The sequence below is a fragment of the Streptomyces sp. WP-1 genome (assembly GCF_030450125.1).
Lineage (GTDB): Bacteria > Actinomycetota > Actinomycetes > Streptomycetales > Streptomycetaceae > Streptomyces > Streptomyces incarnatus.
In genome coordinates this window covers 4,176,672-4,233,378 of record NZ_CP123923.1, presented here as the reverse complement: position 1 = coordinate 4,233,378, position 56,707 = coordinate 4,176,672, and the positions used below count along the sequence as shown (strand labels likewise).

The window sequence follows — 56,707 nt, the reverse complement described above, 5'->3', positions numbered from 1 at the left end:
GTCCGCGAGACCACGTACCGCCTCCGCGAACTGCCACATCACCGCCGGGTCCTCGGGCGAGCCGAAGTTCAGGCAGTCCGAGACCGCGAGCGGCTTCGCACCCGTCGTCGCCACGTTCCGGTACGCCTCCGCCAGCGCCAGCTGCGCGCCCGTGTACGGGTCCAGCTTGGCGTAGCGGCCGTTGCCGTCCGTCGCGATGGCGACGCCGAGCCCGGACTCCTCGTCCACGCGGATCATGCCGGAGTCCTCGGGCTGCGCCAGCACCGTGTTGCCCTGCACGAAGTGGTCGTACTGCTGGGTGATCCACTTCTTGGACGCCTGGTTCGGGGACCCGACGAGCTTGAGGACCTGGTCCTTCAGCTCCTCGGCGGTCGCCGGGCGCGGCAGCTTGTTCGCGTCGTCGGCCTGGAGCGCGTCCTGCCAGGAGGGGCGCGCGTACGGGCGCTCGTAGACCGGGCCGTCGTGCGCGACCGTGCGCGGGTCGACGTCCACGATCTTGCCGCCGTGCCAGAAGATCTCCAGCCGGTCGCCGTCGGTCACCTCACCGATGACGGTGGCGATGACGTCCCACTTCTCGCAGATCTCCAGGAACCGCTCGACCTTCGAGGGCTCCACGACCGCGCACATGCGTTCCTGCGACTCGCTCATGAGGATCTCCTCGGGCGAGAGCGTCGAGTCGCGCAGCGGGACGTCGTCCAGGGTGACGCGCATGCCGCCGGAGCCGTTGGACGCCAGCTCGCTGGTCGCGCAGGAGAGTCCGGCCGCGCCCAGGTCCTGGATGCCGACGACCAGCTTCTCCCGGAACGCCTCCAGGGTGCACTCGATGAGGAGCTTCTCCTGGAAGGGGTCGCCGACCTGCACCGCGGGCCGCTTCGAGGGCTTGGCGTCGTCGAAGGTCTCGGACGCGAGGATCGAGGCGCCGCCGATGCCGTCGCCGCCGGTCCGGGCGCCGTACAGGATGACCTGGTTGCCCGCGCCGGAGGCCTTGGCGAGGTGGATGTCCTCGTGCCGCATCACACCGATGGCACCGGCGTTGACCAGCGGGTTGCCCTGGTAGCAGGCGTCGAAGACGACCTCGCCGCCGATGTTGGGCAGGCCCAGGCAGTTGCCGTAGCCGCCGATGCCCGCGACCACGCCCGGCAGGACGCGCTTGGTGTCGGGGTGGTCGGCCGCGCCGAAGCGCAGCGGGTCGACCACCGCGACCGGGCGGGCGCCCATCGCGATGATGTCGCGGACGATGCCGCCGACGCCCGTGGCCGCGCCCTGGTAGGGCTCCACGTACGAGGGGTGGTTGTGCGACTCGACCTTGAAGGTGACCGCGTAACCCTGGCCGACGTCCACCACACCGGCGTTCTCGCCGATGCCGACGAGCAGCGCGTCCGACTCGGGCGCCTTCTCGCCGAACTGGCGCAGATGGACCTTGGAGGACTTGTACGAGCAGTGCTCGGACCACATGACCGAGTACATGGCGAGCTCCGCGCCGGTCGGGCGGCGGCCGAGGATCTCCACCACCCGCTCGTACTCGTCCTTCTTCAGACCGAGTTCGGCCCAGGGCAGCTCGACGTCGGGAGTCGCGGCCGCGTGCTCGACCGTGTCCAGAGGCGTGCGGCTCATGCGTTGACCAGCTTCTTGAGGATCGAGGTGAAGAAGGGAAGGCCGTCGGTACGGCCGGAACCGATCAGCGGCTCGACGGCGTGCTCGGGGTGCGGCATCAGGCCGACGACATTGCCCGCCGCGTTGGTGACGCCGGCGATGTCGTTGAGCGAGCCGTTCGGATTCATGTCCAGGTAGCGGAAGACGACACGGCCCTCCGCCTCCAGCTGGTCGAGCGTGTACGGGTCGGCGACGTACCGGCCGTCCATGTTCTTCAGCGGGATGTGGATCTCCTGGCCCCGGCGGTAGTCGCCGGTCCAGGCCGTCTCCGCGTTCTCCACCCGCAGCTTCTGGTCGCGGCAGATGAAGTGGAGGTGGTCGTTGCCGAGCATCGCGCCGGGCAGCAGGTGGGCCTCGGTGAGGACCTGGAAGCCGTTGCAGATACCGAGGACCGGAAGGCCGGCCTTCGCCTGCTCGATGACCGTGTCCATGACCGGCGAGAAACGGGAGATGGCGCCGGCGCGCAGATAGTCGCCGTAGGAGAAACCACCGGGCAGGACCACGGCGTCGACCTGCTTGAGGTCCTTGTCCTTGTGCCACAGGGCGACCGGTTCGGCGCCCGCGAGTCGGATCGCGCGCTGGGTGTCCCGGTCGTCCAGGCTCCCCGGGAAAGTGACGACGCCAATACGAGCGGTCACTTCGCCGCCTCCGCGACTTCCGCGCCCTCTTCCACCTTGACGGTGAAGTCCTCGATCACCGTGTTGGCGAGGAAGGATTCCGCGAGATCACGGATGCGGGCGAGCGCGGCCTCGTCGACCGGGCCGTCAACTTCCAGTTCGAAACGCTTTCCCTGACGGACGTCCGAGATCCCTTCGAATCCCAGGCGCGGCAGCGCACGCTGGACCGCCTGGCCCTGGGGGTCGAGGATCTCCGGCTTGAGCATGACGTCGACTACGACGCGTGCCACTGGCACTCCCGATGTGTGGTGCTGAGCAGGTTCCTTCAGACTACCCGCACAAAATTTCTACGCGGGTAGAGTTGGAGGAAACTACGTGAGGCGCATCACGATCGGGTGTCGGAGCCCGGTGGTCGTGAAAAGTTCTGGGAAAGTTCGACAGGCCGCCCGCAACCCCTATTGCGTACGGACACGCGGACGGATTTAGTCGGGCTTCACTTTGCATTGCCGGGCACTGTACAAATGAATTGGCAATAGCCGATACTCGGCACGTCAACGCCGGTGAGCTGTATCGACGTGCCGCACGAAGGGACCGATATTCGTGGCGCAAAAGGTCGTGGTCACTCTCTTCGACGACATCGACGGCTCGGAAGCGGCGGAAACGATCGCCTTCGGACTCGACGGCAAGTCGTACGAGATCGACCTGAACGAAACCAACGCCAAGAAACTGCGCAAGGCGCTCGCGCCGTACGTGGAGGCCGGCCGCAAGCGGTCGCGCTCCGGCAAGGCGTACAAGCAGACCGAGGTGGCGCCCGACCCGGCCGCCGTGCGCGCCTGGGCCCAGGCCAACAAGATGGACGTGCCCGCGCGCGGACGCATCCCCAAGAAGGTCTACGAGGCGTTCAGCAGCGCGCAGTGAGGCGTGCGGAGCCCGCGAAGGGGCGGTTGTCCAGGGTCCGTCAGCGGGCCCTGGACACCGTGCACTTGGGCGGTGCGGGGGCGCGCGGACGGCCGTCCGAGGAGCCGACTTGCGCTACCCCCCTGCTGATCAGCTAATGTCTGAGACACGCCGAGGGGCGAGGCCGAAAGGCCAAAACCCCGAGGATCGTGCGGGTGTAGTTCAGTAGTAGAACATCCCCCTTCCAGGGGGAAGGCGCAGTGTGCGATTCCTGTCACCCGCTCTGGCATCGGCCGTCCCGACCACTCTCGTGGATCAGGTAGGCTGGTGCTCGCACCGATCGGTGGGAGCCGGTCGGGGGCAGTGCGGACGTAGCTCAGTTGGTAGAGCGCAACCTTGCCAAGGTTGAGGTCGCGAGTTCGAGCCTCGTCGTCCGCTCCAAGGAAAAACCCCGGTCTTCGTGACCGGGGTTTTTTCGTGCTCTCCCCGCAGCGACTTCCGGACCGCCCGACTTCCGGACCGCCGCTGACATTTGTCATGCCGGCCGATGACACCGCGCACTGCCGGCCGTCCCCGGACGCCGGGACGCTGAGGGCATGGACATCGACGGACCCGAGCAGGTGATCGAGGTCACCGGCCTCACCCGTGTCTACGGCGGCGGATCCGACGGATTCGAGGCCGTACGCGGAATCAGCTTCGCCGTGGCGCGCGGGGAGATCTTCGCGCTGCTCGGCACCAATGGCGCGGGCAAGACCTCCACCGTGGAACTCCTGGAGGGGCTCGCGGCGCCGACCCGCGGCGAGATCAGGGTCCTCGGCCACGATCCCTACCGGGAACGCACCGCCGTACGCCCCCGCACCGGCGTGATGCTCCAGGAGGGCGGCTTCCCCGCGGAGCTGACCGTCGCGGAGACCGCGCGGATGTGGGCGGGCTGCACCAGCGGCGCCCGGCCCGCGAAGGAGGTGCTGGCGCGGGTGGGGCTCGGGGACCGGCAGGAGGTGCGGGTCAAGCAGCTGTCCGGCGGCGAACGGCGCCGGCTCGACCTCGCGCTCGCCCTGCTCGGCGACCCCGAGGTGCTCTTCCTGGACGAGCCGACGACCGGCCTGGACGCCGAAGGCCGCCGGGACACCTGGGAGTTGGTGCGCGCGCTGCGGGACGCCGGGACGACCGTGCTGCTCACCACGCACTACCTGGAGGAGGCCGAGGGCCTGGCCGACCGGCTCGCCATCCTGCACGCGGGCCGCATCGCCGCGGCCGGCACCCCCGCCGAGGTCACCGCGGGCCGCCCCGGCCGGATGTGCTTCCAGCTGCCCGAGGGCTACCACCTCGGCGATCTGCCCCCGCTGGCCGCCCTCGGCGTCTGCGGGCACGAGCACGAGGGCCGGACGGTACGGCTGCACACCACCGACCCCCAGCGCACCGCCGCCGGCGTCCTCGCCTGGGCCGACCGTACGGGCCTGCGCCTGCACGCCCTCGATGTGCGCTCGGCCTCCCTGGAGGAGGCGTTCCTGGGGATCGCGGGGCAGGACGGCGGGGTCGGTCAGGGGGTGGCGGCGTGAGCGGGGCGGCACCGGGACGGACGCGAGCGTGGGAGGAAGCGGCATGAGCGGGGTCGCACGGACGGGGGCGGGACGGCGGTTGGGGGCGCTCGGGCGGGCCGAGCTGGCGCTGCTCGGGCGGAACCGGGGGGCCGTGGTCACCGCGCTGCTGGTGCCGCTCGCGCTGCCGTTCACCGTACGGGGGGCGTACGCCCGGCTCGATCTGACGGCGCACGGGGTGAGTGCCGGTACGGCGATGCTGACGGCCGCCATCGGCTTCTCCTTCCTCTTCGCCGTCTACACCGCCCTGGTCGGCGCGTTCGTCGCCCGCCGCGAGGAACTCGTCCTCAAGCGGCTGCGCACCGGCGAACTCTCCGACGCCGAGATCCTCACCGGCACCGCCCTGCCCGCCGTCGGACTCGGCCTCGCCCAGGTCCTGGTGCTGTCCGCCGGCTGCACCCTGCTGCTGCACACCGGCCCGCCGAAGGCACCCTGGCTGATCCTGCCGGGGCTGCTGTCCGGCTTCGTGGTGAGTGCCGCGCTCGCCGCCGTCACCGCCTCCTTCACCCGGACCACCGAGAGCGCCCAGGTGACCGCGCTGCCCCTGCTCCTCGTGTCCATGCTCGGCTCCGGGATCACGATCCCCGCCGCGGCCCTGCCCGACCGGATCGCGTCGGTCTGCGCGCTGCTCCCGCTGTCCCCGGCGATCCGGCTGGTCGAGGCGGGCTGGACCGGGCGGTCGAGCGGCCCGGGGACCCTGGCCGCCCTGGCCACCGCGCTGGCCTGGACCGTGGTGGCGGTGTTTGCTGTACGACGGTGGTTCCGCTGGGAACCACGGCGCTGAGGACGGGGGTGCGGCGCGTGCTGGGGCGGATGCGGGGATGGCAGCGGCGGTACTGGGGCGAGCGGAGCAAGGCCGAGCGGGTCGAGCTGCAGAGCGTGGTCACCTGGAACGCCACCATCTGGCTGTTCCCGCTGAGCTGGATGCTGCCCCCGATCACGGCCGGCGGCCTCCAACGGCACCCCGGAGCCCTCGCGCTCGGCGTCCTGCTGATCGCCGTCGGCCTGCTCCAGTGCCTGGTCGCCTGCCGGCTCGTCCGCCCGGCGCTCGACCACTACCTCGGCCGGTCCGAACTGCCCGCGCGGGCCCACCGCGTCGCGGCCCTGCTGCTCGCCCTGGCCCTCGCACTGCTCGTGACGCTCGTCGCGCTCGGCAGGCTGGGCGGGCCCACCAGCCGGATGGTGCTCGGCGCGGTGCTGGTGTCCTTCGGGATGACCTACGCGCTCACCGTCCCCCTGGCGGTGTTCCTGCGCCGGTCCGCCGCCCTGTCGGCGCTGCTCGTGGTCGTCCTGCTGCTCGCCCACCCCAGCGGCCTCGGCGCGACGGCGACCGCGCTGGCCGCCGCCTTCGCCACCGCCTTCACCCTGCTGGCCGCCCGCTGCGGCGCCTGGACCCTCGCGGTGCTCTGGGAGGCCGAGCGCGGCCGGGAGATCCAGGCCCGGCTCGCGGTCGCCGAGGAACGGCTGCGGTTCGGGCGCGATCTGCACGACGTCCTCGGGCGGAACCTCTCCGTGATCTCCCTCAAGAGCGAACTGGCCGTCCAACTGGCCCGGCGGGGACGGCCGGAGGCGGTGGCGCAGATGATCGAGGTGCAGCGGATCGCGCAGGAGTCCCAGCGGGAGGTGCGGGCCGTCGTACGCGGCTACCGTGCGGCCGATCTGGGCGCCGAACTCGCGGGTGCTCAAGGCGTGTTGGAGGCGGCCGGGATCGGCTGCGAGGTGCGGGCGGAGCCGGCCGGGCTGCCGGCCGAGGTGCAGTCGGCACTCGGCTGGGTGGTGCGGGAGGCGACCACCAATGTGCTGCGGCACGGGGACGCGCGGCGGTGCGCGGTGGAGCTGGAGGTACGGGAGGGTGTGGTGGTGCTGACCGTGGAGAACGACGGGGTGCGGGCCGCCGCGACGAGTACGAGCGGCGGGTCGGGGCTCGCCGGGCTGCGGGAGCGGCTGGCGGCGGTGGGCGGGACGCTGGCGGCCGATGTCGCGGGCGAGGACCGGTTCCGGCTGGTGGCCGAGGTGCCGCTGCCGGACGAGGCGCCGCGGTCGGACGAGGCGCCGCGGTCGGACGAGGCGCCGCGGTTGGACGAGACGCCGCGGTTGGACGAGGCGCCGCGAAAGGCGCGGGAAGTGAGTGACGTCACGTCATGAGTGATCCGGTACGGCTGCTGCTCGCCGACGACGAGCATCTGATCCGGGGCGCGCTGGCCGCCCTGCTCTCGCTGGAGGACGATCTGCTGGTGGTCGCGGAGGCGGCCACCGGGCCCGAGGCGCTGGCGATGGCGCGGGCGCACGCCCCCGATGTGGCGGTGCTCGACCTCCAGATGCCGGGCGCGGACGGTGTGAGGGTCGCCACATCGCTGCGGTCCGAAGTACCCGGCTGCCAGGTGCTGATCGTCACCGGTCACGGGCGGCCGGGGCATCTGAAGCGGGCCCTCGCGGCGGGGGTGCGCGGGTTCGTGCCGAAGACCGTCAGCGCGCAGCGGCTCGCCGAGATCATCCGGACCGTGCACGCCGGAAGCCGTTACGTGGACCCGGAATTGGCCGCCGACGCGATCTCCGCCGGGGACTCCCCGCTGACCGCCCGGGAGGCGGAGGTGCTGGAGCTGGCCGCCGACGGGGCGCCGGTCGCGGAGATCGCCGAGCGGGCCGCGCTGTCCCCCGGGACCGTGCGCAACTACCTCTCCTCGGCCGTCACCAAGCTGGGCGCCGAGAACCGGCACACGGCAGTGCGTCTCGCCCGCGAGCGAGGTTGGGTATAGTAGCTGTCGCGCCACGGCGCACTGCGGACGTAGCTCAGTTGGTAGAGCGCAACCTTGCCAAGGTTGAGGTCGCGAGTTCGAGCCTCGTCGTCCGCTCCAGAGAAAGACCCCGGTCCATCGGACCGGGGTCTTCTTCGTGTGCCTAGGACCAGCTGGTGCCGGTCAGACGCTCGTACGCCTCCACGTACTTGGCCCGGGTGGCGTCCACGACCTGCTGCGGCAGCGGCGGCGGGGGCTGCTCGCCCCTGCGGTCCCAGCCGGACTCCGCGGAGGTCAGCCAGTCGCGCACGAACTGCTTGTCGTACGACGGCTGCGCGCGCCCGGGCCGCCACTGGTCGGCCGGCCAGAAGCGGGAGGAGTCCGGGGTGAGCACCTCGTCGGCGAGGACGAGCGTGTCGCCGTCGTGGCCGAACTCGAACTTGGTGTCCGCGAGGACGATGCCCCGCTCGCGGGCGATGTCGCGGGCCCGGGAGTAGACGGCGAGGGTGGCCTGGCGCAGCTGGGCGGCGGTGTCGGCGCCGACCTGGCGGGCGACCTCCTCGTAGGACACGTTCTCGTCGTGCTCGCCGACCTCGGCCTTGGTGGCCGGGGTGAAGATCGGGGCGGGCAGCTCGGAGCCGTCGACGAGGCCCTCGGGGAGGGCGAGGCCGCACACGGTCCGGGACTGCTCGTACTCCGTGAGTCCCGAGCCGGTGAGGTAGCCGCGGGCCACGCACTCGACCGGGACCATCTTCAGCGACGTGCAGATCAGGGTGCGGCCCGCCCAGTCGGCGGGGGCGCCGGCGGGCAGTTCCTCGGAGATCACATGGTTCGGGGCCAGGTCGCGCAGCTGGTCGAACCACCACAGGGAGAGCCGGGTGAGGACACGGCCCTTGTCGGGGATCTCCGTGGGCAGCACCCAGTCGTAGGCGGACATGCGGTCGCTGGCGACCATCACGAGGTCGCCCGCCTCGTTCCGGTACAGGTCCCGCACCTTTCCGGTGTGCAGGTGCACCAGGCCCGGAACCTGGATCGGCTCGGGCTTTTCTACGAATCCGGACACGGTTCCTCCCCGTGGTTCTGTCCAACTGCCTCGATTCTCCCTCATGGGGGCGGCCGGTTCCGGCCAGGGGTCGCCCGGGGCCGGGGGCGGCTCAGTCGCGTTTGCAGATGCGGTCCAGGAGGTTGGCCGTGGCCCGCTGGATACGGGGGTCCACATGGCCGGGGCGGTCCAGGGCCGGGGACCAGGCGAAGGTGCCGGAGGCGAACACCCAGGCGCCGGACGGGGCCCGGTACAGGGAGGTCTCCTGGTGGCGCAGGGCGCCGCCGGCGTCGGTGTAGGGGGAGTGCGCGAGCAGCATGCGCTCGTCGTGCGCGGGCAGCGCGGTGCGCGGGAAGTACCGGTCGGCCTCGCCCGCGACCAGGCCCGGGATCTCGTCGCCCTCGTGCGCGCCGGTCGACTCCCACAGCCAGTGCCCGGCGTTGCGCACGATCAGCGGGCACGGTTCGGGGACCCGGCCCGCGTACTGGATGCCGATCAGCTCCTGTTCGGGGCGGTCGATCTCCCGCCACAGCACCGGCTTGCCGGGGCCCTTGCGTTTGCGGCAGGTCAGCAGCCGGTCCGGCGTCCCGGACGGCGAGGCCCCCAACTCGACCTGCCAGTACATGGTGTTGGCGGAGAGGAACACCAGCGAGGTGCCGTGGTCGCGGGCCCGCTCGGCGGCGCGGCGCATGGGCAGCGTCCAGTACTCGTCGTGCCCGGGGAAGATCAGGCCCCGGTAGCGGGTGGGGTCCACCCGGCCGGCGTGCAGATCGCGGGCGTCGGCGTACGCGAGGTCGTAGCCGTAGCGCTCGGCCCAGCGGATGACGTCGTAGGCGTGCCCGACGTGCAGCGGCAGGCCCGCGCCCGCGTACGGCCGGTCGAAGGAGACCGTGGTCGCGGCGTCCGCCTCGCCGAGCAGCGCGCCCTGTTCGTCCCAGGCGTGGTAGAGACTGGCGCCGGTGTGCCCGTCCTCCGGGTACAGGTTGTACGCCTGCCACGTCACGTCGGGCAGCAGCAGGAGCAGATCGGCCGGGCGGTCGTCGCGGACCGTGAAGGGCACATGGGAGCGGTAGCCGTCGGCGGTGGTCAGTACGGCCACATAGGCGCCGACGCTCCAGTGCGAGGGCACCTGGAGGCGCCAGGACTGCCACCAGTGGTGGCAGGAGACCGTGCGGTCGGCGGTCAGCGGCGGGGACTGCACGATGCCGGACAGCCGGGGGCTGGTGGTGATCTTGGCGGCGCCGTCGCCCGCGTAGTGGCCGATCCGGTAGATGTCGACCGAGAACTCCTGCGGCGGGTCGACCGTGATGTGGAAGTCGATCGCCTCGCCGGGCGCGACCGCGCCGGTGGCGGTGAAGCCCTTGATCTGGCGGTGCACGTCGTCGGCCGAGCGGGGACCGCCGGGGGAGGTGCGCGGCGCGGGGATGCGCGCGTCGCCCCGGGTGTGCTGCTGGGGCACGGCGTCGACGTACCAGGGCACGACGTGGCCGGTGTCGTCGAAGTAGGTCTCGCTGCCGCGCAGCCAGGGCACCGGGCCCAGGCCGAAGGGATCCGTGACGGCGTGCGCGATCGCTCCGGACTCCCAGCGGCGGATGTGGTCCGAGGCCATGGTCGCTCCCCTCCCCGAGCCCCCCGACGTCCTGTGGGTGGGCGGTGCTCGCGGTGCTCGGCCCTGCTGTCGTATGTCGCATGCCTTTGCCAGGTGCGTGATGGCTCCAGCACATCACATGACGCACGGGCTCGGTCACTGTTCGTTGCGAATTAACCTAAGTGGAAGCCGAGGCTCCCGTTGGGCGAGGGTGCCCCGGCGGTCAGACGAGGCGTATCGGCTTCTCGGGGCGTATCCCCGCGGCGGCCAGCCAGTCGCGCAGCGGGCCCGGGTCGCCCTCCTCGATCAGGCTCAGCACCCGGGGGGTCAGGTCGGCCGCCCGCTCGCCGTGCAGCAGCAGGGACGGGCCGTCCAGCCAGTCCAGGGCCGGGACCGCGCCCGCCGTGTCGACGGCGGCGCAGCACACCATCGCCGTGACGTGATCGGTCAGCAGTTCGCGGGCGGTACGCGGGGGCTGGAGGGGGACGAGGGGCAGCGCGCCGCAGTCCCAGAGGGTGCTGGGCGGGCTCTGTCCGGCGGCGGTGGCGCCGTGCGGCACGGCGCTCTCCTCCCGGGCGACCTCGGCGCTGAGGCCGGCGGCGAGGAGGGCGCTGCGTTCGGTGCCGGGGTCGTCGTCCCCGTCGTCCCCGTCGTCCCCGATGTCCCCGTCGGCCGTCGTGGGACCCGGGAAGGCGTCCGTGTCGGCGGGGGCGGGGGTGGCGCCGGGCACGGGGGCCGCTGGTCGGGCGGGGTTCGCGGGCTCGGTGGGGGTGAGCGCGGGCTCGGTCGCGGGGTCCGTGGGCTCGGTCGGGGTACCCGTGGGCTCGGTGGCCGGGTCCCTCGGTTCCGTGGCCGGGTCCGTCGGCTCGGTGGGCGGGTCCGTCGGTTCGGTGGCCGGGTCCGTCGGCTCGGTGGGCGGGTCCGTCGGCTCGGTGAGGTGGTCCAGGACCCGGGCCAGGGTGGGGGCTCCGGTGTGCCGGGCGGGGCGGGTGCCGAGGGAGTCCAGGACGCGGTGCAGCCGGGCCGCGTCGGCGCGCCAGGTGCGGTCCACGACCTCCTCCGGGTACGACTGCCAGTCCACCGGCGCCCAGTCGGCGCGGGGTCCGGCGGGGCCGCCGTGGAAGAGGCGCGCGGCGAGCAGCGAGGTGGCCTCGTCCACGCTTCCCGGCTCCTCCAGCAGATCGCAGGCGGGCCGCTCGCCGAGGCGGGAGGTGAAGCCCTCGGCCAGCCGGTCGCGCCGGGACAGCTCGGTGAGCGCGGCCACCACACCCGCGTCCAGCCGGGACGGCCAGCGGCCCATCCGCCAGGCGGGCAGCGCCACCCGGGTCAGCAGCCGGTCCCAGCCCGCGTACGCGAGCCCGACCTGCTCCTGGGCGACGATCCGCAGCCCGTAGTCCACCGTCCGCGCCCGCTCGGCGGCCGCCGCGGCGACCCCACGCTCCATCTGCGCGGCGTGCTCACGGCAGGCGCCCAGCAGCAGCCGGGTCACCCGGCCGAGGACCGCGCACGCGCCGCGGGCCAGCGGTCCCCGGCGCGGGGTGGCGGCCACGGCCAGGGCGGCGTCCAGGCCGCGCAGGAAGCGCCGGGCGGCGGCTATGTCGGGCTGCGCCGAGGGGCCCGTACCGGCGACGACCGGGGCGATGACGGCGCGCAGCTCGCCGACCCGCATCCACCACAGGAACGGGGAGCCGATGACGAGGACCGGCGCCACGGGGACCCGGCGGAGGCGGCGCCCCTCACCGGATATGTCCGCCTCGCCGGGAGCGGGCCGGGCGGGCGGGCCGTGCGCCGCGTGCGTACGGTCCTCCAGCCAGCTGTCGCAGTCCGGGGTCAGGGCTATGGCGGAGGGCGCCGGGACCTCCAGCCGCTCGGCGAGGTCGCGCACCATCCGGTACAGGTCGGGGGCGGACTCCTCCGTGACCGGCACCGTGGGCGTCATGGCGGGGCGGGCCCGGCCGACGACCAGGGCGATGCCGGCGGTGGCCAGCAGGACGAGGACCGCGAGGGCGCCCACGATCCAGCGGGCGGTGTCCCAGCCGGGGCCGACCAGGTGGCCCGTGGCCGCGCCGGCCAGCAGGATCACCTCGGCCGCCGCGGGCAGCACGGCCACGCCGAGGGCCCGGCCCCGGACCCGCAACACCGCGAGGGCCCGGGAACGCGCGGCCTGCGCGCCCGCTTCCACACCGATTCCGGTCACGTGCCGACCTCACCCCCTCCCCTGTCGATGCCGTGCTGTCCTGGTGCTGCTCACTCCCCCACTGTGGCACCCGTCACTGACAACGCAATGCCGGTGGGCCAAGTGCGCGGGGCCGATGAGCCAACCGCGCAATGCCGGTGTGCCAAGTGCGGGAACGCTTGCGCGGCACCCTAGTTGCGACCCCGGCCCACGTCAGCCGGATGGGCGATTGCTCACTCGATGGAATGGCTTTGGTCAGAGCTGGGTGACAGAAAGCAAAGATCAGGCCCCGGATTGCGGATCCGGGGCCTGTGTGGGTGAAACGGGAGCTGGGAGGCGTCGGGAGGGCGCTCAGAGCGCCTCGGCGGCGGCCTTCGCCGCGATGTCCGTACGGTGCTGCCCGCCGTCGAGCCCGATCCGGCCCACCGCCCGGTACGCCCGCTCGCGCGCCTCGGTCAGGTCCTTGCCGGTGGCGGTGACGGACAGCACGCGGCCGCCCGCGCTGACGACCGCGTCGCCGTCCTGCCGGGTGCCCGCGTGCAGCACATAGGCGTCCGGGGCGTCCTCGGCGGCCACCTCGGCCAGACCGGTGATCGGGTCGCCGGTGCGCGGGGTGCCGGGGTAGTTGTGCGAGGCGACGACGACGGTGACGGCCGCGTCCTCGCTCCAGCGCAGCGGCGGCAGGTCGGCGAGGTTGCCGGTGGCGGCGGCCATCAGCAGCCCGGCCAGCGGGGTCCGCAGCCGGGCCAGCACGACCTGGGTCTCGGGGTCGCCGAAACGGGCGTTGAACTCGATGACCCGCACGCCCCGGCCGGTGATCGCCAGACCGGCGTAGAGCAGCCCGGAGAACGGCGCGCCGCGGCGGCGCAGTTCGTCCACGGTCGGCTGGAGCACCGTGTGCAGCACCTCGTCGACCAGCTTCGGGTCGGCCCACGGCAGCGGCGAATAGGCGCCCATGCCACCGGTGTTGGGACCCTCGTCGCCGTCCAGGGCGCGCTTGAAGTCCTGGGCGGGCTGGAGCGGTACGACGGTCTCGCCGTCGGTGACGGCGAACAGGGACACCTCGGGGCCGTCGAGGAACTCCTCGATCACCACGCGCTCGCAGGCGGCGGCGTGCGCAGTGGCGGCGTCCAGGTCGGAGGTGACGACGACGCCCTTGCCGGCGGCGAGTCCGTCGTCCTTGACGACATAGGGGGCACCGAAGGCGTCGAGGGCCTCGGCGACCTCCTCGGCGGTGGTGCAGACGTACGAGCGGGCGGTCGGCACCCCGGCCGCGGCCATGACGTCCTTGGCGAACGCCTTGGAGCCCTCCAGGCGGGCGGCCTCGCCGGACGGGCCGAACACCGGGATGCCGGCGGCGCGCACGGCGTCGGCGACACCGGCGACCAGGGGGGCCTCCGGGCCGACGACGACCAGCTCGGCACCGAGCCGCTGCGCCAGCGCGGTCACCGCGGCACCGTCGAGCGCGTCGACCTGGTGCAGCTCGGCGACCTCGGCGATGCCGGCGTTGCCGGGGGCGCAGTGCAGCGCGGTGACGTCGGGATCGAGGGACAGGGAGCGGCACAGGGCGTGTTCGCGGGCGCCGCTGCCGATGACGAGGACGTTCACGGGGTCAGCCTAATGGCAAGGTTGCCGAAGTCTGGGGGGTGGGGAAGCGGTACGTTCCTACAAGGGGGCGGTGAGTGTGCGGCCCCGGGGGGCAGGGGTCCGTGTTCGGGTGCGGGTCCGCGGTGGCTGGCCGCGCAGTTCCCCGCGCCCCTGGGGGGTTGGCGGGAGCGTCGGCTTCGAGGAGTGCCGGGGGCTGCCGTGACTGGTGGCCCGGGTTCGTCGTCGGGAGCGGGGCGTCGTGGCTGAGCGCGCAGTTCCCCGCGCCCCCAGGAGGTTGGCGGGAGCGTCGGCTTCGAGGAGTGCCGGGGGCTGCCGTGACTGGTGGCCCGGGTCCGTCGTCGGGAGCGGGGCGTCGTGGCTGAGCGCGCAGTTCCCCGCGCCCCCGGGGAGTTGGCGGGGGCGTCGGCTTCGAGGGGACGTCCCCCCGTACTCGGTCACTCGTTGGTGAATTCCTCCACCACCGTGGCGCCCAGTTCGCGCATGATCAGGTCGTGGCCGGAGAGGGCGGACTCGTCCAGGTCGGGGTCGTCGTCCTCGGGGATGTCGTCCTCGATGGAGACGGGGGGCGGCTCGGGGGCGGCGGGGCGAGGGGTCGCCGGGCCGGATGCCGGTGAGGCGGAGCCGCCCGGTGCGGGGGCGGAGGGCTGCGGGGCGGGCTGGGAGGGGGCGCTCGGGCGGGGCGCGGGCGCGGAGCCGTAGCCGCTGCCGGTGGGCGCGCCGCCACCGCCGTAACCTCCGCCGGGGGCACCCGGGCCACCGCCGAAGCCGGCGGAGCCGCCGCCCGGGGCCGGGGGCGCGGAGCCACCGCCGGACGGGTCGATCAGCGACTCGATCTTCCACTGCACGTTGAACTGCTCGGCCAGCGCGGCCCGCAGCACGTCCTCGCTGCCGCTGCTCGCGAAGTTGTCACGGGCCCCGGCGTTCACGAAGCCGAGCTGGAGGGTGGTGCCGTCGAAGCCGGTGACCTGGGCGTTCTGGCTGAGCAGGATCCAGGTGAAGCGCCGGCGGTTCTTGACGGCCTCCAGGATGTTCGGCCAGAGCATGCGGGGGTCGAGACCACCGGCGGGGGCAGCCGCGGGGGGCTGGGGGGCCGAGGGCGCGGGGGCGGCAGGGGCGGGCTGGGCCGGCGTCCGGGGGGCGGCCGCCGGGGCCTGCTGCTGCGGAGCGCCGGGCGCGGCGGCCGTGGGCCAGCCACCGGGGCGCCGTCCCCCACCGGCGGGAGCGGCCGTGGGCCAGGCACCCGGCGCGGCGGAGGGGGGAGCAGCCTGAGCGGCCGGGGCCGGCTGCTCGGCGGGAGCGGGGGCGGGCGCCACCGGAGCGGCGGGCTCCGGAGCAGGCGCGGGAGCGGGGGCAGGCGTGGGAGCGGGGGCAGGCGTGGGTGCGGGGGCAGGCGTGGGTGCGGGGGCAGCCGGGGCCGCGCCGGAGTCGGGAGCACCGGACGCACCACCGGCTCCCGGACCGGAACCGGGAACCGCTCCGCCCGGCACTCCCCGCACCGCGGCCCGTGCCGCCGCCGGGCCACCGCCGGGCGGGACCGTCGGGGCCGGGGCGCCGCCGTGGGCCTCCGGACCGGGGACGTAGCCCATGGCGGGGGCACCGGCGCCCGTGCTGAAGTTGACGCCGCGCTCGATGCGGTCGAGGCGGGCCATGAGGGAGCGCTCGTCGCCGTAGGCGGCGGGGAGCAGGACGCGGGCGCAGATGAGTTCGAGCTGGAGGCGGGGCGAGGTGGCGCCGCGCATCTCGGTGAGGCCCTCGTTGACGAGGTCGGCGGCGCGGCTCAGCTCGGCCGCCCCGAAGGTGGACGCCTGCGCCTGCATGCGCTCCAGGACGTCGGCGGGGGCGTCGATGAGCCCCTTGTCGGCGGCGTCCGGCACGGCGGCGAGGATCACCAGGTCACGGAGGCGTTCGAGCAGGTCGGCGACGAAGCGGCGCGGGTCGTTGCCGCCCTCGATGATGTGGTCGACGACCTCGAAGGCGGCCGCGCCGTCGCCGGTGGCGAAGGCCTCGACGACGGAGTCGAGGAGGGAGCCGTCGGTGTAGCCGAGGAGGGCGGTGGCCATGGTGTACGTCACGCCGTCCGCGCCCGCGCCGGCGAGGAGCTGGTCCATGACGGACATGGAGTCACGGACGGATCCGGCGCCCGCGCGCACCACGAGGGGGAGCACGCCGTCCTCGACGGGGATGTCCTCCTTCTGGCACACCTCGCCGAGGTAGTCCCGCAGGGTGCCGGGCGGCACCAGCCGGAACGGGTAGTGGTGGGTCCGCGAGCGGATGGTGCCGATGACCTTCTCGGGCTCGGTCGTGGCGAAGATGAACTTGAGGTGCTCGGGCGGCTCCTCGACGACCTTCAGCAGGGCGTTGAAGCCGGCCGACGTGACCATGTGGGCCTCGTCGATGATGTAGATCTTGTACCGGCTGCCCGCGGGGCCGAAGAAGGCCTTCTCGCGCAGTTCACGGGCGTCGTCCACGCCACCGTGGGAGGCGGCGTCGATCTCGATGACGTCGATCGAACCCGGTCCGTTGCGCGCGAGGTCCTGACAGGACTGGCACTCGCCGCACGGGGTCGGTGTGGGGCCCTGCTCGCAGTTGAGGCAGCGGGCGAGGATGCGCGCGCTGGTGGTCTTCCCGCAGCCACGCGGCCCGCTGAACAGGTACGCGTGATTGACCCGGTTGTTGCGCAGCGCCTGCTGCAGCGGGTCGGTGACATGCTCCTGCCCGATGACCTCGGCAAAGGTCTCGGGACGGTAGCGGCGGTACAGCGCGAGAGACGACACGCTTACGAGGTTATAGGCGACCGCTGACAACCGGTCCCGCCGAAGCCCCCGCCAACGCAGACGCCCCCCACGCACCCGCCAGAGCCGACCTACCCTTGCTGCCTTCCGGCCCTGGGGGAGTTCAGTCAGATAGCGCCGCGTGAGGGGCTACGCAGAGAGTACCCGATCCGGGCCTGCGGGAACGAGTTCGCGAGCACCCTCCTCGGTCATGTAATGTTCCGACCGGAGGATTCGCCTAGAGGCCTAGGGCGCACGCTTGGAAAGCGTGTTGGGGGCAACCCCTCACGAGTTCGAATCTCGTATCCTCCGCCAGTGCCTCACCGGGCACGATGCCGAAGGGCCCCTGGAAACAGGGGCCCTTCGGCGTTGTGTGTCTGCCTGCCCGTGCGCGATCACAAGAAGGTCACAAGGCGGGGCAGGTGGGCGCCCCGGTCGCCGCTCGCCCGGAGAATCGCGCTCTGCGCATTTCACGGGGGGGGAATGAGCGCTTATCGCTTCAATCCGCCGCCGGGCTGGCCCGTGCCGCCCGTGGGGTGGACGCCGCCGGCGGACTGGCGGCCCGATCCGGCGTGGCCGGCCGCTCCGGAGGGCTGGCAGTTGTGGGTCCCGGAGGGCGGCGGCCCCGAGACCGGTGCCCTCGCCGTCGGTGCCGCGCCCGTGGTTCCGGCGCCGCGCAAGGGCCGGTCGTTCGGGCGGCGCCGTGCGGACGCGGTCTCCGAGGCGGAGGAGCTGCGGGCCTGGATCGCGCGGACGCAGGGGCTGGACGCCGAACGCGTCGCCGACCTCGTACGGCAGGTCGAGGCGGAGGCCCGCGGCGCTGCGGGAGAGGGCGGTCGCCGAGGCCGGTGACGAGGCCAGGGGGATCGTCGAGGACGCGCGGGCCACGGCGAAGGAGATCCTCGCCGACGCGCGCCGAGCGGCCAAGGAGACCGACCGGCTGCGCGAGGACGCCGACCGTCGCCGCGCGGAGGTCGCCGCGGCCGACCGGCGGCTCGCCGAACTCCAGGCGCGGATCGTCAACGCCGATGAGACCGCCCTGCTCCAGGAGGCGGGGATCTACGCCTACCGGCATGTCCTCCAGGACGCGATCGCCTACCGCAGCCGGCTCGACACGCTCCGGGACGAGATCAAGTCGCTGGCCCGCGCGGGCCGGGCCGTGCACGCCACCACGGACTGGACGGTCAACGGTTCCAGACGCGAGGGCCAGAAGATGGTCCGCGACTTCTCCAAGCTCATGCTGCGCGCCTACAACGCCGAGGCCGACTACGCGGTGCGGTCCATGCGGCCGTACCGGCTCGCCTCCCTGGTCGACCGGCTCTACAAGAGCCGCGAGACGATCGCCGAACTGGGCGCCACCATGCACATCCGGATCAGCGACGAGTTCCACGACGCGCGGGTGCGGGAGCTGGAACTCACCGCCGACTACCTCCAGAAGAAGGACGAGGAGAAGGAGGCACAGCGCGAGGCCCGCGCCCGGGAGCGGGAGGAGGCCGCCGTGCAGCGGGAGCTGGACCGGCAGCGCGAGAAGCTGAACAAGGAACTCGGCCACTACCAGGCGGCGTTGCAGCGGCTGCGCGAGCGCGGGGACGAGAGCGGCGCCACGGAGCTGGAGGCCAAGCTCGCCGAGATCGAGAACTCGCTCCAGGACGTCGAGTCCCGCGCGGCCAACATCCGTACCGGCTATGTGTACGTCGTCTCGAACGTCGGCGCCTTCGGGGATCGCATCGTGAAGATCGGCATGACCCGCCGGCTCGAACCCCTCGAACGGGTCTACGAGTTGAGCGGTGCGGCCGTTCCCTTCCGCTTCGACGTGCACGCGCTGATCTTCAGCAAGGACGCGGTCGGCCTGGAGGCGGAACTGCACCGGCACTTCGCGTCCCAGCGGGTCAACCAGGTCAACAGCCGCAAGGAGTTCTTCTACGCCACACCGGTGGAGGTGCGCGACGCGCTGCACCGGTTCGCCGGGCAGCACCTGATCGAGTTCACCGAGGAGCCCCAGGCCCTGGAGTGGCGCGCGAGCAGGAACGGGAACGCGAACGGCGCCGCCCCGCCGAGCACGGCGCTCACCAGGTAGGCCGCGCCGACACGCCCTCGTCCACCACCAGGTCGTGCCCGGTGATCCAGGAGGCGAGCGGCGAGACCAGGAAGACGCAGGCGTCGGCGATGTCCTCGGGTCGGCCCAGGCGGCCGGTGGGGGCGGCGGTGCGCCAGCGGTGGACGCCGTCCGGCCAGGCGTCCGCGAGGCCCGGGCGGTCGATCAGGCCCGGGGAGACCGTGTTGACGCGGATGCCGTCGGGGCCGTACTCCAGCGCGGCCGACCGGGCGTGCGCCACGACCGCCGCCTTGGCCGCGCCGTAGTGGGCGTGGCCGGGCGCGGGGTGGGCCGCCTCGATGGACGCGATGTGGGTGACGGTGCCGCCGCCGTGCCCGCGCATATGGGCCGCGGCGGCCTGGGTGCAGGCGAAGACGCTGGTGAGGTCGGTGTCGATCACCGCGCGCCACTCGGCGGCGGTCATCCCGGGCAGTGGCCGCACCGGCTGTACGGCCGCGTTGTCGACCAGCGCGGTGAGCCGGCCGCCGGACCAGTCCAGGGTGTCGTGGACCAGGCGGTGGCAGGCGTCCTCGTCGGTCAGGTCCGCGCGCAGTACGACCGCCTCGCCGCCCGCCGCGCGGATCCGGTCGGCGGTCTCCCCGGCCGCGGTGACCGCCGTACGGCAGTGCAGGGCGACCGCCGCGCCCTGTCCGGCGAAGCGCAGCGCGATGGCGCGGCCGATGCCGCCGCCCGCGCCGGTCACCAGGGCGGTCTGTCCGTCGAGGAGGTTCATGTGCGGCACAGTTCCCTGATCCGGGCGGCCTCGGCGGGGTAGCGCGCCGTGAGGTCCGCGGCGTCCCCGTGCTCGTAGTCCGCGTAGGTGAAGCCGGGGGCCGTCGTGCAGCCGAAGTGCGTCCAGGCGCCGCCCGGGGCCACCCGCGCCCCCATCCAGGTGCGGGCCGGGACGGTCAGCTGGACCTGCTGTCCGGCGCGCAGATCGGGGCCGAGGACGGCGGTGCGGGTGGTGCCGTCGGGGGCAAGGAGCAGCAGGTGCAGCGGGTCGCCGAGGTAGAAGTGCCAGATCTCGGCGTGCGGGAGGCGGTGCAGGGCGGAGTAGTCGTCCGCGGTGAGCAGGGCCACGATGGCGGCGCCCTCGGGGCGGCCGTCCGCCCGCTCGGGCCCCTCCCAGGTACGCCGGAACAGGCCGCCCTCGCGGGGGATCGGTTCGAGTCCGTAGTGCGCGATCAGCTCGTGCGGAGTCGTCACCCCCGGAAGGCTACCCCCGCACCACCCCAGCCCCCCGTCCCCGCTCCACCGGCGCGCTACCGACGCTCCAGGAAGGCGAGTTGGGCGTGCTTCTCGGGCAGGTACACGTCGGGGAGGTCCACCTCGGGCAGTACGACGGCGGGTCCGGGCACGAAGCCCTGGCGGACGAAGCGGTCGATCGCCTTGGCGTTGCGGACGTCCGGGTCGACCACCAGCCGCTCCCGGCCGAGGACGGTCAGCGCGTACGTCGTCAGGACGGTGAGCAGCGCGGCGGACCAGCCGGGGCGCGCGCCGGCGGGGTCGGCGGGGGCGAGCAGGACGTGCACGCCGAGGTCGCCGGGGCGGACGTCGTAGCACTCGCCGACGCGGTCGGCGGCGGGCTCGTACGTCTGGAACAGGGCGGCCGGGGCGCCGTCCTTGGTGACCAGGTGGGCGTGGTGGGTGTCCAGGGTGGCCATGTGGGCGTAGATCTCGGCGACCTGGTCGCGGCTGAGGCCGGTCATGCCCCAGAAGGCGGCGCGTTCCTCGCTCACCCAGGCGTGGATCACGTCCGCGTCGGCGGCGGGGTCCAGGGGACGGACGCGGACGGTGCCGAAGCCGTCGACGTGCTGCTCGTACGACGTCTCGTGCGCGTCAGTGGTCATGCGGGTGCTCCAGGGTGCGGTCGGGGGTGCGGTCGGGGGTGAGCCGGTTCCAGTCGGTGACGACGGGGGCGAGTTCTCCCCCGAGCCACAGGGGGAGTTGGTCGTGGTGGTGCGGGCTGCCGGGGACGCCGTCGGCGCCGAAGGGGACCACCCAGCGGCTGGCGTCCCGGTCGGCGAGGTCCCAGACCCAGCGGGCGGCGGGGCCGCGGGCGGCAAGGTCGGTGAGGCCGGGCACGGCGGAGGTGCACAGCACGCAGTCGTGGTCGCCGGCCAGGCCCGGGGTGGTCAGGCCGTCCGGCAGGGCCTGCCAGGGGACGAGGCGGTGGGTGTCCGACCAGGTGCCGGTGGGGGGTTGGGCGGCCACGTCCTCAAGTGCCTCACGGACGAGGGCCGGACGGTCGATGCCGTACAACTCCTCGGCACGCAGCAGGTGTTCGAGGGCGAAGCCGACGCGCGGGACGAGGGCCAGCCAGGGGCGCAGCGCCACCGGGTACGCCGGGGGTTCGGTGAGCGGCGCGAACGCCGGTTGTGCGGCGAGGAGTCGTACGACCGCGCCGCGCAGCGCCGCGAAGAGCGCCGCGTCGGTGCTGTCGGCGTCCATGCGGCGGTCCCACGCGAGCAGCCGGTCGCGCACCCGGGCCGCGGCCGGGGCGAGGCCGTCGAGCGCGGCGAGGTGGTCGAGGAGGGGCGCGGCGGAGGCGAGATGCGTGTCGGTGTGGATCGCGGCCATGTCCCCGGCGCTCCAGCGGCCACCGGTGTCGAGGAGGGCGCGGATGCGGTCGGCGCGGTGCGGCGGGGCGAACTCCACGCCGAGCGGGGCGGCCGGGCCGCGCTGGTTGGCCATCACGGCGATGCCGTCCGGGACGGGGGCGTACGGCATCTCGTGCCAGCCGTGCCAGTCGTGGCCGGGGCGCCAGGCGGGCACCGGGTGGAGGCGGTTGGCGCGGGCGCGCAGCGGGACGCGCCCGGCGACGCGGTGCAGGGTGCCGCCGTCGGTGTCGGCCGCCTGGACGACGTTCACCGGCTCGGCCCAGGCGTCCAGGGCCCGGTCGACGTCGGCGACGTTCCGCGCGCGCAGGAGCGGGAGCAGCGCGCCGAAGCCGAGGTCCTCCGTGACGCGGGGCGGGTACCGCAGGGCGAGCGCCCCGCCGTCGGCGGCCTCCGGGTCGTACGGCGTCTCCGGGCCCCCCGCGATCACGGGGCCCCGCTCCGTCTCGATCACCTCGACCTCGACGGGCGCCTCCCCCGCGACCTCCAGCGTCTCGGTGTGCGCGTGCGCCGGGTGCCAGCGCCCGTCCGGGCCCAGCACCTCGACCGAGGAGCCCGCGCGGCGCAGGCGCTCGCGGTAGAGGTCCTGGTAGTCGGCCATGGCGTTGGTGATGCCCCAGGCGACCGCGCCCGCGTGCCCGAAGTGGGGCAGGCCGGGGACGCCGGGGACGGCCAGGCCGAGGACGTCGAACTCGGGGCAGGCCAGGCGGATCTGCTGGTAGACACCGGGGTCCTCGATGAAGCGGTGGGGGTCGCCGGCGAGCAGCGGCCGGCCGGTGGCGGTGCGGGCGCCGGCGAGCAGCCAGCCGTTGCTGCCCGCCGTGCCGGGGCCGTCGGTGGCGAACAGGCCCACCGCGTCCGGGCCCAGGTGCCGGATCGCCTGCTCGCGCCAGAGCTTGGCCGGGAAGCCCGCGAAGAGGAGATGGGTGGAGAGCCAGACGGCGAGCGGGGTCCAGGGCTCCCAGCGGCCCGGGGTGAGCGCGGTGCGGGCGAACTCCGGGGCGCGGCGGGCGCCGGCCGGCAGGCCCTCGTTGACCCCGTCGGCGTACGACCGCACCCAGCGCGCGGTCTCCGGGTCCCGGCGTTCCAGCGCGGCGAAGCAGCGGCGGGCGGTGTCGGCCAGGCGGGCCCGGCGGGCGAGAACGTCCCAGGGGACCTCATCGGGGCCGAGGAAGGACGCGGACGTGCCCTGGGCGCGGTGCCGTTCGACCTCCAGCTGCCAGGCCCGGTCGAGCGCGGTGACCCGGCCCTGCGCGCGGGCCAGCGCGTGCACGTCCGCCGCGCGCAGATGGGGGATGCCGAAGGCGTCGCGGTAGGTCTCGCTGGTCACCCCGAGCCCTCCAAGTCTTAGGTTAGCCTTGCCTAATTTCCAACGGGGGAATCGTACGCGACGCGCGATCAGCCGCGACGCGGGATCATCGACCCATGGACGTCACCCTGCACCTCGCCCAGGATCCGGCGGCCGACGCGCTGCTCGGACGCTCGCCCCTCGCCGCGCTCACCGGGATGCTGCTGGACCAGCAGGTTCCGATGGAGTGGGCGTTCAAGGGGCCCCGGACCATCGCCGACCGGCTCGGCGCCGAGGACCTGGACGCGCACGAGATCGCGGCGCGGGACCCGGAGGCGTTCGCCGCGCTGCTCGCCGGGAAGCCGGCCGTGCACCGCTACCCGGGCTCCATGGCCAAACGCGTCCAGCAGCTGTGCCAGTACCTGGTCGAGCACTACGACGGGGACGCCGAGGCCGTCTGGCGGGGCGTCGGCAGCGGGTCCGAGCTGCTGAAACGCCTGGAGGAGCTGCCGGGGTTCGGACGGCAGAAGGCGCAGATCTTCCTCGCGCTGCTGGGCAAGCAGCTCGGGGTCGCGCCGGCGGGCTGGCGCGAGGCGGCCGGCGCCTACGGCGAACCGGACTCCTACCGGTCCGTCGCCGACATCACCGGACCGGACTCGCTCACCAAGGTGCGCGCCCACAAGCAGGAGATGAAGGCGGCGGCCAAGGCGGCCAAGGCGACGAAGACGGCCAAGGCGGAGAAGGCGGCCCGGAAGTAGACCCGGAAGCGGGTCCGCGGGTGCCCGGTCGCGGGTCCGCGGGTCGCCCGATCGCCGGTCCGCGGTACGCCTGGTGGGCCACCCGGGTGGCCCACCCGGGTGGCGGACCGCGCGGAGCCGTTCCGAGCATGGAGCATGACCGAGGCATCGCATCACGGTCCGGAATGGGGCCGTGAGTACGACGACCAGCGCGTCCACGGCGGACATCCGCCGGGCGCCCCGCACGAACCGCAGGCGCGCCGCGAGCGCCATGAGGCCGAACCGCCGGTCGAGGGACCGCTGCACGCCCTGGCCAAGGCCGCCTGGCAGGTGGTCCTGGTCACCGGGATCGCCTCGCTGGTCCTGGGCGTCCTGGTCCTGGTGTGGCCGGGCCACTCGCTGGTCGTGGCCGGCGTCCTCTTCGGGCTCTATCTGCTGGTCAGCGGCGTGTTCCAGCTCACCGCAGCGTTCGGCACGCACCAGGCGACCTCGCTGCGGGTGCTGGCGTTCATCAGCGGCGCGCTGTCGATCCTGCTCGGCCTGCTCTGCTTCCGCGGGCCCATGCAGTCGATCCTGCTGCTCGCCCTGTGGATCGGCATCGGCTGGCTGATCCGCGGGGTCACCCACACCATGGCCGCGATCTCCGACCCCCGGATGCCCGCGCGCGGCTGGCAGATCGCGCTCGGCGTGCTGACCTTCGTCGCCGGGATCGTGCTGATCGACTCGCCCTTCGAGTCGGTGGCCGTACTGACCCTCGTCGGCGGCATCTGGCTGGTCGTGGTGGGCATCACCGAGATCATCACCGCGTTCCGCATCCGGCACCGGGCGAAGCAGGTGCCGCAGACCGTCTGAACCGCCCGCACCGCCGGACCGGACGCGCCCACCGCCACCGGTCCGGCGGCCGGTCACCGTCTCCGGACCGGCGGCCGGTCGTTCACCGTCTGCGGCGCGCCGTCCCGAACAGGGACCGGGTGATCTCGCGGCCCAGCTGGGTGCCGACCGAGCGGGCCAGGGACTTGAACATCCCGCTGCCGACGACCTGTTCGACCAGCGTGGGCTCCTCCTTCGGCGCCCGCGCCCGCGTCCGCACCGGCTCCGGCTCCGGCTCCGGGGCGGCCTGCGCGGCGCTCAGCTTCTCGTACGCCGACTCCCGGTCCACAGCCTGTGCGTAACGGCCATGGAGCGGCGAGTTCCGTACCGCGTCGTCCAGTTCGGCCGGATCCAGCGGGCCCATCAGGGACTCGGGGGCACGCAGCCGGGTCGCGGCGACCGGGGTGGGGGCGCCGTTCTCGCCGAGCACGGTCACCACGGCCTCGCCGGTGCCGAGCCCGGTGAGCAGCTCCTCCAGGTCGTACGACGATCTCGGGAAGGTCCGCACGGTCGCCCGCAGCGCCTTCTGGTCGTCCGGGGTGAAGGCGCGCAGCGCGTGCTGGACGCGGTTGCCGAGCTGGCCGAGGACGTCGGCGGGCACGTCCTTCGGGGTCTGGGTGACGAAGAAGACGCCGACGCCCTTGGAGCGGATCAGCCGCACGGTCTGGGTGATCGAGTCCAGGAACGCCTTGGACGCGCCGTCGAACAGCAGGTGCGCCTCGTCGAAGAAGAACACCAGCTTCGGCCTGTCGGCGTCGCCGATCTCGGGCAGGTCGTGGAACAGGTCGGCCAGCAGCCACATCAGGAAGGTGGAGAACAGCTGCGGTCTGTCCTGTACGGCGGCCAGTTCGAGGACGGAGACGGTGCCCCGGCCGTCGTCGGCCGTCCGCAGGAAGCCGGCCGTGTCGAACTCCGGTTCCCCGAAGAAGTCCGCCATGCCCCGCGCCTCGAAGGCGGTGAGCGAGCGCAGGATCACCCCGGCGGTGGCCGTGGAGAGCCCGCCGATGCCCTTCAGCTCGGGTCTGCCCTCGTCGGAGGTGAGGAAGGCGACGACCGCGCGGAGGTCCTTGAGGTCGATCAGCTCCAGGCCCTTGGTGTCGGCGTAGTGGAAGATCAGGCCGAGGGACTGCTCCTGGGTCTGGTTGAGCCCGAGCACCTTGGACAGCAGCACCGGTCCGAAACTCGTGACCGTGGCGCGCACCGGGATGCCGTGGCCGAGGCCGCCGAGCGCGTAGAACTCCGCCGGGAACCCGGCCGGGGTCCAGCTCCTGCCGACCTCGCCGGACCGCTGCCGTACCCGCTCGTCGTCCCGGCCGGGGCGCGCGATCCCGGACAGGTCGCCCTTGACGTCCGCGAGGAACACCGGCACCCCCCGCGCCGACAGCTGCTCGGCGATCAGCTGGAGGGTCTTGGTCTTGCCGGTGCCGGTGGCGCCCGCGACCAGGCCGTGCCGGTTGAGCATGGACAGCGGGACGCGGACCGGGGCGTCCGGGTGGCAGACGCCGTCCCACAGGAGGGCGCCGAGGTCGAGGGCGGGTCCGGAGAAGGCGTACCCGGCGGCGATCTCCCGGGCCGGACCGGGGAGCCCGGCGCCGGCGGGGCCCTGAGGGTCCGCGCCGGGACCGGCTCCGGGCTCTGCGTCGCGGTCGCTCATCTGGTCCCCTGTCCCTTCGCCTGCCCCTCCGCCACGGCCTCTGCTGCCGATAGGCGGCATTTGTACTGTTTGCGGAACCTTTTCAAGCGTCGCACTGCGGCGCCATGGCTGCGCCCGGAACGTCTGGGCCGGTAGGCTTTCCGTGTGATCTTCAAGCGCATCGGAAACGGCCGGCCGTACCCCGATCACGGCCGGGAAAGCACCCGGCAGTGGGCGGACGTCGCGCCGCGCCCGGTCCGCCTCGATCAGCTCGTGACGACCAAGCAGCAGCTCGACCTGGAGACCCTGCTCGCGGAGGACTCGACGTTCTACGGCGACCTCTTCGCGCATGTCGTGAAGTGGCAGGGCGATCTCTACCTGGAGGACGGCCTGCACCGCGCGGTGCGCGCGGCGCTCCAGCAGCGCCAGGTGCTGCACGCGCGGGTGCTCGAACTCGGCTGACCGGACCGGTCGGCCGGGCCCTCGCCGGTTACGCCGACCGGCCCTGTGACGTCCGCCGATTGACCCGTTCGGGTTCCACTGGGCCCCCTCTGCTGATCATCTGATAGGCATCCCCGCCCCGGCGCACTACGCTGCGCTCATGAGCATGCTGACTCCCCCCGGCATGGGCGGCAAATACAAGATCACGGGGACGAAGTACCCCCGGATGCGCCGTCCCCGGCGGCGAGGCCGGCTGGTCGCGGCCGTACTGGCCTCCGTGTGCACGCTCGGCCTGCTCGGCTGGGGCACGCTGGAGCTGATCGACGTCTTCAGCGGTGGCGGATCGACCGCCGACGCCGCGAAGCGCTGCCCGGCCAAGAGCAGGACCGACGCGGCGCGGGCCGCGACCGCGCACGGCGGGAAGGTGCCGACCCCGCCCGGCCGGATCACCGTGAACGTCTTCAACGCCACCGCGCGCACCGGGCTCGCCAAGGACACCGCGGACCAGCTGAAGAAGCGCGGGTTCAAGATCGGTGACGTCGGCAACGCCGGTGCGGACTACGACAAGAAGGTCAAGGGCGCGGGGGTGGTCCTCGGGCCGACGTCCGCGGTCGACACGTCCCTGCCGGTGCTCGGCGCGCAGGTCGCGGGCGCGGAGCAGCGGCCCGACGGGCGCAAGGGTGCCACGCTCGACCTCATCCTCGGGGACGGGTTCAAGGGGCTGGTGAAGGCGGCGGACGCGGACAAGGCGGTGACGGCCCTGTCCGCGCCCTCGACTGCCGTCGGCTCAGCGGAAAAGAAGGGGTGCTGAGGGTTCGTCGCCGGGTGCGGGTCCCGGGGGGTTGCTCGCGCAGTTCCCCGCGTCCCTTCGGGGGCGCGACCCCCGCACGGTGCTGAAAGGCTCCGCTACTCCGCCGCGCCGTACAGACGGTCGCCCGCGTCGCCCAGGCCCGGGATGATGTAGCCGTGCTCGTTGAGGTGGTCGTCGACCGCGGCGGTCACCACCGTCACCGGCGTGCCCGCCAGTTCGCGCTCCATCAGTTCGACGCCCTCGGGCGCGGCCAGCAGGACCACGGCCGTGACGTCGTCCGCGCCGCGCCGGATCAGCTCGCGGATGGCGGCGACCAGGGTGCCGCCCGTGGCCAGCATCGGGTCGAGGACGTAGACCTGGCGGCCCGAGAGGTCCTCCGGCATCCGCGTGGCGTACGTGGAGGCTTCCAGCGTCTCCTCGTTGCGGATCATGCCCAGGAAGCCCACCTCGGCGGTCGGCAGCAGCCGGACCATGCCGTCGAGCATGCCGAGACCGGCGCGCAGGATCGGCACCACGAGCGGGCGGGGGCGGGCGAGCTTCACACCGGTGGTGCGGGCGACCGGCGTGTCGATGTCGACGATCTCGGTGCGCACGTCCCGCGTGGCCTCGTAGGCGAGCAGGGTGACCAGCTCGTCGGCGAGCCGGCGGAAGGTCGCGGAGTCGGTGCGCTGGTCGCGCAGCGTGGTGAGCTTGTGAGCGACCAGGGGGTGGTCGACGACGTGGAGGCGCATGCCCATAACGGTACCTGCGCCCCGGACCGCTCCGTGCTGGCGTCAAACCGGCCGTCCGGGGCAGGGTGACAGGGACGGACTAAGGGTGGTGTGACGTGTCTGACCTGCCTGATACTCCCGACGGCGCGCACGGGACCAGGGCCGCGGGTCCCGAGACCGAGGCCGAACGGCGGCGCCGTAGAGCACGGTTCCTGCGCGAGCTGGCCGAGGCACGGGCCCTGCGCGAGCGGGTCCAGCCGCGACGCGCCAAGGCGGCCCGGCTGCGCCACGCGATGCGGATGCGCACCTTCCGCTGGTGAGGCCGGGGCCATGAGCTGGGACCCCTGGGCAAGAAGCGGGTGAGGAAGATCGCCGGCGGTGCCGGGGTTTCCGAGGTGGGCGTGCGTGAGCGTCTCGCAAAGCCGCGTACGATCCGCAGGTGGCCGCAATGAGAGCGCTGGTGACTCTGTGACGATTCACGCTCGAAACCGCCAGACACAGGGAGCCGAAGACGTCCCCTGAACGCCTTGTTTCTGCCACGATTCCGAGTGGGTGGGGCTCGGAGCCCAGCTCTCTCCGCCCAAGAACCTCCGCCGGGGGGACCCCCAACCGGCACGCCTATGACCAGTGGGAGAGTCACGGTGTACTTCGCCGCACTGCTCGCGCGCACCGAAGACGGGTGGGAAGCGAGCGACACAGAGCTCGACGATGTGGAGACCCTGTCGGATCTGGCCGACCTGGCCCGTGAATCCTCTCCCGAGGAGGACACGGTGCTCGTCCTGATCGAGCAGGAGGACGCGTGGTTCGGCGTCGTCCGCGTGGACGGGGAGGACGACCCCCGCATCTACGTCTCGGACGCGGCCGCCGCCGCCCGCAGCGCCTACGGAGAGCTGCTGCTCACCGATGAGCTGCTGGGCCGGGAGCCCGGCGCCGCCGACGGCCCCGACCTGGACGAGCTCGACCTCGACGGCACCGAGGACGGCGAGTCCGAGGCCGACGACGACGATGACGGGACCGAGGAGGGCGGCACGGGCGACGCGGTGCCGCACAGCCCGGTCGGCGACAGCGAGATCCTCGACGACCTGGGCATCAGCGAGAAGGAACTGCGCTCCCTGGACGCCGAGGACGCGCTCGGTGCCATCGCCGAGGCCCTGGGTGCCTCGGAGGTGCTGGAGACCGTCCGCTGACCGCGAGACGAACGGTGGACGGCACCCGTGCGGCACCCGACCCGGTGCGCGACCCCTGGCGGGACGCGATGCGGCTCGCCCTGGCCGAGGCCGGGGCCGCCGTCCGGGGCGGGGACGTCCCGGTCGGCGCCGTCGTCCTGTCCCCGGACGGTACGACGGTGCTCGCCACCGGGCACAACGAGCGCGAGGCCACCGGCGATCCCACGGCCCACGCGGAGGTCCTGGCGATCCGCCGGGCCGCCGCGCTCCTCGGCGAGTGGCGGCTGACCGGCTGCACGCTCGTGGTCACCCTGGAGCCCTGCACCATGTGCGCGGGCGCGCTGGTGCAGTCCCGGGTGGACCGGGTGGTCTACGGCGCCCGGGACGACAAGGCGGGCGCCGCCGGGTCGCTGTGGGACGTCATGCGCGACCGGCGGCTCAACCACCGCCCGGAGGTCGTCGAGGGCGTCCTCGCGGGGGAGTGCGCCGCGCTGCTCACGGAGTTTTTCCGGGATCGCTGAACACCGATTTCGGACCACGCCCCACCGTGCTGTAGGGTCTCCCTCGGTAGCGTGTCCGAGCGGCCGAAGGAGCTCGCCTCGAAAGCGAGTGTGGCGCAAGTCACCGAGGGTTCAAATCCCTCCGCTACCGCTTCCGAAAGGGCCTCGTCGTAAGACGGGGCCCTTTCCGCATCCGCCCAAATCGCTGCGTGCGGCGGGCCGTTGGCCCCCGAGGAGGGTGTGAACGTTACACTCACCGCCGGCGAGCAGGGGCCCGTGGGGCCATGGAGACAGGGGAGGGCCGCGGTGGCGGTGAACGCCAAGAAGATCGTTCTGTACGCGCTCGTGGTCTTCGTGCTGTACGTGATCATCACGGACCCGGCCAAGGCGGCCGGCTATGTCCAGATAGGCTTCGAGGGCATATCGGACGCGGCCAGGGCCATCGGGGACTTCATGACCTGGGCCGCCAACGGAGGAAAGAACTGAGGTACTCCGCATGATCCGCCACCTGGTCCTGTTCAAGCTCAACGAGGGCGTCGAGCGCGACGATCCGCGGGTCGCGGCGGGCGTGGCCGCCTTCCGGGCACTGCCGGACCAGATCGAGGAACTGCGCTCCTGGGAGTGCGCCTGGAACATCACCGACCGGCCGATCGCGTACGACTTCGCGATCAACTCGGCGGTCGAGGACACCGGTGCCCTCCAGCGCTACCTGGAGCACCCGGCCCATCAGGCGGGCGTCGCCCGGTGGCGCGAGTTCGCCACGTGGGTGATCGCGGACTACGAGTTCTAGACCCCCTCCCCACCGGCCTTCCCCGAAGCCTCCCGCCGCGCAGGCGGGGGGCTTTCGCGCGTTTCACGGCCCAACTTGTCAATGTTTGAACACAACACGGCATTATCGGGTGCTTGCACACAGTGCACATGTCTTGTGATGCTATGACCGCTTTTGACGGATGATTGACCGAAGAGGTGGCGTTGACCGTGCCGGCCAGTACTGCGCCGCCCCAGGAGGAGGCCCCCGTCCCCGCCTCTGTGCCCCCAGGGAAACGCCGCGGCGCGGACACCCGGGCGCTGACCCAGGTGCTCTTCGCCGAGCTGAAGGAGCTCGCCCCCGGCACTCCGGAGCACAACCGGGTGCGGGGCGCGCTGATCGAGGCGAACCTCCCGCTCGTGCGCTACGCCGCCGCCCGCTTCCGCTCCCGCAACGAGCCCATGGAGGACGTGATCCAGGTCGGCACCATCGGCCTGATCAACGCCATCGACCGCTTCGACCCGGAGCGGGGCGTGCAGTTCCCGACCTTCGCCATGCCGACCGTCGTGGGCGAGATCAAGCGGTACTTCCGGGACAACGTCCGCACCGTGCACGTACCGCGCCGGCTGCACGAGCTGTGGGTGCAGGTGAACAGCGCCACCGAGGACCTGACCACGCTGCACGGCCGCTCGCCCTCCACCGCCGAGATCGCCGAGCGGCTGCGGATCAGCGAGGAGGAGGTGCTCAGCTGCATCGAGGCGGGCCGCTCGTACCACGCCACCTCCCTGGAGGCCGCGCAGGAGGGCGACGGGATGCCCGGGCTGCTGGACCGCATCGGCTACGAGGACCCGGCCCTGGACGGCGTCGAGCACCGCGACCTGGTCCGCCACCTCCTGGTCCAACTCCCCGAGCGCGAACAGCGGATCCTGCTGCTGCGCTACTACAGCAACCTCACCCAGTCGCAGATCAGCGCCGAACTCGGCGTCTCCCAGATGCATGTCTCGCGACTGCTCGCCCGCAGCTTCCAGCGGCTGCGCTCGGCGAACCGCATCGACGCGTAGGCGCCGGTATCGGCCGCCTCACAAGAGGGCAGACGTATAACAGAGCCCCGGGCGCATACCGGGCAAGTCGGTGGTCGCACAGTGGGCGCACCGAAGCACACACCCGAACAGCTCTGCATCGCAAACCCGATCGAGCGCTCACCGCCGCGAGCGATTCGCTCACCAGGGCTGTTGCCGGAGTTCCGGACCAGAAAGCCCGTCAGACCCCTTTTATCCAGGGGCGATTCGGATCTGTCGTGTCGACATGTCACTACAGCGTGTTGCCGACATGTGACATTCTGCGGGAGACGCGTTTGCCGGGGCCCCGGCACCGGTATTCAGGTGAAGGCTGCGTTGCACGACCGACGGCGCGGCCGCGACCGTCCCGCGACCCGAAGGGGGTGGCATGTCCGCAGAACAGGGCAGCTCGAAAGTGCTGACGCCCGCGAAGAGCGAGGCGGCGCCCAAGGAGCTCGACGCACTCGACGTCCTCGACGGCATCGAGGGCGTCACGTCCCTCGACGCCGTGCCGGCCCCGGCCACCCCGTCCACGGGCGAGGCCATCGACACCCGCACCCTGTCCCGCTCCCTGTTCCTGCGCCTTGCCGCGCTGGACGAGAACAGCCCCGAGCGCGCCTACGTCCGGGACACCCTGATCGAGCTGAACCTGCCGCTGGTCCGCTACGCGGCGGCGCGCTTCCGCTCGCGCAACGAGCCGATGGAGGACATCGTCCAGGTCGGCACCATCGGCCTGATCAAGGCGATCGACCGCTTCGACTGCGAACGGGGCGTGGAGTTCCCGACGTTCGCGATGCCGACGGTGGTCGGCGAGATCAAACGCTTCTTCCGCGACACCTCCTGGTCGGTGCGGGTGCCGCGCCGCCTCCAGGAGCTGCGCCTGGCCCTCACCAAGGCCAGCGACGAACTGTCGCAGAAGCTGGACCGCTCCCCCACGGTGACCGAACTGGCCGCCGTCCTCGGAGTCTCCGAGGAGGACGTGGTCGACGGCCTCGCGGTCGGCAACGCGTACACCGCCTCCTCGCTGGACTCCCCGGCCCCGGAGGACGACGGCGGCGAGGGCTCCCTGGCCGACCGGCTGGGCTACGAGGACACGGCGCTCGAAGGCGTGGAGTACCGCGAGTCCCTCAAGCCGCTGCTGGCCAAGCTCCCGCCCCGGGAGCGGCGGATCATCATGCTGCGCTTCTTCGCCAACATGACGCAGTCGCAGATCGGCGAGGAGGTCGGCATCTCCCAGATGCATGTCTCCCGGCTGCTCACCCGGACCCTGTCCCAGCTGCGCGAGGGCCTGATCTCCGACTGAGGGTTCCCAACTGACGAGGCGTCATCCACCATGGCCGGATGCTTCGTCGCGGGACGCTTCGTACGACGACATGGTCACCCGGCCGCCGGCGCGCCCTCGCGGGAGCCTCGGCGGCCGTCGTGTGCCTGGGCGCGGCCCTGGGGGCGTGCGCCGGCGCGGGCGGTGGGGGCGGCCATGTGGCGGTGGGCGGTGCGGGCCGCCCGGGCCCGGTCGACGCGCGCCCCACGGGATCGGTGACGATGGTCCCGCTGGACGGACCGGGGGGCGGGGGGACGACTCCCCCGGGCACCACCGGCTCCCCACCGGGTACCACCGGCACCCCGCCGGCCGGCGCCGGCTCCGGGCCGGATCCCGCGCGGGCCGACGGCAGCCCCGTACCGAGCACGCCGGGCCCGCCCTCCCCGAACGGTTCGAGCACGGGCATGGGCACGGGCGCGGATGACGGTCGTACGACCCACACCCCCGCCCCACCGGCCCCGGCCCCCGCTCCCACCACGCCCGCCGCCCTCTCCTGGGGCGCGCCCGTGACGGCGGACGGGGATCAGCGGTGGTGCCAGGAGGTCACGGTCAGTTTCCGGAACTCCGGGGGTACGGCGGTGCGTTCGGGGTCGGTGACGTTCGGGACGCACGTCATCGGGGCGCTCGGCATCGACTGGTCGACCGTGCGGACGTCCGAGGCGCTGCCGGTGCCGATCGGCGCCGGGGCGCGCACGGACCACACCTGGACGGTGTGCCTCGACGCCTGGCGTGTGCCGCTGGGCATGCACATCGAGACGCGGGACGTGGCCGTCCAGTGGAAGTGATCACCGGAGAAGGGGTGCCCTTCTCCGGGCGCTCGGGTTACTTCAGCGCGAGCCAGGCGACGCCGGCCACGACCACGAGGGCCACGATGACGCCGATGATCACGCCGACGCGCGGACCGGAGGAGGAGGAGGAGGCGGCGGCCGGCTGCTGCTGACGCCCCTGCGGAGCCTCGTCGACGAACGCGCGGAACATCTGAGTGCTGCCGGCAGGGTCGTAATTGCCCTGGGGGCCCTGGGTGTTAGCCATGAGCCGAGACCTTAGCGAAGACGGGCCGGGGCACCCAAGTGGGGGGCCACCGGGACAGACGGGGACACCCTTCGCGCACCTCCCCGCATATTCACATCCGCAACGTCATGCCTTTGCCAAGGTTTTACGCGGGCGGCCCGGCGCTTATTTGCCTGTAGCAACCAATAGCCCTTATGGTTGCCCTAAGCAACGAATACGGGAGGTGTGATGGCCGAGCATGCGCAGTTTGACGAGCTTGCGCGTCAGCTCAGCGCCGTCGGCGCCGTCAAACGGGACCTCGTACGGGTACTGCCGCCCGAGTGTCCCGGGGGCTCGGCGGCCGTGCTGACTCTGCTCGGCCGGCACGGCGACATGCGCATGAGCAAGCTCGCGGAACTGCTGGCCGTCGATCTCTCGGTGACCAGCCGGCATGTGGCGCATGTCGCGGCACGCGGCTGGATCGAACGGCACCCGGACCCGGCGGACAAGCGCTCGCGCATCCTGCGCCTGACCGCCACGGGCCAGGAGCAGCTGGACGAGCTGTCCCGGCGGACCTCCGAACTGCTCGCCGAGCGGCTCGGTGACTGGACCGACGACGAGGTCGCCCAGCTCATCCGGCTGATGACCCGCCTGCGCTCGTCGTTCGGCGACTGCCGGTCCCCCTCGGCCCGGCCGCCCGCCCCCGTAGTCGAAGAGACCACCCGTACACCCGCAAGCACGTAAGAAAAGGAAGCCCATGGCAACGACCACACCAGCCGGTGTGCGGGCTCACGCCAAGCACGGGGGAGGCTCCTCGGCGGGCGACGCCCCGATGACCCACCGCCAGATCATGGAGGCGCTCTCCGGCCTGCTGCTGGGCCTGTTCGCCGCCATCCTGTCCTCCACGATCGTCACCAACGCACTGCCGACGATCATCAAGGACCTCGGCGGCGGCCAGTCCGCGTACACCTGGGTCGTCACCGCGGCCCTGCTGGCGATGACCGCCTCCGTGCCCCTGTGGGGCAAGCTGTCCGACCTGATGAGCAAGAAGGCGCTCGTCCAGATATCCCTGGTCATCTACGTGGCCGGCTCGGTCATCGCCGGTCTCGCGCAGAACCCGGCGATGCTGATCACCGCCCGTGTCGTCCAGGGCCTCGGCGCCGGCGGTCTGTCCGCCCTGGTGCAGGTCATCCTGGCCGCGATGATCGCCCCGCGCGAGCGCGGCCGGTACTCCGGCTACACCGGCGCCACCTTCGCCGTGGCCACCGTCGGCGGCCCGCTGCTCGGCGGTGTCATCACCGACACCAGCTGGCTCGGCTGGCGCTACTGCCTGTTCGTCGGCATCCCCTTCGCGCTGATCGCGCTGGTCGTCCTCCAGAAGACCCTGCACCTGCCGGTCACCAAGCGTAAGGTCAAGGTCGACTGGCTCGGCGCCTTCTTCATCACCTCGGCCGCCTCGCTGCTGCTGATCTGGGTGACCTTCGCCAACGACAAGTACGACTGGCTGTCCTGGCAGACGTACGTGATGGTGGGCGGCACCATCCTGCTCGCGCTGGCCTTCGTCCTCACCGAGACCAAGGCGTCCGAGCCGATCATCCCGCTGCGCCTGTTCCGCAACCGCACGATCTCGCTGGCCTCGGTGGCCTCGCTGTTCGTCGGTGTCGGCATGTACGCGGGCACCGTCTTCTTCTCGCAGTACTTCCAGCTGGCGCGGGACAAGTCCCCGACCATGTCCGGTGTGATGACCATCCCGATGATCGGTGGTCTGTTCCTCTCCTCCATGGTCTCCGGGCGGATCATCTCCAACACCGGACGCTGGAAGAACTGGCTGGTCGCCGGTGGTCTGTTCCTCACCGCGGGCCTGTCCCTGCTCAGCCTGATGCGCTACGACACCCCCTACTGGCAGCTGTCCATCTACATGGCGCTGCTGGGCATCGGCGTCGGCATGATGATGCAGAACCTGGTGCTCTCCACGCAGAACCAGGTCGCCCCGAAGGACCTGGGCGCCGCCTCCTCCACGGTGAGCTTCTTCCGCTCCCTCGGTGGCGCGGTCGGCGTCGGCGTCCTCGGCTCGGTCATGTCGGACCGGATCAGCCACTACGCCACGAACAGCATCGGCGAGCTCAGCCCGAAGGCCCGGATGGCCGCGGCCAAGGCCGTGGGCGGCGGCGAGCTGCCCGACATGAACAGCCTGCCGCTGCCGATCCGTCATTGGCTGGAAAGCGCCTACGGGCACGGCATCGCCGACGTCTTCCTCTACGCGGCACCCTGCGCCCTGGTCGCCTTCGTCGTGGTGATGTTCATCAAGGAGGTCCCGCTGCGGACGACCGGCGCGCTGACCCAGGCCGCGCAGGAGAAGGCGGGGACCGTCGAGAACACGCTGGAGAGCACTGTGGAGAACACCATGCGGAACGTGCCGGGCGAGCCCGTCCAGGAGAAGGTGCCCAGCCTGACCGCGCCCGCCCCGGTGGTGGGTGCCACCGAGGCGCTGGCCACCGCGAGTGCGAGCGCGGCCCCGATGACGGCCGTGGCGACCATCGCCGAGCCCGGTTCGGGCGGCGACGGCACCCCGGTGCACGGCTTCGTCCGCGGCGCCGAGAGCGCCCCGGTCCCGGGGGCCGCGGTCACCCTGATCTCGCTGGCCGGCCGCCAGCTGGGCCGCTCCGTCGCCCGGGCCGACGGCTCCTACGCGCTGGCCGCCCCCGGCACCGGCAGCTACGTCCTGATCGCCTCCGCCGACGGCTACCAGCCGCAGGCCTCCACCGTCGTGGTGGGCGAGGAGCCGCTGTCGTACGACCTGCTGCTCAGCGGCACCAGCGGGCTGACCGGTGTGGTGCGGGCGAGCGGGAGCGCGCTGCCGGTCAAGGACGCCATGGTGATCGTCACCGATGTGCGCGGCGACCTGCTGGCCACCGCGGCCACCGGGGAGCAGGGCGAGTTCGGCTTCACCGACCTGGTGCCCGGACCGGTGACCGTCGCCGTCAACGCGGGCGGTTTCCGGCCGCGCGCCCTGCCCGTCGAGGTGGCCACCACCGGTATCACCCGGCTCGCCGTCGATCTGGACGCCGGCGCCCGCCTCCAGGGTGTCGTCAGGGCTCCGCACGGACCGCTGGCCGACGCCCGGGTGACCCTGGTCGACCAGGCCGGCAATGTGGTCGGCAGCGCCACCACGGGTGCGGACGGGGCGTACGCCTTCACCGACCTGGACAGCGGCGACTACACCGTCATCGCGACCGGCTACCCGCCGGTGGCGACCGCGCTGACCGTCACCGGCACCGGTGCCGACGGTCACGACATCGAACTCGCCCACCCCGGCGAGTAGTTCCACCCGGCCCGTGGCAGGGCACGCTCCGAGCGGAGCTGCCCGGCGCCACGGGCCGGTTTCTTATGACCGATTTGCATGGCCTCGCAGGGAGAAAACGGGATGGGACTGACCGCGAAGATCCGTACGCGGGACGGGTGGGCCGTGTCGCACGCGGTCGTCACGGTGACCGACATGACCGGTACGCAGGTGCTGCGGGCCGAGGCGGACGCCGAGGGGGCCGTACGGGACACCACCGAGCTGGCCCCGGGGGCGTACACCGTGATCGTGACCGCCGTGGGGTACGCGCCGGCCGCGTCCAGCGCGATCGTCACCGCGAGCGGCCGCGCCGAGATCGGCGCCGTGACCCTGGCCCGGCAGGGCGGCACCGAGCTGCCCCCGCCCGGCCCCTGGACCATCGACCCGGCGCACTCCTCGGTCGCCGCGGTCGCCCAGCACCTGGGGATCTCCAGCGTGCACGGCCGGTTCACGGAGTTCGGCGGCATCATCGAGATCGCGCCGGACGACATCGCCAAGTCCCGGGTGGAGGCGGTGATCAGGGCCGGGTCCATCGACACCGGCAACGGCATGCGGGACACGCATCTGCGCTCCGGTGACTTCCTCGACACCGAGAACCACCCGGAGATCACCTACCGCTCCACCGGGCTGAGCCAGGCCGGGACGGACCGCTGGACCGTGCACGGCGAGCTGGCCCTGCACGGCGTGGTCCGCCAGGTCGACCTGGACCTCGCCTACCTCGGCACCGGCGCCGACCCCTGGGGCGGCACCCGCGCCGCGTTCCGGGCCACGGCGGAGCTGCACCGCGAGGACTTCGCGATGAACTACAACCAGGTCCTCCAGGCCGGAATCGCCGCCATCGGCACCACGCTGAAGGTCCAGCTGGACATCCAGGCGGTACAGGGCGACAGCCTGCCGGCCGCCTGAGCCACGGCGCGGAGGAGCCCGCCGACCGGATGCCGGTCGGCGGGCTCCTCCCGTTCCGCGGAGCGCGCTAGTTGTCCGTCGCGCCCACGATGCGCCGGGCCAGGTCGCGGAGCTTGACGTTCTCCCGCTGGGAGGCGCGCACCAGGCTCTCGAAGGCGGCCTGGGCGTCGATGTCCAGGCGCTCCATCAGGATGCCGGTGGCCTGTCCGATCAGGTCCCGGGTGTGCATGGCCGCCGTCAACTGCTCGCGTACGGTCACGGAGTTCAGGGCGAGGCTCACCTGCGCGGTGAACAGCCGGCCGAGCCGGGCCGCCGTCTCGTCGAAGGCGCCGGGCTCCCGGGAGTAGGCGGTGAGCACCGTCAGCCGGCGCCGGTCGGCGCGCAGCCGCATCGACAGCACCGAGCGCAGCTCCTGCGGTTCGCCGTCCGCGCCGCCGCTGTCCGCGACCCGGACCACCGGCGCGTCCCACAGCCGCTCCCAGTGCGGCAGGTCGGGGGTGCCGGCGGCGCGCACGATGTCATGGCTCCAGGCGACCGTGCGCAGGCTCTCCCCCCGCTCGATCTCGCAGACCCCGGCGTGTTCGGCGCCGGGCAGCAGATGCACCGCGAGCCGGACCGCCGTGTCGAGGGCGGCACCGGGGGAGGCGCTCTCGTGCAGCTCGCGGGCGGCGGCCGTCAGGGCCTCGGCCAGGTCGAGAGCGCCGGGGGAACGGGTCGCCTCGACGACGTCGTACGCGGAAAAGTCGTACGCGGGGGTGTCGGGCAGGGAAAAGTCGGACGCGGCCACCACGAACCTCTCGGATGACATGACCGTACGGCCATGCGCAGGAGAGCTCCGCAGCACATTCCCGACTGCGAGCACAGGACAGAAGAACTTTAGCTGCTCCATTGCGGTGAAGTGACCTTCCTCCGGCGCGGCGCGCGGCGGCCGGGAGCGTTCTAGGCTGCGGCCATGGCACCGAACATCGCGACGAACACCCGTGTCTCCCTGGACGAGCTGCTGGACTTCGTACGACCCCGCCACCGGGCGCTGCTGATCACCCGCCGCGCCGACGGCTCCCCGCAGGCCTCCCCGCTGACCTGCGGGGTGGACGACTCGGGCCGGATCGTGGTCTCGACGTACCCGGAGCGGGCCAAGACCCGCAATGCCAAGCGCGATGCGCGGGTGAGCCTGCTCGTCCTCAGCGACGACTGGAACGGCCCCTGGGTGCAGGTCGACGGCACCGCCGAGGTCGTCGACACCCCCGACTCGGTGGAGCCGCTGGTCGAGTACTACCGGAACATCGCCGGTGAGCACCCCGACTGGGACGAGTACCGGGCGGCCATGCGCGAGCAGGGCAAGTCGATCATCCGGGTGACGCCCGAGCGGTGGGGACCGGTGGCGACCGGGGGGTTCCCGGCGCGGCTGGCCGGCGGGGAGTGAGGGGGCGGAGCGGGGTCAGCCCCGTTCGACCATCGCCTCGATGCCCGCGATCAGCAGGTCCAGGGCGAAGGTGAAGTCACGGTCCATCAGCTCGGCGACCGTGCCCCGGCCGCGGGCCTCCAGGATCTGCCGGGACTCCTGGACGAAGTCCGCGGTGTGCGGGTCCTGCCGGACCGAGTCCCTGGCCTGCCGGTAGTAGTCGTCCGGGGTCAGCCCGGAGTCCGCGATCCGGCACATGAACTGGGCTTCTTTCGTGCCGAATCCGTACACGAACTGGAAGACGGCCGAGATCGCGCCCATCACCCGGTGCGGGGGCAGCCCGGAGCGGCCGAGGGTGCGCTGCACGCTGCGGGAGAAGTCCAGCGAGTGGGGGCCGATGTTCAGGTACTGGCCCGCCAGCCGGGACAGCCAGGGGTGGCGCACCAGCAGGCTCCGGTACTCGGCGGCCAGGGCCCGCAGCCGCTCCCGCCAGTCGGCCGCGTCGTCCTCGCCGGGCAGGCGCAGCTCGCCGTAGACCGCGTCCAGGGCGAGTTCGAGCAGGTCGTCCTTGGTGTCGACGTACCAGTACAGGGACATCGCGGTGACGTGCAGCTCGGCGGCGAGGCGGCGCATGGCGAACTTCGCGAGGCCCTCCGCGTCCAGGAGGCGCACGGACGCGGCGGTGATCCGCTCCCGGTCGAGGGGGGAGGGCTGCCCGCCGCGTCCGCCGCGCCGGGGCTTCTCCTGGAGCCACACGCTGTCCCCCGCCGTCCGCCCCGCCGTCTTCGCCACCGGCGCACCTTCCTCTGTCTCCGGCCGCACGCCGCCGCTGTCCGAGCTGCCAGGGGTCGGCGGCGTGGGGGAACGGGCCCGCGTCCCTGTGCCGTTACCCACCTCCCCCGGCACTTAGACGCGGACCCGCTCCGCTGATTCCTCTCAGTTTCCGGTGCGCCGGGTGAGGTCGTAGAAGGTGGCCGAACCCACGGTGACCTTCTTGAAGTTGCTCTGCACCCAGGAGCTGATCTGCGAGCCGGTGCCGCTCGCGCCACCGCGTCCGGTGCCCTCGCCGCCCTGGCCCATGCCGCCGCCGGCGATGAAGTAGTGGATCCGGCCGTCGGCCACGTACTTCTCGAACTGGGCGAGGGTCGGCGACGGGTCGGTGCCGTTGAAGCCGCCGATCGCCATCACCGGGTCACCGGTGGCGAGTTGGTAGCTGGCCGCGTTCTGCGAACCGATGGACGCGGCGACCCAGGTGTACCGGGAGGCGTCCTTCTTCAGCAGTGACTTGGCCGCCGAGCCGACGTCCGCGCCGTTCAGCAGGCCGCCGAAGCCTCCGGCACCGCCCGCGCCCTCGCGGGCACCGCCCGGGAAGCCGCCGGCGAGGTCGCCGCCGAGGCCCGGGAACCCGTTCCCGTTCTGCCCGCCCGGCCTGCCCTGGCCCCCGCCGGGCACACCCTGCTGGCCCTGCTGGCCCTGTCGGCCCGGCATGCCTCCGCCGCCGAAGCCGCCCCGGGCGCCGCCGGTCCGGCCGCCGCCCGGGCCCCGGCCGCCGCCGAAGCCCATCATGCTCGCGCCCGCCGGGCCCGCCGTCGGGATGGAGCCCTCGTGCGCGGAGTCCACCGTGCTCAGGGTGTAGGCGGTGGGACCGGCCAGCGCGGCGACCAGGGCGAGGGCCGCCGCGCCGAGGGCGAGGGGCCGGGTGAGGCGCCCGGCGAAGACCAGGCCGAGGGCCGCCACCAGACCGCCGATCAGAACCAGCCACCTCAGCCAGGGCAGATAGGTCGGCGTGCGGTTGAGCAGCACATAGCCCCAGGCCGCGGCCGCCACCACGGCGGCGGCGAGCGCGAGCGCCGCCCACACCTCGCGGCGCCGCTCCCACAGCAGCCCGGCGCCCATGCCGACGACGGCGGCCAGATAGGGGGCGAGAGCCACGGTGTAGTACTGGTGGAAGATGCCCGCCATGTAGCTGAACACCGCCATGGTCATCAGCAGCGAGCCGCCCCAGACCAGGAACGAACCGCGGGTGACCGACGTACGCCGGTACCGCCGGGTCGCCACCAGCCCCGCGACCAGCAGGATCAGCGCGGCGGGCAGCAGCCAGGAGATCTGGCCGCCCACCTCGGAGCCGAACATCCGGTCCCAGCCGGTCGACCCCCACATCCCGCCGCCACCGCCGCCACCGGGGGCCCCGCCCCCGCCGACGCTGCCGGTCTCCTCGCCGTTCAGCCGCCCGAACCCGTTGTAGCCGAAGGTCAGTTCGAGGAAGCTGTTGTGCTGCGAGCCGCCGATGTACGGGCGGGACGAGGCCGGCCACAGCTCGACGATGGCCACCCACCAGCCCCCGGACACCACCAACGCCAGTGTGGCGGCGGCCAGTTGACCGAGGCGCTTCCTCAGCGGCACCGGCGCGCACACCGCGTACACCAGGGCGAGCGGCGGCAGGATCAGGAACGCCTGGAGCGTCTTGGCGAGGAACGCGAGGCCGATCGCGGCCCCGGCCCACACCAGCCACCTGGTCCGGCCGTCCTCCAGCGCCCGTACGACGAGGTAGCAGGCCAGCGACATCAAAAGGGCCAGCATGGCGTCCGGGTTGTCGAACCGGAACATCAGCGCCGCGACCGGGGTGAGCGCGAGCACCGCGCCCGCGATCAGACCGGCCACGGGGCCGCCGCGACGGCGCACGGCGGCGTACACGACGGCCACCGTCGCCACACCCATCAGCACCTCGGGCGTGAGGATCGCCCAGGAGTTCAGGCCGAAGACCCGCACCGACAGTTCCATCGGCCACAGGGAGGCCGGGGGCTTGTCGACGGTGATGGCGTTGCCCGCGTCCAGCGAGCCGAAGAACAGCGCCTTCCAGGACCCGCTGCCCGCCTGGACGGCCGCCGCGTAGAAGGAGTTGGCGTAGCCGGAGGCGCTCAGGTTGTACAGGTAGAGCAGCAGGGTGGCGGCGAGCAGCCCGAGGAAGGCGGGGCGCGCCCAGCGGGGGTCCTCGGGGCGCCCGCGCCACAGCCGGTGCGGGAGGGGCGGCCGGGGCGCGGCGGCGTTCGGGGGCGGGCCCGCCGCGGTGGTGTCGCCGGGCCCCTCCGGCACGTCGAGCGGGCGGTCGTAGGAGGTGCTCATCGGGACCCTTCGGAGATGTCGGTGTCGGTGCCGGAACCGGTGCCGCGCCCCGTGCCGGTGCCGGTTCCGGTGTCGTACGGCTGCCGCTGGTCCGGGAAGACCCAGGCGCGGAAGAGCAGGAACCGCAGCACGGTCGCGGCGAGGTTGGCGGTGACCAGGACCGCCAGTTCGGTGGAGTGCGCGGGATGGCCGCCGGCCGCGTCGAGGGCGGCCAGCGAACCGCTGGTCAGGGCGAGTCCGATGGCGAAGACCACCAGGCCCTGCGCCTGATGGCGGACCGCGCCGCCCCGGCCGCGCACCCCGAAGGTGAGCCGGCGGTTGGCGGCCGTGTTGGCGACGGCCGAGACCAGCAGCGCGAGGGCGTTGGCGGTCTGCGGCCCGCAGAACTCCCGGAAGCCGCTGTAGAGCAGCAGGTAGAAGAGGGTCGACAGGACGCCGACCACGCAGAAGCCGATCAGCTGGCGGGCCAGCCCCTTGGGCACGCCGGTCAGCTCGCGGTCGCGCGGGTCGTCGCCGAACGGCCGGGCGAGCAGGTCCAGCGGCAGCGAGCCGGTGGCGAGCGCCCGGCCGATCCGCCAGACGCCCTTGAGGTCCTCGGTCGCGGTGCGCACGATGTGCACGGTGGAGTCGGGGTCGTCCACCCAGTCGACCGGCACCTCGTGGATCCGCAGCCCGGCCCGCTCGGCGAGCACCAGCATCTCGGTGTCGAAGAACCAGCCGCTGTCCTCCACCAGCGGCAGCAGCACCCGCGCCACATCACCTCTGATCGCCTTGAACCCGCACTGCGCGTCCGAGAAGCGGGCCTGGAGCGAGCCGCGCAGGATCAGGTTGTACGCCCGGCTGATCAGCTCGCGCTTGGGGCCGCGCACGACCCGGGAGGAGCGGGCGAGCCGGGAGCCGATCGCGAGGTCCGAGTGGCCCGAGATCAGCGGCGCGACCAGCGGCAGCAGGGCGTTGAGGTCGGTGGACAGATCGACGTCCATATAGGCGAGCACCGGCGCCTCGGACGCGGACCACACGGTGCGCAGCGCCCGGCCGCGGCCCTTCTGCTCCAGCCGTACGACGCCCACCCCGGGCAGCTCGGCCGCCAGCCGCGCCGCGACCAGCGGGGTGCGGTCGGTGGAGGCGTTGTCCGCGATGGTGATGCGGAAGGCGTAGGGGAAGGTGCGCGTCAGATGCTCGTGCAACCGGTGGACGCACGGCTGGAGGTCCTGCTCCTCGTTGTAGACGGGGATCACCACGTCCAGGACGGCCGTGCCGGCGGCCGAGGCCGGCAGGTGCTCCCGGGCCGGCAGCGTGCCGGGGGGCGAGTCGGGAGAAGAGTCGGTTCGCATGGAACCGACTCTTGTCAGGCGCCCTGTCGCATCGATGTGGTGGTGCTGTGGTACGGCTGTGAGTCCGAAGTGGCCTGTTCCATAGGTGAGTTGACGCCGCCGGGGCCGGTGACGGACCGGGTGCCGAGCGCGGGCAGGCGCAGGGTGAACACGGTCCTGCCGGGCGCGCTCTCCACGCTCACCGAGCCGTCGTGCGCCGCCGCGACGGCCTGCACGATGGCGAGCCCGAGCCCGGTGGAGCCGGTGGCCCGGGACCGCGCCGAGTCCCCGCGGGCGAACCGTTCGAAAACGTGCGGCAGCAAATCAGCGGGGATTCCCGGCCCGTTGTCCTCGACGTCCACGCAGACCCAGGGCCCCTGCCGGCGCACCCGCGCGGTGACGGTCGTACCGGGCGGGGTGTGGCGCTGGGCGTTGGCCAGCAGGTTGACCAGGACCTGCTGGAGCCGGGCGGAGTCGGCGCGGACCGGAGCGGGTTCGTCGGGCAGCGCGAGCCGCCAGTTGTGGTCCGGGCCGGCCGCGCGGGCGTCGCTGACGGTGTCCACGACGAGCGGCACCAGATCGGTCCGCCCGAACTCCAGCGGCCGGCCCGCGTCCAGGCGGGCGAGCAGCAGCAGGTCCTCCACCAGCAGGGTCATCCGCCCGGCCTCGGACTCGATCCGCCCGAGGGCGTGCCGGGTGTCGGGGCCGACCTGTTCACGGCCGCGCCGGGTCAGCTCGGCGTAGCCGCGGATGGAGGAGAGGGGGGTGCGCAGTTCATGGCTGGCGTCGGCGACGAACTGCCGTACCCGCGTCTCGCTCTGCTGTCTGGCCTCCAGGGCGCCGTGCACATGGTCGAGCATCCGGTTCAGCGCTGCGCCGACCTGTCCGACCTCGGTGTGCGGATCGCACTCGGCGTCCGGGACGCGCTCGCTGAGGTTCACCTCGCCGGTGTGCAGCGGGAGTTCGGAGACACGGGTGGCGGTGGCGGCGACCCTGCGCAGCGGGCGGGTGGCCACGCCGACGATGACGGTCCCGGCGAGGCAGGCGGCGAGCAGCCCGGCGGCGGTGACACAGACCTCGACGAGGATCAGGGTGTTGATGATGCCGTCGGTGTCGCCGGTCGGGATGGCCACGTAGAAGGAGCCGTTGGGACCGGTGGTGTACTCGGCGCGGTAGCTGCCGAGGCCGGGGAGGTCGAGGGTGTGCGCGCGGCGGTCCTCGGGGACGCCGCCGAGGGCCGTGAGCTGGGCGCCGTCGAGGTCGTGGGCGCTCATGTACGGCGCCGACTTCGACTTGCGGCCCACCTTGCCCTCGGTGGCGGTGCCGTCGCTCACCACGGCCACGACCGTGTACTGCGGCTGCGGGCCCAGGGCGACGAACTGGCCCAGCTCGATGCCCGTGGGGGCGTGTCCGCCGCCGGGTACGCCGGGGCCCTTGCCCTGCCCCGGCGGGGCGAAGGCACCGGAGGCCCGTTTGCCGACCTCGTCCAGCCGGCCGTCCAGCTGGGTGTACAGGTGCGAGCGCAGGGCCAGGGTGGTCACGGTGCCGATCACCGCGCAGACGACGGCGATCAGGACGACGGAGGCGACGACGAGACGGGTGCGCAGGGTGCGCGGGGAGCGGGTCCGGGGGAAATGTGCCCCGGAGAGACGGGTCCGGGGGAGACGGGTCCGGGGGAGATGGGTCCGGGGGTGACGGGCCCGGAGGAGACGGGCCCGGAGGAGACGGGCCCGGAGGAGACGGGCCCGGAGGAGACGGGCCCGGAGGAGACGGGCCCGGAGGAGACGGGCCCGGAGGCGGCTCATCACACGGCGGGCTTGATCAGATAACCGGCGCCGCGCCGGGTGTGGATCATCGGCTCCCGTCCGGCGTCGATCTTCCGGCGCAGGTACGAGATGTACAGCTCGACCACGTTGGCCTGGCCGCCGAAGTCGTACGACCAGACGCGGTCCAGGATCTGCGCCTTGCTGAGCACGCGCCGCGGATTGCGCATGAGGAAGCGCAGCAGCTCGAACTCGGTGGCGGTGAGGTGGATGGAGTCACTGCCCCGCGTCACCTCGTGGCTGTCCTCGTCCAGGGTGAGGTCGCCGACGACGAGCACCGACTCGGAGCGCCGGTCGGTCGCCCCGGCCCTGCGGATCAGCCCGCGCAGCCGGGCGACGACCTCCTCCAGGCTGAACGGCTTGGTCACATAGTCGTCGCCGCCGGCGGTGAGCCCGGCGATCCGGTCCTCCACCGCGTCCTTGGCGGTCAGGAACAGCACTGGCACGTCCGGCAGTTCACGGCGCAGCCGGCCGAGGACGGCCAGCCCGTCCATGTCCGGCAGCATCATGTCGAGGACGACGGCGTCGGGGCGGAACTCGCGGGCCGTCTGGAGGGCCCCCTGACCGTCCGTCGCGCTTCTGATCTGCCAGCCCTCGTAGCGAAGGGCCATGCTCAGCAGTTCGGTGATCGACGTCTCGTCGTCGACCACCAGCACGCGGACGGGGCTCCCGTCCGGCCTCAGCAGTTCGGTACGCCCCTGGGGCGAGGTCGTGGTCATGGCGGCCACACTGTCGGGGCCCTCTGAGAGGAGAGTTTCACCAGTCTTGGTTTTTCCTGAGAAACACACAGCCACCACTCAGACAACGCCTGGGCGGCCCCTCAGAACAGCCCGTCCTGCTCCTGGGGGAACTCACGGACGGGCAGGGTGAGTTCATCGCCCTCCCGGGTCGAGGGCACGAGCCCCCACCCCCGTATCAGCCGGGTGTCGAGCACGACGACCCCGCGGCCGCGCACCGCCAGATGGAGATCGGGTCCGGCGGCCGCGACCAGTTCCCCGCCGACGGCACCGCCGGGGACGAGCCCGGTCACCTCGCCGAAGGCGGCGGGTACGCCGTCGATCCCGAAGGCCCGCACATGATCGACCACCTCGCAGGGCTCGGCCCGCAGGGACTCCGGCCACCGGTCGAGCGCGACGGCCCGCCGGTGCAGCGCGCGCACCTCGGCCGCCCGCTCCTCCTCCGTCCCCGGCAGCCGCGCCCGCACCGCCCGCTTCTCGGCGTACGCGATCCGGTCCGGCACGCCGAGCGCGGCCCGCAGCATCTCCTCGGTGCGCCGGGCCGCCATCAGGGGCCCGGTGCCGAGCCAGCTGAAACAGACCGCGCCCTGCTCCAGCAGCCGCGCCGGCCCCCGCTCGACGGCCGTGATCCCGACCTTGACCAGGCCGGGGCCGAACCAGGCGAGATACACCCGGTACGGCCGGGGGTCGTCGGCGATCGTGTCGGCGGCCACGGAGTGCGCCCGGTCGAGCCGCGCGCACTCCTCGCACCGGGCTCCGGTGCCGCGCCCCGGCACGGCCGCCCGCACCGGGCACGCGTGGCCCCGCGCCCCCACACAGACCCGCCCGCCCCCTTCCGGCACGGCGAACCCGACCCGCTTCCCCCACGCGAGCACACTGTCCCGCCCGCCCTCCCAACCGAGCACGAGCCCATCACCGGACCAGCGAAGCCCGGAACATCTCCACATCTGTGCCATCACTCGTGAGGGTAGGGGGTGGGTCCGACAGTGCCGGGGGGAGGCGGGGGCGGGTTACGGTGTGCGAAGGCCCGAAGCCGCAACTTCTCTTTGCGACTTCGGGCCTGCCCATGCCCCGGGCCGTCGGCGCTCGGCAGCGCGTACGCCGCTCACGGCAGCGCGTACACCGGCGTCCCGCCGGCGGCCACACCCGTCTGCCGGACACACCCGCGCTTGATCAGCATGCGCAGACCGTCGTGTGCCCGGGCGACCGTGAGTCCCGTGCGTTCCGCGATGTCCTCCATCCGGCAGTGCACGGGCCCGCGCACCAGCGCGGGGGCGAGATAGGCCGCCACGGCGTGCACATCGTCGGTGACGACGAGATTCCTCGCCCGCCAGGTGGCCAGGAGCCGCTGGGGCGTCATCGCCTCCGGCGGTGCGACGGCGGCCGGCCGAAACCGGTCGGCGATGAGATCGAGGGAGTCGGCGATCCGCCCGAGCAGGTCGTTGGTGCGGCGCGTCTCCTCGATCCGCTCGGACTGCGCGACCGCCAGCGCCTCGTCCGCGCGCAGGTTGCGCTCCTCCAGGCGGACGATCGCATCGGCGACCTGCTGGGGCAGGAGGTAGGCGGTGCCGCCGTCGGGAGCGGGTTGTACGGGGGCGGGGTCGAGGCTGTAGGAGCCGTTTCGCTGGATGGCTTCGATGACCTCTGCGACCCACTCCTTGAAGGGCGCGCACTCGGTCTTGGTACAGCCGTTGACGAGAGCGATCAGACCACGGAGATTCACCATCCGCATGGACTTCTTGAGTCCGTGACCTGCAATCTTGCTCAAGGCGTCTACTGGATAGACGCCTCGTGCAAGATCTTCGAGGGACTGTGTGCAGTGCGGTGCAACATGCCACAGCAGGGCTTGCCGGGTGTTTGCATATCCGAGATTGCCCGCCACGTCCGCCGCCGGGAACCAGTGTTCCCCATCCGGTGTGGTCAGCCTCCGCAACCGCGCCCCGGTGGCCGCGAACACGAAGTCGTTGATGTCGATCGCGTCCTGCTTCCGCCCCGCCGGCTGCTCCGACGGGACCTCGTTCCGCTCGTACATCGAGCATCACCTCCGCCTCGGAAGCTAGGGAGGACAAACATCAACTGACGTGCCGATACAGCACATTCACTCGATAGATGACAGAGGTATCGATTCCGCACGCCTGGGTCCACCGACGGGGCGCCGGAAAATTCGAGCGGGGCCGTCGGGGTGCGGGTTAGCCTCCCCTGGCATCGCTCCGACTGTCGGGTTCGTGAGTGTGGGAGGCGTCAGCGTTGTCAGGCCGGGCTCGGCGGGGTTCTTCTCGCGCTGGTGGCCTCGGAGTTCGGGGACAAGCTGGTGCAGGTGGCGTACGCGCTGATCGCGGTGCGCGCGGGTTCGACGGCCTTCCTCGCCGCCGTACTGGCCGCCCAGACGATCCCGGTCCTGACGCTGACCCCGCTCGTCAGCTCCCGGGGGTGGATCCGCTCGCGGACGGCGTGGCGGGCCGGACTGACCGGGCAGGTGGCGGCGTTCGCCGTCGCGGCCGCAGTGGCGGACCACCGGATCGCCGTCCTGGCCTGCATTCTCGTCGCCGCGCCCTGCGAGGCCCTGACGATGCCGTTCTCCCGCTCGCTCCTGCACGCCCTCAGCGACGGGCGGCAGGCCGAGCTGGCCAAGTGGTGGAGCGTCTCGAAGGCGGGGGCCGGCGCCGCGGGCATGGTGCTGGCCGGTGCGGTGGTGGCCCTCTCCGGCACGGCGTCGGCCTTCGCGCTGAACGCCCTCACCTTCCTGCTGGTGCCGGCGGTGGCCTGGTCACCGCGGATCCCGCAGGACGGTACGACGGGCAGCCGTAGCGCCACCGAGGGGTTCGGCCACCTGGTGGCCCCCGCCGCGTTCGGCGCCCTCGGACTCCTCTGCGTGACCGTCATACTGATCACCACCAGCCTGGAGGGCGTGTCGGGCCCCTTCATGCTGGCCCGGACGCCGGGTTACGACGCCCACGGGCTCGGCGTCGTGATGGCCTGCTGGGCCGTGGCCTCCATGATCGCGGCGGCCGTAACTCCACGCCGGTTCACCGGCATTCGCGTGCTCCTCCCCCTGTCCGGCCTGCTGGTGGCCCTCGCGATCGGACTGCCGAGCCTCGGCCTCCCCTTCTGGTCCGCCACCGTCACCTTCGCCCTGGGCGGCATCGGGAACGGCGTCTTCAACCTCCTCCTCACCCGGGTCATCTGGTCGGGCGTCCCGGCCGCGGACCAGCCCCACGCCTGGGCCGCGTTCAACTGGATCCTGAACGCCTCCCTGTTCCTGAGCTTCGCGGTGGGCCTCTTCCTCCACCCCCGGCACGCCCCGGCCCTCCTGGCGACGGCCGCGGCCCTGTGCCTCGTCGCGGGCGGCGCCTGTCTGTCGGCGCTGGCCAGGGCTCCCAAGGCGGCCCGCGTCCTCGCCTGAGCCGCTCCCAGCATCCCCGCTCCGCGCCCCACCGGCATGCAGAGCGGGACCGCCGGGAGCCGACCGCCTCAGCTTTCCCTCAAATAAAGAGCGTCCGCCTAAAGAGCGTCCACCGGCCGAGCCGTATCGAAAAGGCGAGTGTTCTGGCGCACGCCGTCTGTCAGGGAGAGAGACGGCGAAAGGACGATCCGGGGGCCGAACACTCGATGGCGATCACAGGACGATCCGTCCGCCTGACCTTCTCCGTGTGTGCCGCCGCACCGGCGGCGGCCGGTTGCAGCGGCTCCGGTCATCCCGGCACAGCCTCGCCGCCCCCGGCCCACGCCACCCTGATCACCGCACCCCCGGCTCCCACCCCGCACGCCCCGTCCGTCCACCATGCCCCGCTGACCGGCGCGGACGGCGTCAAGGTCCTGGCCAGCGGCACCGCGGTCAGGGGCGACGCCACCGGTTCCCTGCGCTTGACCGCGGGCCCGGGCGTGGCATGGTCCTTCGCGCTCGGCTGGGACCCGAATCCGCCCGAGCGGCGGTGACCCGGGCCGCGGCCGTCCAGTCGCCGCCCTTGCACCCGGTGGCTGCCGGTATGTCACGGCACAGCTGGTCGTGGTGCGACTGCGCCGCAGCACCACTGAAGACGATGACGCAGACCAGAGCGGCCATCACGGCCTGGGTGACCACCGTCACGGCGGCCCCGGCACACGCGCCGATCCCGGCCGCCACGACGGCGAGGACTCCGACCCCTCCGGCGGCGGCCAGGTAGTTCCACAACGAGTCGGTCCTGACGATTCTGCCCGGGTCGAGGTTGACCCCGGACAGGAACCACAGGCCGAAGATCACCGCTAAGGCGATCAGCTCCAGGAACACCAGACCGCACCCGGCTCCGATATCAGCGCCCAGGTCGGCACGGCCGCGCTGCTTCGGGCCGGTGGTCGCGTCGAAGGCCGGCGGGGCGACGGGTAAGTCCATACGCGCCACCTTGCCCGCGCGGGCGAGGCGGGCACATGAGCAGGAGTACTCAGCTCCGCCGGGGCGCTTCCCACGGCTCGCGGCCCTCCTGCACCTCTCCGCACTCGGCACACGCCGATCCGGAAGACAATGCCTTCACGTGAACATGACGCATGATGGCCTCTCAGCCATGCACGTCCTTGGGGGGGCCATGAGCACCCGTACCACCGCCACCGCACTCATAGCGACTGCCGCGCTCGTGCTCACCGCCTGCTCCAGCCCCGGCTCGTCCGATGAACCCGCCGCGCCCAAGCACTCTCCGAGCAAGATTTGGGTCGCGCCCGGCACCCTCGACGCCTGGCAGGTCGCCGACAAGCTCGCCGACGAAACCGGCATCGCCACCCTCGGCAACCCGACTGATGACACGGCAGCCTGCTCCGACAAGGCCGCGGGCAGGAAGCCGAGCCCCGACGACTGTCTGCAACTGGTCACCACGGACACCGTGTCGATCTACAAGTTCTGGGATGTGGTCGTCGCCGAGCACTGGGCGACCGAGGTGAGGAAGACCGGCAACGCGATGCAGAGGGGTGGGTTCGTTCTCGCCTGGAACGCCAGGCAGCAGAACCTGATCGGCGAGGACCGACGCCTTGAACTTTGGAAGGCGCTGGTGAGGGTGTTCCCCGACGAGGTGTAGATCAAGCCATCCGCACGGCCGCCCGGTACGGACTCGTGCGTCGACTGCGCAGCATCAAGGGCATCGGGGCCATGAGAGAGCGCCGGACCAGCCCCCCCCCCGGCGACGGTGACCAGGGAGAGACGATCGGCCTGGGCAGTCACGACCTGGAGTCGCCGCCCACTCCGCCGAGTTGTACCGCGCCGGACTGTTCCCGACCCTGGTCTTCACCGGCGGCAATTCGAACCTGCAACCTTCTGATCCGTAGCTCTAGAGAGATGGGCCAGAGTGGGGCATTCAGGTCGCTTGGCGGCCCATAGCGGGCAGTGCCGAGTACTGCCGGTTGCTTGGGTTGCTGTATCTGGCTGCTGTACCGGAACTGCCCGTCGGCGGCACGGATGGGGCACGGACTTCAGTCACGCTGGGACCACAGATGGTGACCTGAGGTCCGATGCACTGCTTCGACGGGACGTCCGTGAGGCACACTCTTTCGGGCACCACACACGATCTCGTCAGGATTTACTAGCAGATTCTTTCGGCATGATGTCGATGCGGGCCACTTCGATCGTGCACGAGTTAGATTCGCTTGCCGTAGTCGCTTCCACGTCAAGCTTCATCCAACGCTCTTTCATCGGCTTGCTCATGGAATTTCGAACGGCCAGAAAAATAGCGTGCCTAACGTCCTGACTCGCCATGTAGGTTGGCGTTTGAGTGCGAAGACCGTGCCAGAATTCGCCATGCGTAAGCTTCTTCATTTCAAGCAGTATGCGAATGCCGCCAGCCGAGGTGAACGTGAAGTCAACCGGGCCTCGGCCAGTCTCCACTTCACGGTCCAAGCGAACTCCAGCCTGTGCACAGTACCGCTCCAGAACCCCGAGAAAGAGGAGCTGCATGTTTGATTCGGGAATAGTCTTAAAGTCTTTTACGTCTCGCCAGAAAACCCGCCACCCCCCTTTCTTCTCCGCCCAGTCGCGGAAGTGCGCGATTGCTGTATGGGCGAAAGCGAGAAGGTCTTCAGCGTTGGATATTTGAGGTTTTTTCTCGATTGGCGACTCGTTTGCGGCATCACGTGCGAGACGCTGCCAATTGACATGCAACTTTGGGTCCGAATCAACATCGTAGGCACTCGATCCACGCTCCTGCATGTACTGCACCCAACGGCGCACCGCATCCGGGTGAGTGCGAGCCAGAGCGATGATTTCCTCTTTTTTCATCCCCTGAGAAAGTTTGATATTGAGATCGTCCCTGAGCGAGGTGTCCAAGAATTCACCCCAGTTATCAGAGGAAAGTGTCGGAAGTTCGCGCAAGAATCGCTTCGGTACGAGCAGGATAGGTTTGTCAGTTTCAGGATCCACAGGGACAAGATGCTCTGCATCCATCCAGCGCGATCGCGTCACGTCGTAATGGCTGTGTCGAATTTTGCGGACGCGCATGGGAACGTCATGGGTGTGACAAATGTCCTGAGTGTACTTGATGAGCCGAGGCTTTAGGAGATCGCAAGTGATATCCGATATGCGGTCCTTGTTGATTCCTGAGACCAAAATGCCTAGCTCTTCGAAGTGCTCGATATCTTCTATCCCGCGACGGATGGCTTGACTCATCGCCTCGACCACTTTTTTAGCGAGCCCGGGACCCGACCCGGACCCTTCACTACTTTTACTTGCAAACCCTAGACGGAATTCGCGTGGCTCCGGGAACTCCATAAGAGATAGCGTACGCTTAAAATATTGATGCTTTTGATTGAGCTTACTGCTCGCGAGGAGCTTAAATGCAGACTGGAAGTAGTCCATGATTTCGTCGTATGCTCGCTGCCAGTCGGCGTCTGCATCGGCGAAAATAAGGAAGGGGTCCACGAAAAGCAGTGTGTCATTTTCAAGTATCGGGTCGAACCAGTCGAACTCTGCCTTGTACTCGATTTCGAAAATCTCACTGAAATACATGGCCCCCCATGCTTTGTCGTGGCGCGCACCAGTAAGGGCGCTAGATCATGATGCCGCCTCATTGGGGTGCGTGGGTAGCGATCTGCCAAGATCATTAACTCAAACTGTGGTACTGGCGCGTGTAGGCGGATCGGTGATGACCTTGTCACGAGATTTGATCAAGGCGATGCCACGGCCAGCGATCGGTTCTGTAGCCCGATTTCCAAAGCAGTCGGTTACCGCCAACCTCAACCCACCACTCACCCCGGCTCCCATCCCGTCCGCCTTCGACCCACACACCGTGGAGCGGTCATGGTTCAGGGCGTCAAGGTGGAGCGCGCCACTGCACGAACGACCTTGACGCCTTGGGCCGCGACTACTCGGCTCTGCCTGGGTCGAAGGTGGTCGGGATGGGAGCCCCACAACGCTCGCCCCGCTCCGGCCGGCACTCGCGAACGGTGCCCCGTCCATCCCGGAGTCTGAGCGCCCCCGCCGGAGGCATCGTCGTGAAGCCGCGGGCTTGGTTCTCGACTCATGCCCCACGGGCCTATCCACTGCGGGCGCGCATCGGCGCAGCCCGCGCGGAGCGGGCCGAAGGCAGGAGCGGCGCCGGAGCGGAGCCGGGAAGCGCGCTTGGCGGAGCGGAACGCAGCCGGGTGCTTGATGAGGTAGGGAGATCTGTAACAACGCAGGTCTGTCGGATCGGAGACGGCCCCTGCTGATGGGCGAGCGCGCGGTCATCGTCCGCTCGGATATGCGCCGTCTGTCCGGTCAGGCATCAGCGGCCTCAGGTCTGCTCGTCGTCCTCCGGCTCATCGCCGTCAGGAGCGGCAGCCGGGGCCAGGCCGGCTGGGGCGGGAGCAGGAGTTGTGTTGATCCGCAGGCACCCGTCCGTGCCGAACATGACGATCAGTTGGGACAGGTGGGCTCGGGCCAGGCTGCGGGTGGGGCTTGGTCCGTCGGTCACCCGCGTGCCTCCAGCTCCGCCCACACGACCTTTCCCCAGTGCCGCTCATCAGCGCCCCAGTTCGCCGCCAGCGTCAGGACGAGGGCCAGGCCGCGTCCGCCCTCCTCGTCATTCTTCGGCGCGCACGGCACGGGCAGCGCACGGGAGAAGTCCGCGACGGCCACCCGTACCGTGCGCGGCGCGATGCGTTCCACCATCACGCGGATGGACCGCCACCTGGCGTGCCGAACGGCGTTGGCCACCAGCTCGGAGACGATCAGGACGGCGTCGTCGGTCAGGTCGTCGAGCCCCCAGGTGGAGATGGCGGCGCGTACGAGGCCACGCGCGGTCGCGGCGCTTTCGGGATCACGCGGCAGCGTCTCGCTGTAGCCGGGGTGCCCGGTCGGGCGGACCCGCGTTGTAGGTTGCGGCATGTCGGTCTGCTCTCTCAGATCGGCCGGGCCCTGGGGCCGTTCCCGCGGTCGCCAGGGCGTTGTGCGTTCCGGAAGGCGGCGCCCTCTACCGAGGACCCAGCTCCTCCTGCCGGGCTTCGGAGACCCGTGTCACCGCAGCAGACCGTTGATCACCGGTCTGCTGATCAGTCGGTGTTCAGTGAGAGGGCCGTCCGGGGACCCTCCCATGGGTCGCCACGTGGTGACGGAAACGAGCATGAACGTCAGCGAACTTCCGGCCAATCACCCGTCGTTCTACTTTCGTTCCACTTTCGTCCCGCGGCTTACGCGCGTCTGCTTCGATGACGGTGGAAGGGAGTGACGCGTGGCCACCGTGCACCAGTGGACCGGCTTGGAGACCAGGGCCCTGCGTCTCGCCTTGCGGTTGAGCGTGCGAGCCTTCGCCGAGCACCTCGGAGTCGCCGTCGCCACGGTCTCGAAGTGGGAGAGCAAGCGCGCGGCAACCGAGCCACGACCCGACACGCAGGCCATCCTCGACACCGCCCTCGCCCGCGCGGATGCCTCCGCCCATCTGCGCTTCGAGACGATCTTGTCCGGGATGCCCGGCACCGTACAGAATGCCGCCCGCCGCGTCATCGGCACCGGCCCTCGCGCTTGGGAGTACGAATCGTGGGCCGAGGACCTGGACCGCGTGGTAATCGCGCTCTCCCAGCAGAACTTCGCCTTCGCCGACAGCCTCCTCAGCCGCTGGCTGGCCCGGTACGACGCCCGGGAACTGGACGAGAAGGGCCTGTACCTTTTCGCCCGCTCGACCGCGCTGCTCGGTGATCTCAAACGCGACCAAGGCTGCGTAATCGGCCCTCTTTCCGCCCAGCACTCGTATGCGGCGGCACACGCGGTCTTCACTCAGCTCGGCATCCCGCGTCGGGTTGCCCAGCTCGACCTCTCCCTCGCGGTGGTCGCGGAGATGTCCGGCAAGTTGGAGATCGCGGCCCGCCAATACGAAACCCTCGCCGCCGACGACCGGCTCTCCCCCCGGGACCGTGCCAGGGCCCGCCTGTGGGTCGGTACCGCGCTGAGCAAGAACGGCCGGCATGGCTACGCGACCCGCGTCATGCAGGCCGCGACCCGCGACTTCGAGGACCTGACCGAACCCGATGACTGGTCGGTGGCCCACCAGAAACTCGCCCTTGCCCGTCGAGGTGCCGGCGACCTCACCCAAGCCCTGCACTTCATCGGCATCGCCCGCAGCAGTGGGACCACCGACTCACCGATGCAACGCGTACGGCTGGACACCGCCTACGGCCACATCCTGCTCTGCGACCCGGCGACCCGGGATGATGGACTCCTCGTCCTCGATCAAGCCATTCGCACGGCCGCCCAGTACGGACTCGTGCACCAACTGCGCAGCATCGAGGGCATCAAGGCCACGAGAGAGAGCCGGACTGGCCCCCGGCGACGGTGACAGGGAGAGACGCGTGGGCGACAACCAGCAGGCCATCACTGAGGACCAGTGGCACCGGGCCGCGCTGATCTGGGAGTACCACCAGATGCACCACGCGCTGCGGCCCGTCGACGTGGCGATCGGCCTGGGCAGTCACGACCTCGGCGTCGCCACCCGCTCCGCCGAGTTGTACCGCGCCGGGCTGTTCCCGACCCTGGTCTTCACCGGCCGCAACAGCCCCACCACCGCCAAGGTCTTCCCACGCGGCGAAGCCGTCCACTTCCGCGAGCACGCCATCGACCTCGGCGTCCCCTCCGAGGCGATCCTGCTCGAACCGTCCGCCGGTAACACCGGGCAGAACATCACCCTCTCCCGTGAGGTTCTCGCCGCCGCCGGCATCACCCCGGCCACCGTGCTGCTGGTCTCCAAGCCCTACATGGAACGGCGCTCCTACGCGACCGCGCGCAGGCTGTGGCCCGGCATCGAGATCCTCTGCGCGTCGGAGCCGTTGGAGCTCGACGACTACGTGAAGTCCATCGGTGACGAGAAGCTCGTCCTGGACATGCTCGTCGGTGATCTCCAGCGGGTGATCGAGTACCCGAAGCGCGGATTCGCCATCGAACAGGACGTCCCGGCCGACGTACGTGGA

The 56,707-nt window shown here is 71.9% G+C and carries 51 protein-coding genes, 5 tRNA genes, 1 other RNA gene and 1 pseudogene (2 of these 58 only partly in view); 31 read left to right on the top strand and 27 right to left on the bottom strand.

The window, feature by feature from the left end; translation table 11 throughout:
- The 3 genes in view from purL to purS are tightly spaced (each overlapping or abutting the next) and all read right to left on the bottom strand, a layout consistent with a single transcriptional unit that may run on beyond the window.
- Positions 1-1,614, bottom strand: the 5' portion of a protein-coding gene (gene purL, locus QHG49_RS18435; RefSeq protein WP_301490378.1) for a phosphoribosylformylglycinamidine synthase subunit PurL. Its footprint begins 645 nt before the window's first position; only the first 1,614 of its 2,259 coding nucleotides appear in the window; its start codon is at positions 1,612-1,614; its stop codon lies beyond the left edge, outside the window.
- The gene (purQ, locus tag QHG49_RS18430; RefSeq protein ID WP_145488533.1) at positions 1,611-2,291 is read right to left on the bottom strand and encodes a phosphoribosylformylglycinamidine synthase subunit PurQ; all 681 of its coding nucleotides are present in this window, start codon (positions 2,289-2,291) and stop codon (positions 1,611-1,613) included. The genes purL and purQ overlap by 4 nt, the downstream gene beginning before the upstream one ends.
- Positions 2,288-2,560 carry a phosphoribosylformylglycinamidine synthase subunit PurS gene (gene purS / locus QHG49_RS18425; RefSeq protein ID WP_037650676.1) on the bottom strand — a complete coding sequence of 91 codons (273 nt, stop codon included), beginning with the start codon at positions 2,558-2,560 and terminating at the stop codon, positions 2,288-2,290. Before purS ends, purQ begins: the two co-directional genes overlap by 4 nt.
- Before the next feature lie 310 nt (positions 2,561-2,870).
- Here purS and QHG49_RS18420 point away from each other — a divergent pair, with 310 nt between their 5' ends.
- From QHG49_RS18420 to QHG49_RS18385, 8 genes are all read left to right on the top strand, one after another.
- Positions 2,871-3,188, top strand: coding sequence for an Lsr2 family protein (locus QHG49_RS18420; protein WP_145488531.1), 318 nt, complete (start codon positions 2,871-2,873; stop codon positions 3,186-3,188).
- Between the two features lie 190 nt (positions 3,189-3,378).
- A tRNA-Gly gene (locus QHG49_RS18415) sits at positions 3,379-3,450 on the top strand.
- 82 nt (positions 3,451-3,532) lie between these two features.
- Positions 3,533-3,608 (top strand) — tRNA-Gly (locus tag QHG49_RS18410).
- A 155-nt stretch (positions 3,609-3,763) separates the two neighbouring features.
- Positions 3,764-4,726: an ABC transporter ATP-binding protein gene (locus QHG49_RS18405; protein WP_301490377.1), complete on the top strand. Its 963-nt coding sequence runs from the start codon at positions 3,764-3,766 to the stop codon at positions 4,724-4,726.
- Between the two features lie 43 nt (positions 4,727-4,769).
- Positions 4,770-5,549, top strand: coding sequence for an ABC transporter permease (locus tag QHG49_RS18400; RefSeq protein WP_301490376.1), 780 nt, complete (start codon positions 4,770-4,772; stop codon positions 5,547-5,549).
- Positions 5,550-5,578: 29 nt separating this feature from the next.
- Positions 5,579-6,910, top strand: a complete 1,332-nt coding sequence (locus QHG49_RS18395; protein ID WP_301490375.1) for a sensor histidine kinase — start codon at positions 5,579-5,581, stop codon at positions 6,908-6,910.
- Complete coding sequence (locus QHG49_RS18390) at positions 6,907-7,521, top strand: response regulator transcription factor (protein ID WP_145488525.1); 615 nt, start codon at positions 6,907-6,909, stop codon at positions 7,519-7,521. The genes QHG49_RS18395 and QHG49_RS18390 overlap by 4 nt, the downstream gene beginning before the upstream one ends.
- Positions 7,522-7,544: 23 nt before the next feature.
- Positions 7,545-7,620, top strand: a tRNA-Gly gene (locus QHG49_RS18385).
- Between the two features lie 43 nt (positions 7,621-7,663).
- On the opposite strand, the gene QHG49_RS18380 is transcribed toward QHG49_RS18385, so the two are convergent.
- From QHG49_RS18380 to ffs, 6 genes are all read right to left on the bottom strand, one after another.
- Positions 7,664-8,563, bottom strand: coding sequence for a phosphoribosylaminoimidazolesuccinocarboxamide synthase (locus QHG49_RS18380; RefSeq protein WP_301490374.1), 900 nt, complete (start codon positions 8,561-8,563; stop codon positions 7,664-7,666).
- Between the two features lie 91 nt (positions 8,564-8,654).
- A complete protein-coding gene (locus QHG49_RS18375) occupies positions 8,655-10,151 on the bottom strand; it encodes a N,N-dimethylformamidase beta subunit family domain-containing protein (protein ID WP_145488521.1) in 1,497 nt (498 codons plus the stop codon).
- 202 nt (positions 10,152-10,353) lie between these two features.
- A complete protein-coding gene (locus QHG49_RS18370; protein ID WP_301490373.1) occupies positions 10,354-12,327 on the bottom strand; it encodes a hypothetical protein in 1,974 nt (657 codons plus the stop codon).
- 330 nt (positions 12,328-12,657) lie between these two features.
- Positions 12,658-13,914 carry a phosphoribosylamine--glycine ligase gene (purD, locus tag QHG49_RS18365; protein ID WP_145488520.1) on the bottom strand — a complete coding sequence of 419 codons (1,257 nt, stop codon included), beginning with the start codon at positions 13,912-13,914 and terminating at the stop codon, positions 12,658-12,660.
- Positions 13,915-14,348: 434 nt separating this feature from the next.
- Positions 14,349-16,688, bottom strand: a complete 2,340-nt coding sequence (locus QHG49_RS18360; RefSeq protein ID WP_301490372.1) for a DNA polymerase III subunit gamma and tau — start codon at positions 16,686-16,688, stop codon at positions 14,349-14,351.
- Between the two features lie 55 nt (positions 16,689-16,743).
- Positions 16,744-16,840, bottom strand: an RNA gene (gene ffs, locus QHG49_RS18355) — signal recognition particle sRNA small type.
- 72 nt (positions 16,841-16,912) lie between these two features.
- Between ffs and QHG49_RS18350 the strand changes: the two genes are divergently transcribed.
- Together QHG49_RS18350 and QHG49_RS18340 are read left to right on the top strand one after the other, a co-directional pair.
- A tRNA-Ser gene (locus QHG49_RS18350) sits at positions 16,913-17,000 on the top strand.
- A gap of 388 nt (positions 17,001-17,388) precedes the next feature.
- Positions 17,389-18,762: a DUF4041 domain-containing protein gene (locus QHG49_RS18340; RefSeq protein WP_370530481.1), complete on the top strand. Its 1,374-nt coding sequence runs from the start codon at positions 17,389-17,391 to the stop codon at positions 18,760-18,762.
- Here the strand turns inward: QHG49_RS18340 and QHG49_RS18335 are convergent.
- The 4 genes from QHG49_RS18335 to QHG49_RS18320 are packed head-to-tail and all read right to left on the bottom strand — an operon-like array spanning position 18,752 to position 22,728.
- Positions 18,752-19,513, bottom strand: coding sequence for an SDR family NAD(P)-dependent oxidoreductase (locus QHG49_RS18335; RefSeq protein WP_301490370.1), 762 nt, complete (start codon positions 19,511-19,513; stop codon positions 18,752-18,754). The two genes, QHG49_RS18340 and QHG49_RS18335, sit on opposite strands and share 11 nt — an antisense overlap.
- Positions 19,510-19,986 carry a cupin domain-containing protein gene (locus QHG49_RS18330; RefSeq protein WP_159702874.1) on the bottom strand — a complete coding sequence of 159 codons (477 nt, stop codon included), beginning with the start codon at positions 19,984-19,986 and terminating at the stop codon, positions 19,510-19,512. Before QHG49_RS18330 ends, QHG49_RS18335 begins: the two co-directional genes overlap by 4 nt.
- A 56-nt stretch (positions 19,987-20,042) precedes the next feature.
- Positions 20,043-20,630 (bottom strand): GNAT family N-acetyltransferase, encoded by a 588-nt coding sequence (locus QHG49_RS18325; RefSeq protein WP_145488512.1) that lies wholly within the window; start codon positions 20,628-20,630, stop codon positions 20,043-20,045.
- Complete coding sequence (locus tag QHG49_RS18320; RefSeq protein WP_301490369.1) at positions 20,620-22,728, bottom strand: penicillin acylase family protein; 2,109 nt, start codon at positions 22,726-22,728, stop codon at positions 20,620-20,622. Before QHG49_RS18320 ends, QHG49_RS18325 begins: the two co-directional genes overlap by 11 nt.
- 95 nt (positions 22,729-22,823) lie before the next feature.
- Between QHG49_RS18320 and QHG49_RS18315 the strand changes: the two genes are divergently transcribed.
- On the top strand, positions 22,824-23,444 hold the full coding sequence (locus QHG49_RS18315; protein WP_301490368.1) for an HhH-GPD-type base excision DNA repair protein: 621 nt from the start codon (positions 22,824-22,826) through the stop codon (positions 23,442-23,444).
- Positions 23,445-23,579: 135 nt separating this feature from the next.
- The gene (locus QHG49_RS18310) at positions 23,580-24,275 is read left to right on the top strand and encodes an HdeD family acid-resistance protein (RefSeq protein ID WP_145488507.1); all 696 of its coding nucleotides are present in this window, start codon (positions 23,580-23,582) and stop codon (positions 24,273-24,275) included.
- A gap of 82 nt (positions 24,276-24,357) precedes the next feature.
- Here the strand turns inward: QHG49_RS18310 and QHG49_RS18305 are convergent, their stop codons facing one another.
- The gene (locus tag QHG49_RS18305; RefSeq protein WP_301490367.1) at positions 24,358-25,947 is read right to left on the bottom strand and encodes a helicase HerA-like domain-containing protein; all 1,590 of its coding nucleotides are present in this window, start codon (positions 25,945-25,947) and stop codon (positions 24,358-24,360) included.
- 144 nt (positions 25,948-26,091) lie between these two features.
- Here QHG49_RS18305 and QHG49_RS18300 point away from each other — a divergent pair, with 144 nt between their 5' ends.
- Together QHG49_RS18300 and QHG49_RS18295 are read left to right on the top strand one after the other, a co-directional pair.
- Positions 26,092-26,388: a type II toxin-antitoxin system VapB family antitoxin gene (locus QHG49_RS18300; protein WP_003986294.1), complete on the top strand. Its 297-nt coding sequence runs from the start codon at positions 26,092-26,094 to the stop codon at positions 26,386-26,388.
- A 139-nt stretch (positions 26,389-26,527) separates the two neighbouring features.
- Complete coding sequence (locus QHG49_RS18295; RefSeq protein ID WP_236576349.1) at positions 26,528-27,178, top strand: LytR C-terminal domain-containing protein; 651 nt, start codon at positions 26,528-26,530, stop codon at positions 27,176-27,178.
- Between the two features lie 95 nt (positions 27,179-27,273).
- Here the strand turns inward: QHG49_RS18295 and upp are convergent, their stop codons facing one another.
- Entirely contained in the window at positions 27,274-27,909 is a 636-nt protein-coding gene (gene upp, locus QHG49_RS18290) for a uracil phosphoribosyltransferase (RefSeq protein ID WP_145488503.1), read from the bottom strand.
- Between the two features lie 95 nt (positions 27,910-28,004).
- Here upp and QHG49_RS18285 point away from each other — a divergent pair, with 95 nt between their 5' ends.
- From QHG49_RS18285 to QHG49_RS18245, 9 genes are all read left to right on the top strand, one after another.
- Positions 28,005-28,208 carry a hypothetical protein gene (locus QHG49_RS18285; RefSeq protein WP_145488502.1) on the top strand — a complete coding sequence of 68 codons (204 nt, stop codon included), beginning with the start codon at positions 28,005-28,007 and terminating at the stop codon, positions 28,206-28,208.
- Between the two features lie 321 nt (positions 28,209-28,529).
- Entirely contained in the window at positions 28,530-29,075 is a 546-nt protein-coding gene (locus QHG49_RS18280; protein WP_145488580.1) for a hypothetical protein, read from the top strand.
- Positions 29,076-29,143: 68 nt separating this feature from the next.
- Positions 29,144-29,575 (top strand): tRNA adenosine(34) deaminase TadA, encoded by a 432-nt coding sequence (gene tadA, locus QHG49_RS18275; protein ID WP_301492825.1) that lies wholly within the window; start codon positions 29,144-29,146, stop codon positions 29,573-29,575.
- A 45-nt stretch (positions 29,576-29,620) separates the two neighbouring features.
- A tRNA-Ser gene (locus tag QHG49_RS18270) sits at positions 29,621-29,705 on the top strand.
- 155 nt (positions 29,706-29,860) lie between these two features.
- Positions 29,861-30,040: a hypothetical protein gene (locus QHG49_RS18265; protein ID WP_145488500.1), complete on the top strand. Its 180-nt coding sequence runs from the start codon at positions 29,861-29,863 to the stop codon at positions 30,038-30,040.
- Positions 30,041-30,050: 10 nt separating this feature from the next.
- A complete protein-coding gene (locus QHG49_RS18260; RefSeq protein ID WP_145488498.1) occupies positions 30,051-30,344 on the top strand; it encodes a Dabb family protein in 294 nt (97 codons plus the stop codon).
- Positions 30,345-30,526: 182 nt separating this feature from the next.
- Positions 30,527-31,363, top strand: a complete 837-nt coding sequence (locus QHG49_RS18255) for an RNA polymerase sigma factor SigF (protein ID WP_086808145.1) — start codon at positions 30,527-30,529, stop codon at positions 31,361-31,363.
- Between the two features lie 385 nt (positions 31,364-31,748).
- Complete coding sequence (locus QHG49_RS18250; RefSeq protein ID WP_145488497.1) at positions 31,749-32,663, top strand: RNA polymerase sigma factor SigF; 915 nt, start codon at positions 31,749-31,751, stop codon at positions 32,661-32,663.
- A 38-nt stretch (positions 32,664-32,701) separates the two neighbouring features.
- Complete coding sequence (locus tag QHG49_RS18245) at positions 32,702-33,466, top strand: hypothetical protein (RefSeq protein WP_301490366.1); 765 nt, start codon at positions 32,702-32,704, stop codon at positions 33,464-33,466.
- A gap of 37 nt (positions 33,467-33,503) precedes the next feature.
- Here QHG49_RS18245 and QHG49_RS18240 read toward each other — a convergent pair whose 3' ends face one another.
- Entirely contained in the window at positions 33,504-33,713 is a 210-nt protein-coding gene (locus tag QHG49_RS18240; protein ID WP_301490365.1) for a hypothetical protein, read from the bottom strand.
- A 207-nt stretch (positions 33,714-33,920) separates the two neighbouring features.
- Between QHG49_RS18240 and QHG49_RS18235 the strand changes: the two genes are divergently transcribed.
- From QHG49_RS18235 to QHG49_RS18225, 3 genes are all read left to right on the top strand, one after another.
- On the top strand, positions 33,921-34,415 hold the full coding sequence (locus QHG49_RS18235; RefSeq protein ID WP_145488491.1) for a MarR family winged helix-turn-helix transcriptional regulator: 495 nt from the start codon (positions 33,921-33,923) through the stop codon (positions 34,413-34,415).
- A gap of 13 nt (positions 34,416-34,428) precedes the next feature.
- Complete coding sequence (locus QHG49_RS18230) at positions 34,429-36,993, top strand: MFS transporter (RefSeq protein WP_145488489.1); 2,565 nt, start codon at positions 34,429-34,431, stop codon at positions 36,991-36,993.
- 102 nt (positions 36,994-37,095) lie between these two features.
- Positions 37,096-37,917 carry a YceI family protein gene (locus tag QHG49_RS18225; protein ID WP_145488487.1) on the top strand — a complete coding sequence of 274 codons (822 nt, stop codon included), beginning with the start codon at positions 37,096-37,098 and terminating at the stop codon, positions 37,915-37,917.
- Between the two features lie 67 nt (positions 37,918-37,984).
- Here QHG49_RS18225 and QHG49_RS18220 read toward each other — a convergent pair whose 3' ends face one another.
- Entirely contained in the window at positions 37,985-38,725 is a 741-nt protein-coding gene (locus QHG49_RS18220; RefSeq protein ID WP_145488485.1) for a GAF and ANTAR domain-containing protein, read from the bottom strand.
- 144 nt (positions 38,726-38,869) lie between these two features.
- On the opposite strand from QHG49_RS18220, the gene QHG49_RS18215 reads away from it, so the two are divergent.
- On the top strand, positions 38,870-39,340 hold the full coding sequence (locus QHG49_RS18215) for a PPOX class F420-dependent oxidoreductase (protein ID WP_301490364.1): 471 nt from the start codon (positions 38,870-38,872) through the stop codon (positions 39,338-39,340).
- Between the two features lie 15 nt (positions 39,341-39,355).
- Here QHG49_RS18215 and QHG49_RS18210 read toward each other — a convergent pair whose 3' ends face one another.
- From QHG49_RS18210 to QHG49_RS18180, 7 genes and pseudogenes are all read right to left on the bottom strand, one after another.
- Positions 39,356-40,111, bottom strand: a complete 756-nt coding sequence (locus QHG49_RS18210; RefSeq protein ID WP_186337902.1) for a TetR/AcrR family transcriptional regulator — start codon at positions 40,109-40,111, stop codon at positions 39,356-39,358.
- A gap of 144 nt (positions 40,112-40,255) precedes the next feature.
- Positions 40,256-42,442, bottom strand: coding sequence for a glycosyltransferase family 39 protein (locus QHG49_RS18205; RefSeq protein WP_301490363.1), 2,187 nt, complete (start codon positions 42,440-42,442; stop codon positions 40,256-40,258).
- Positions 42,414-43,776: pseudogene (locus QHG49_RS18200) on the bottom strand (glycosyltransferase); the annotation flags it as partial. The gene QHG49_RS18205 and the pseudogene QHG49_RS18200, both read right to left, overlap by 29 nt.
- Positions 43,777-43,790: 14 nt before the next feature.
- On the bottom strand, positions 43,791-45,362 hold the full coding sequence (locus QHG49_RS18195; protein ID WP_301492824.1) for a HAMP domain-containing sensor histidine kinase: 1,572 nt from the start codon (positions 45,360-45,362) through the stop codon (positions 43,791-43,793).
- Positions 45,363-45,559: 197 nt separating this feature from the next.
- Complete coding sequence (locus tag QHG49_RS18190) at positions 45,560-46,297, bottom strand: response regulator transcription factor (RefSeq protein ID WP_167532356.1); 738 nt, start codon at positions 46,295-46,297, stop codon at positions 45,560-45,562.
- A 101-nt stretch (positions 46,298-46,398) separates the two neighbouring features.
- Positions 46,399-47,271, bottom strand: coding sequence for a DUF2797 domain-containing protein (locus QHG49_RS18185; protein ID WP_301490362.1), 873 nt, complete (start codon positions 47,269-47,271; stop codon positions 46,399-46,401).
- A gap of 149 nt (positions 47,272-47,420) precedes the next feature.
- Positions 47,421-48,347 (bottom strand): Bro-N domain-containing protein, encoded by a 927-nt coding sequence (locus QHG49_RS18180; protein ID WP_301490361.1) that lies wholly within the window; start codon positions 48,345-48,347, stop codon positions 47,421-47,423.
- A gap of 252 nt (positions 48,348-48,599) precedes the next feature.
- On the opposite strand from QHG49_RS18180, the gene QHG49_RS18175 reads away from it, so the two are divergent.
- On the top strand, positions 48,600-49,718 hold the full coding sequence (locus QHG49_RS18175; protein WP_301490360.1) for a hypothetical protein: 1,119 nt from the start codon (positions 48,600-48,602) through the stop codon (positions 49,716-49,718).
- 432 nt (positions 49,719-50,150) lie between these two features.
- On the opposite strand, the gene QHG49_RS18170 is transcribed toward QHG49_RS18175, so the two are convergent.
- Positions 50,151-50,684 (bottom strand): DUF6234 family protein, encoded by a 534-nt coding sequence (locus QHG49_RS18170; RefSeq protein WP_236576353.1) that lies wholly within the window; start codon positions 50,682-50,684, stop codon positions 50,151-50,153.
- Between the two features lie 190 nt (positions 50,685-50,874).
- Between QHG49_RS18170 and QHG49_RS18165 the strand changes: the two genes are divergently transcribed.
- A complete protein-coding gene (locus QHG49_RS18165; protein WP_159702912.1) occupies positions 50,875-51,357 on the top strand; it encodes a hypothetical protein in 483 nt (160 codons plus the stop codon).
- Between the two features lie 491 nt (positions 51,358-51,848).
- Here the strand turns inward: QHG49_RS18165 and QHG49_RS18160 are convergent, their stop codons facing one another.
- Together QHG49_RS18160 and QHG49_RS18155 are read right to left on the bottom strand one after the other, a co-directional pair.
- Positions 51,849-53,276, bottom strand: a complete 1,428-nt coding sequence (locus tag QHG49_RS18160) for a hypothetical protein (protein WP_301490359.1) — start codon at positions 53,274-53,276, stop codon at positions 51,849-51,851.
- Between the two features lie 942 nt (positions 53,277-54,218).
- Positions 54,219-54,635: an ATP-binding protein gene (locus QHG49_RS18155; protein WP_301490358.1), complete on the bottom strand. Its 417-nt coding sequence runs from the start codon at positions 54,633-54,635 to the stop codon at positions 54,219-54,221.
- A gap of 343 nt (positions 54,636-54,978) precedes the next feature.
- On the opposite strand from QHG49_RS18155, the gene QHG49_RS18150 reads away from it, so the two are divergent.
- On the top strand, positions 54,979-56,079 hold the full coding sequence (locus QHG49_RS18150; protein WP_301490357.1) for a DNA-binding transcriptional regulator: 1,101 nt from the start codon (positions 54,979-54,981) through the stop codon (positions 56,077-56,079).
- Positions 56,080-56,092: 13 nt separating this feature from the next.
- A protein-coding gene (locus QHG49_RS18145; protein ID WP_301490356.1) for a YdcF family protein crosses the window boundary here: on the top strand, positions 56,093-56,707 show its 5' portion. Its footprint extends 54 nt past the window's final position; only the first 615 of its 669 coding nucleotides appear in the window; the start codon lies at positions 56,093-56,095; its stop codon lies beyond the right edge, outside the window.

Bases quoted from the DNA above. Each gene is read 5' to 3' on its own strand.
- QHG49_RS18405 (WP_301490377.1), top strand. From the start codon at position 3,764: ATGGACATCGACGGACCCGAGCAGGTGATCGAGGTCACCGGCCTCACC.
- QHG49_RS18400 (WP_301490376.1), top strand. From the start codon at position 4,770: ATGAGCGGGGTCGCACGGACGGGGGCGGGACGGCGGTTGGGGGCGCTC.
- QHG49_RS18395 (WP_301490375.1), top strand. From the start codon at position 5,579: ATGCGGGGATGGCAGCGGCGGTACTGGGGCGAGCGGAGCAAGGCCGAG.
- QHG49_RS18390 (WP_145488525.1), top strand. From the start codon at position 6,907: ATGAGTGATCCGGTACGGCTGCTGCTCGCCGACGACGAGCATCTGATC.
- QHG49_RS18375 (WP_145488521.1), bottom strand. From the start codon at position 10,151: ATGGCCTCGGACCACATCCGCCGCTGGGAGTCCGGAGCGATCGCGCAC.
- QHG49_RS18335 (WP_301490370.1), bottom strand. From the start codon at position 19,513: ATGAACCTCCTCGACGGACAGACCGCCCTGGTGACCGGCGCGGGCGGC.
- QHG49_RS18325 (WP_145488512.1), bottom strand. From the start codon at position 20,630: ATGACCACTGACGCGCACGAGACGTCGTACGAGCAGCACGTCGACGGC.
- QHG49_RS18315 (WP_301490368.1), top strand. From the start codon at position 22,824: ATGGACGTCACCCTGCACCTCGCCCAGGATCCGGCGGCCGACGCGCTG.
- QHG49_RS18310 (WP_145488507.1), top strand. From the start codon at position 23,580: ATGACCGAGGCATCGCATCACGGTCCGGAATGGGGCCGTGAGTACGAC.
- QHG49_RS18305 (WP_301490367.1), bottom strand. From the start codon at position 25,947: ATGAGCGACCGCGACGCAGAGCCCGGAGCCGGTCCCGGCGCGGACCCT.
- QHG49_RS18295 (WP_236576349.1), top strand. From the start codon at position 26,528: ATGAGCATGCTGACTCCCCCCGGCATGGGCGGCAAATACAAGATCACG.
- upp (WP_145488503.1), bottom strand. From the start codon at position 27,909: ATGCGCCTCCACGTCGTCGACCACCCCCTGGTCGCTCACAAGCTCACC.
- tadA (WP_301492825.1), top strand. From the start codon at position 29,144: ATGCGGCTCGCCCTGGCCGAGGCCGGGGCCGCCGTCCGGGGCGGGGAC.
- QHG49_RS18260 (WP_145488498.1), top strand. From the start codon at position 30,051: ATGATCCGCCACCTGGTCCTGTTCAAGCTCAACGAGGGCGTCGAGCGC.
- QHG49_RS18250 (WP_145488497.1), top strand. From the start codon at position 31,749: ATGTCCGCAGAACAGGGCAGCTCGAAAGTGCTGACGCCCGCGAAGAGC.
- QHG49_RS18245 (WP_301490366.1), top strand. From the start codon at position 32,702: ATGCTTCGTCGCGGGACGCTTCGTACGACGACATGGTCACCCGGCCGC.
- QHG49_RS18240 (WP_301490365.1), bottom strand. From the start codon at position 33,713: ATGGCTAACACCCAGGGCCCCCAGGGCAATTACGACCCTGCCGGCAGC.
- QHG49_RS18235 (WP_145488491.1), top strand. From the start codon at position 33,921: ATGGCCGAGCATGCGCAGTTTGACGAGCTTGCGCGTCAGCTCAGCGCC.
- QHG49_RS18230 (WP_145488489.1), top strand. From the start codon at position 34,429: ATGGCAACGACCACACCAGCCGGTGTGCGGGCTCACGCCAAGCACGGG.
- QHG49_RS18225 (WP_145488487.1), top strand. From the start codon at position 37,096: ATGGGACTGACCGCGAAGATCCGTACGCGGGACGGGTGGGCCGTGTCG.
- QHG49_RS18220 (WP_145488485.1), bottom strand. From the start codon at position 38,725: ATGTCATCCGAGAGGTTCGTGGTGGCCGCGTCCGACTTTTCCCTGCCC.
- QHG49_RS18215 (WP_301490364.1), top strand. From the start codon at position 38,870: ATGGCACCGAACATCGCGACGAACACCCGTGTCTCCCTGGACGAGCTG.
- QHG49_RS18205 (WP_301490363.1), bottom strand. From the start codon at position 42,442: ATGAGCACCTCCTACGACCGCCCGCTCGACGTGCCGGAGGGGCCCGGC.
- QHG49_RS18190 (WP_167532356.1), bottom strand. From the start codon at position 46,297: ATGACCACGACCTCGCCCCAGGGGCGTACCGAACTGCTGAGGCCGGAC.
- QHG49_RS18185 (WP_301490362.1), bottom strand. From the start codon at position 47,271: ATGGCACAGATGTGGAGATGTTCCGGGCTTCGCTGGTCCGGTGATGGG.
- QHG49_RS18180 (WP_301490361.1), bottom strand. From the start codon at position 48,347: ATGTACGAGCGGAACGAGGTCCCGTCGGAGCAGCCGGCGGGGCGGAAG.
- QHG49_RS18170 (WP_236576353.1), bottom strand. From the start codon at position 50,684: ATGGACTTACCCGTCGCCCCGCCGGCCTTCGACGCGACCACCGGCCCG.
- QHG49_RS18165 (WP_159702912.1), top strand. From the start codon at position 50,875: ATGAGCACCCGTACCACCGCCACCGCACTCATAGCGACTGCCGCGCTC.
- QHG49_RS18160 (WP_301490359.1), bottom strand. From the start codon at position 53,276: ATGTATTTCAGTGAGATTTTCGAAATCGAGTACAAGGCAGAGTTCGAC.
- QHG49_RS18155 (WP_301490358.1), bottom strand. From the start codon at position 54,635: ATGCCGCAACCTACAACGCGGGTCCGCCCGACCGGGCACCCCGGCTAC.